Here is a 54947-nt window from a genome sequence, read left to right as displayed (position 1 = left end):
TTTGACGGAGCGGGTCAGGTCATTGACCCCCATACTGCCGTGGGCCTTGCCGCCGCGCGCGAGATGGAGGTTGAGGCAGGCGTGCCGATCGTCACGCTGGCGACGGCGCATCCGGCCAAGTTCCGCGAGGCCGTGGAGCGCGCCACCGGGCTTCGTCCGCCTCTGCCTGCCCGCATGGGTGACCTGTTCGCCCGTGAGGAAGCCTATGCCAAGCTGCCCGCGACCTTTGAGGCGATCACCGCCTATGTCGCGGAGCGCGCTACGCCGCGAGCATGAAGCTCGACACGCTCATCGGTGAGCCGTGGGCCGACTATGGCCTGCTCGATTCGGGTCACGGGCGCAAGCTGGAACGCTATGGCCGTTATCGCTTCATCCGGCCCGAGCCGCAGGCGATGTGGGCGCCTGCGAGCGCGGATTGGCAAGCCGATGGCGAATTCGTGCCCGGTTCGGACGAAGAGGGCGGGGGGCGCTGGTTCTATGATCGCCCGGTGCCTGCCGAAGGCTGGCCGCTCAGCTGGAATGAGGTGACGTTTCAGGCGAGTTGCACGCCTTTCCGGCATCTCGGCTTCTTTCCCGATATGGCGCCGGTGTGGAACTGGATGCGCGAGCAGACGGCCGGGCTGGAGCAGCCGCAGATTATGAACCTGTTCGGCTATACCGGTGTCGGCACATTGGCGATGTCGGCTACCGGCGCGCAGATGGTACATGTTGATGCGTCCAAGAAGTCGGTCGCGCAGGCGCGGGCCAATGCCGCCGCGTCGGGGATGGAAGACCGCCCGGTTCGCTGGATCGTTGACGATGCCGCGAAGTTCGTAGCTCGCGAGGTTCGGCGAGAGCGGCGCTATGACGGCATATTGCTCGACCCGCCTAAATATGGCCGTGGGCCGGACGGTGAAATCTGGAGACTGGAAGAGGATCTGCCTCGGCTGATCGCGGATTGCCGCCGCCTGCTGGATGCCGACAGTCGCTTCCTTTTCCTGACCGTATACGCCGTGCGCATGTCCGCGCTGGCGATTGGGGAACTTCTGAAGCAGGCCTTTGCCGACCTTCCGGGCACGGTCGAAGCGGGCGAATTGGCCGTGCGCGAGGAAGCGAGAGGGCTGGAGTTGCCGACGGCCATCTGGGCGCGCTGGCGGCGCTAGAGCGCGCTGCGTTTAATCGGACGCAGATCGCGCGCTCTAGTTTTTTGTTATCGCATCGTTTTAAGCGCAAAACCGGTTCCCACTTTTGCGCACGATGCTCTAGCGCTTTCAGCCTAGCCCGACCAACGGCACGATATCGACGGGACGGCCATTGCGACGCAGTTCGATCGTGATGGTCGGACGCCCGCTTCCGGCGTTGCCCAGTGGATCACCCTGTCGCACATCATCGCCCACGGCGGCGGAAAGCCGATGCAATCCGGTGATCAATGTGGTCCAGCCGCCGCCATGATCGAGGATCATGATCTGGCCGTAGCCGCGATAAGGCCCTGCGAAGACGACGCGCCCCGCCGTAGGCGCGACGGCGAGCGCGCCCGACTGGGTGACGATAGTGAGGCCCCGCGACCGGACGCCGCTTTCCGACAATTCGCCCATGCCAGTGACCAGCTGGCCCATCACCGGCAAGCGATAGGGTGGAGGTCCGCCCACGCTGCGCTGCCTTGCCTGTGCGGGCGCCATGGCGAGGTCGGGGCGCGCTGGCCTGAGCAGCGGGCCGGGGAGCGCTGCGAGTTCTTCCCGTAGATCACCTGCCGCCTGGAGGCGATCCATCAGATCGACGATGTCGCGGGCTCTTTCACCCAGGGCGAGAGCGCGGTCACTCTCCAGATTGGCGTTGGAGCGATAGTCCCTCTCCGCCAGCCGCTTTTGCGTTTCCAAGCTGCGTAAAGCGGCTTGGCTATTGCGGAGGTCAGCCTGGCTTTGCGCGAGTGAAGCGGCGGCCTGCTCGGCGGTCTCGCGCAAGGCACGGCTGCGCTCCAGTTCAGCGCGCAAGCCCGCTGTTCGCTCCTGAATGACGGGCAATATCTGTCCCAGCACGGCGCGCATGTGGACGGCATCGCTCAGCGACCCCGGCTGCACCAGCGCCAGGGCCAAAGGCCGCCGCGCCATCATCTGGAGAGCGGCGGTCAAGCGGACAACCGGCTCCTGCTTGGCCGCCAGCCGTGCTGCTTGCGAACGCTGCATGCGGGCTATGATCGCGATACGCGCTTGGGCCGCTTGAATGTCAGCCTCGGCCTGCTGGATACGGGCAGCCATGGCGGCGGCGCGGCGGCGCGCCTGTTCGGCCTCGTCCCGCGCGGCCGTTGCCTGCTGTTCCAACCGCTGGGAGCGCTCGCGCGCTTGTTCGGACTGGATGCGGGCCGCCTTCAGCGCAGCCTGTTCCTGACGCAGGCTGGTTTCGCCCGTGCCGCCCAGGATGATGCCTGCTTGAGGAGCCGCCGCCAGGCGCGCGGCGGCGATGACCGCTGCGCCGCCGATGATCGCTGCGAAGGCTGTTGACCTTTTCACCCCTTGCCCCCTGCCGGTCCTGCTGGCGACCGGCGACATCTGACTAGGCGCAAACGACCATCCATGTCGAGCGGTGGCGGCATCAGCCTTCGCGATGATAGGGGTGGCCCGAAAGGATGGAACAGGCGCGCCACAATTGTTCGGCCAGCATGGCGCGGGCCATCATGTGGGGCCAGGTCATCGCGCCAAAAGCGATCAGCAGGTCAGCCCCGGCGCGGGCTTCGTCGTCGAAGCCATCGGCCGCGCCGATCAGGAAGCGGCATTCGCGCGCGCCCTGGTCTCGCCAGCCTTCGAGCCGCTTGGCGAAGTCCATGGAGCTGAGCTGGCGGCCTTTCTCGTCGAGCATCACGGTGATCGTGCCAGTCGGAGCGGGCGGCAGCTTGCCGCCACGGTCGGGCAGTTCGGTGATCCTGTGCGGCATGGTCAGCCGCTTCACATAACGTTCGACCAGTTCCGCTTCGGCCGAACGTCCGATCTTGCCGCGCGCGATGATGTGGAGGAGCATGGATCACGCTCCTAACGGGTCAGTGCGCGCTTGTCGAAGGGGTGCATGCATCGGCGAAAACAAGCCGATGCAGCAAAAGCCTTCAGGCCGTGCCAGCTACCGGCGCGTCGACAAAGCCCCACATGCGTTCCAGATTGTAGAAGCTGCGCACTTCGGGCCGGAACAGGTGGACGATCACGTCGCCTGCATCGATCAGCACCCAGTCGGCGACCGGCAACCCCTCGACCCGCGCGGAGCGGCCGGTGGCCTGCTTGATGCGCTCGGCAAGCTTCTGCGCCATCGACGCGACCTGACGCGATGAACGCCCGCTGGCGATCACCATATGGTCGGCAATGCTGCTCTTGCCTTCAAGCGGGATGGAGATGGTTTCCTGCGCCTGGTCATCGTCGAGCGATTTGAGGACAAGGTCGTGCAGGGCGGCAACGCTGTCGGCATCATGGGCCGGGTCGTTGGCAGGATGTGGTCTGGTCAAAAATGCTCCATTCTAGACAATCAACCGGCGCGTGAGCGGATCGCGCACGCGTGCATGTTCATATTCGCGATGCCAGAGGGGTTTCGCCTGCCGCAGCAGGGTCGCCGATCTTGGATCAGGGCGAAAGCGCAAAAGCACAAGCGCCGGCGGTCTCCAATCCGTCCAGTCTGCACTCTGGCGCGCGGGCCGGACGAAACGCCGCAGCCAGGCCATGGCCCCAGAGCCACGGGCAACTCCATCATAGCCGGGACGGGCGATCACGGCAATGGGCATCTGTCGCGCGATGCCGCGCCAATCCTTCCACTGGCCGAACTGGGCGAGATTGTCCGCGCCCATCAGCCAGATGAACTGATTACGGGGGAAGCGGTGTCTGATCCCTTTTAGCGAATCGGCGGTGTATCGGGTGCCCAGCGCGTGCTCGATCGCGGTGGGCCGAATCGCCGCGCGTCGAGCAATATGGCGGGCGTGGGCGAGGCGTACGGGGAGGGTCGCCATGCCAGCACGGGGCTTGAGCGGATTACCCGGCGAGACCAGCCACCAGACTTCGTCCAGGCGCAGCGCCTTCGCAGCGAACAGCGAGATTGCGCGATGGCCGCCATGCGCCGGATTGAAAGAGCCGCCCAAAAGGCCGATGCGTGCCATTCAGCTTGCCGCCGTCGCTGCCAAAGGGCCAGAAATGAACCGATTGCTCACTCTGCTTCCATGAGGCCGCGTGCCTTCCGCACGCCCTTCCGCCGATCCCCCTGCGCCAGTTGCCTTTTCAGCTCCTCCGGCCGCGGCGCGACCAGGAAGCCGAAGCTGACGCAGCCTTCCCGGGTTTCGACCGCATGATGCAGCCGATGCGCCTGAACGATCCGCTTCATATAGGGCGAGCGGGAAACATGGCGGTGGGTGATCCGCTGATGGACGAGGATGTCATGAAAGCCGAGATAGATGAGGCCGTAAGCCGCGATCCCCGCGCCGCAGGCTGTTGCCCAATCGCCCCAGCCCCATTGCACGCCGCCCAGTAGCAGCAGGATCGAAGGGAGCGCGAAGATCACGAAATAGAGGTCGTTCGCTTCCCACATGCCGTTGCGGGGACGATGATGGCTGGCATGCAGGAACCAGCCCGGCCCATGCATCACCCAACGATGCATGACATAGGCAAAGCCCTCCATCGCGGTGACGGTGGCGGCGAAGATCAGGAACAGCAGGAACGCGGACATGGCGCCCTGTATAAACGGGCGAATGAAGGTACGCGACCCCGTATAACTGCGGACGCGAAAAAGGCCGCGATCATCGAGATCGCGGCCCTCTTCATTCTATAATCGAAGAAATCAGAAGGAGGCGGTGATCGAACCCACTACGCCAGCCTTGCTGATGTTACGGCCGCTGGGGCTGTAGAGCGACTTGTCGGTGTCCACATAGCTGACGCCGAAGGTCAGGTGGCTCCAGGTGTAGGTCGCGCCGATGTTCCAGTCCGTATATTCCTTGCCGATGGTCAGGTAGCTGGGGCCGAAGCTGTGACCCAGATGCGCCGAAACGCCCAGCGGCGTGTTGGGAATGCTGGCCGACAGGTCGCCCGTAACATAGAGATTGTCTTCGCGGGTCAGGCCGCCATCGACGGAAAGGGCGCGCGACTTGGGCGCATAGGCGGCGCCGAGCTTAGCCGTCGCCGGGCCGAAGGTGCCCTTGATCGAAGCATAGGGCTCAACGAAGTCGGTGTTCGCACCGCCCGAACCGGGGAAGTAATAATAGAGCACGCCGACATCGACGGTCGCGGCGCCAATGGTCTTGGAATAGCCTGCGATCAGGTCGAGTTCCTGGTCGCTGCCAGCGGCCACATAGTCATCGATCGACGAGCCCCAGGTCGAGACATAGAAGCCCGATTCATGGGTGACGGTGATGCCGCCCTGCAGCGCGAAACGCTTGTCGGTCTGCGAAATGCCACGGAAACGATAGTCGCTGATTACGGCAGCGTTGCCGGTGACGGTGAGCGCGGGCGTAGCCTCGTCCTGGGCGAGTGCCGGGACGGACAGAGCAGCGAGAGCGACGGCCGAGAGGCCGAGAATGGACTTACGCATTGGATTCCCCTTGGTGGTTTTCTGCGATGGTCCCGCCTGCGTCAGGATTCCGCATTCTCTATTCCCACAAAGGGCCGGATCGGATGACCTGAACAGGCACGACATGCCGACGCATGCCGCGCTGCACAAGAAATTATTGCTATTGGTTGTCTTTTACGTCCGTAATGTTGCTACTCTGCAACAAAAGGCTGAGCGCTTGGCGTGGCCTGATGCACCACCCGCTGTGGATAGGGGATCGTGATCCCATGTTCGCGAAACAACAGCCAGAGGCGGTTCAGCACGTCCGATTTGACACTTCCGACGCCGCCTTCCGGGTCGCTGATCCACACCAATATGTCATGTTCGACCCGGTTTTCGCCAAAGCCCGTCAACCAGACATTGGGCTTGGGATTGCGCAGGACGCGTGGGCTTTCCTGCGCGGCGCGTAGCATCAGCTCCTGCGCGAGCTTGAGGTCGCTGTCGTAACCGATGCCCACTGGAATGCGGATGCGGACATTGCGATCGGAATAGGACCAGTTCTCCACCTCCTGCGTCATCAGATTTTCGTTCGGGATCAGATGCTCTTTACCATCGCGGGTCAGGACGGAGACGGCGCGAACACCGATCTTGTTCACCCAGCCAAAGCTGTCGCCGACAACGATGACGTCGCCCGGCTTGATCGAGCGGTCCATGAGCAGGATGATCCCGGCGAACAGATTGCCGAAGGTTTTTTGCAGGCCGAAGCCGACGGCCAGGCCCAGCGCGCCGGAAAAGACGGCAAAAGCAGTAAGGTCGACGCCGAGCAGATCGACGCCGATGAAGAAGGCGGCGACGACGGCCGCGATGGCGGCGAGCTTTTGGGCGAGCAGCTTTTGCGTGGGATCGAGCCCTTTGGCACGGTCGATGCTGCGGGCGAACAGACGATTGGCGAGCCGCACCAGCGCAAAGAGCAGGACGCAGATCGCGGCGGTGCTGACAAGGCCAAGCAAGGTGATCCGCCGTTTGCCAAGGTCTATGCCGATGCCGTCCAGCATGTCGGCAACGGGCGCGAAGCCGCCGCTGCTGCCGGAAAGGATCATGACGAACAGCAACAAGGCCAGCGGAACGACAGCCCAGCGCGGAATGGCTAGGCTGCGCAGGATATGGATGCCGAGCAACGCGACGGAGAGCGCGAAGGCTCCGCCAAGGATGAGGTGGGCGAGCGCGTCGACCGGCCAAAGCATGACAGCCAGGGCGAAAAGACCGCTTCCAAGGCTGTGGCGAAGGATGGGTCGGAAATGTCCGGCCAATGCCTCCCCTAATGGTCGTGCCCGGCGGCGCAGGCGCGGGGCGGCGATATGGGCGATCCCATCGGCGATCAGGAACAGAACCGCCGCTATCGTGAGTGCAACAAGGGGATGAACGATGGCCGGATTTCCGGGCAGCAGGGCCAGGAGGTTGGGGAAACCCCGGCTCATCCCCGTACCTTGCGGAAACGGGCGAGGCCGACATCAAGATCGGCGATGAGGTCGGCGGGATCTTCAAGCCCGATCTGTAGCCGGACGAGAGGACCTTCCGCCTGCCATATGGTGGCGGTGCGGTAGCGTGCTGGATCGACGGGCAAGGCCAGGCTTTCGAAACCGCCCCAGCTGTAGCCGATACCGAAATGTTCTAGGCCGTCGATCAACGCGGCGCGGGCTTCTTCGCTGCCGCCCTTGAGGACGAAGCTGAAGAGGCCGCTGGAACCGGAAAAGTCGCGCGCCCAATTTTCATGGCCGGGGCAGCTTGGCAGTGCGGGGTGGAGGACGCGGGCGACGTCGGGCTGTTCGGCGAGCCAACGGGCGATCTGGAGTGCGCTGTCCTGATGCTGGTTCAGGCGGACGCCGAGGGTACGGAGGCCGCGGCTGGCGAGCCAGGCGTCGTCGGGGCTGACCATTTGGCCGAGGAGATAGGCGGTCTGGCGGAGCTTCGGGAAATGCTCAGGGGTGGCGGTGACGGAGCCGAGCATGACGTCGCTGTGGCCGACGATATATTTGGTGCAGGCGAGGACGGTGATATCGACGCCGTGGGCGAGGGCGGGGAAGAAGAAGGGCGTGGCCCAGGTATTGTCGAGGAGAGTGACGATGCCCTTTTCCCGCGCGAGGGCGGTGATGGCGGGGATGTCCTGCACTTCGAAAGTCAGGCTGCCGGGGCTTTCCAGGAAAATGGCGCGGGTGTTTTCATTAAGGAGTTGGCGAATTGAAACGGAATCGGCGAGGGGGTCGTAATAGATCGTTTCGATACCGTAACGTTTTAGCATCTGTTCGCAGAAGTTGCGGGTGGGGTCGTAGGCGCTGTCGACCATGAGCAGCTGGTCGCCGGGTTTCAGGACCGAAAGCAGCGCGCAGGCGATCGCGGCGACGCCGGAGGGGAAGAGCATCGTCCCTTCCGCGCCGGGCTCCATCTCGGTGAGCGCGTCGGCGAGGCTCCAGGCTGTGGGCGTGCCCTTGCGGCCGTAGAAGAGCCGTTCGTGCGTGCTGCGGCGCGCGGCGCTGCGCAGATGGGCGACATCGTCATAGAGGATGGTCGAGGCGCGCCAGACCGGCGGGTTGACGATGGCGCCGGGCTGGCCGGGCATGCCAGTCCATTCCGCCTTGCGCCCGGCCTGCGCCAACTGGGTGAGCGGCTTGCGGTCCTTGCTCATGCGGCGGGACCCGTCGCCTTTGGCGTTGAGGGATCTAGCCCCCATTCCGACCAGCTGCCGTCATAGAGGGTGACGTCCGTCTTGCCGAGCAGCTCAAGGCCCGCGAGCAGGATCGCCGCCGTCACGCCGCTGCCGCAGCTGGTGATGATCGGGCGGGAGAAATCGGTGCCCGCGTCGATGAAAAGCTGCCGCAGTTCCTCGCCCTTCTTCATGCTGTTGTCGGCGTTGAATAGGGAGGCGGACGGGACGTTGAGCGAGCCGGGGATATGGCCGGACGCCATGCCGGGGCGGGGTTCCTTTTCCTCGCCGGTGAAGCGGGCCGCGCCGCGCGCGTCGAGGACCTGGGCTGTATGGCTGTCGAGATTGGTGATCAGGTCTTCCTTGGTGCGGACCTGGCCCTCCGCGCGCCGGGCGGTGGCGTCTCCGCGCGGGATGACGGGCCAGCCGCTTTCCGTCGGGCGGCCTTCCGCGAGCCACTTTGGGAGGCCGCCGTCCAGGATCGCGGCGGACTTGCCCACGCCATAGAGGCGCATCATCCACCATGCGCGGGCAGCGCTGTGCGTGGGGCTGTTGTCGTAGAGGATGATGCGGCTGTCCGCGTTGATGCCGAGCGCGCGGCAGCGTTCGGTCATGAAGGCGTCGGTCGGCAACATGCCGGGGCGCGGGTCGTCTGCATCGGAAAGGCTGGGGAGGTCGAGATAGGCGGCGCCGGGGATGTGGGCGGCTTCGAACTCGGCGCGGGCATCGCGTGGCGTGCCGGGGAGGAAGAGGCTGGCGTCGAGTGTCTTGAGGTCGTCCTTGCCCAGTTCTGCTGCGAGCCTGTCCGTGGAGATGAGGATGTCCATGCCGCCTCTTTTGTTGGTGCGTGGCGACCTTTTTAGGCGGGTGATGGGGGTGTGGGAAGGGTGTTGGGCTATTCGTCTCCCCCTATTGTTAGGTCGTCATTCCAGCGGAAGCTGGAATCTCGGGAGGGGTGGCGTGAACTGGCCTGAGATCCCAGCCTGCGCTGGGATAACGAGGTGTGTAGGGGGCTTTGGGGATACTCAGCTCGCCAGTTCGAGCGCGGTGGCGCGGCTGCCGGGGGTGCGGAACTGGCGTGGCCCCTGATCGACGCGGAAGGGGGCGAGGCGATCGGCGGGCGGGGTTTTTTCCTGTCCGACGATGAAGGCGCGGCCGGTGCGGCCTGATCCGACAGGAGCGCCATCCGGTTCGTCGGACCAGCGATATTGCGCGTCGAAGGCGACGAGCGGGATGAGCAGCGCGCGATCGCCCATCTGCAGGGGGGTGATCTGGTCGGGCAGGAGGCGTAGCTCGCCTGTCAGGCTGTAGCTCTGTCCTGGGGCAAGCGAGACGGCGGAATGAGCGGGCAGGCCCACGGTTCCGGCGAAGAACTGCTGTAGCTGCGCCTGCTGGTTGGCGTCCGCATTGGCCATGAAGGTGCGGATCAGAATGTCGTCCACGCTGCGTTTGCCGCGATTGTGGAGGGTCAGAGCGTAGCCGATGGTGGCGCCCATCAACGACAGACGGGCGCTGCGGACTTCCAGCGTCAGGTCGATCCATGGCCGCTCGGCGGTTGCCGCGGCGGGTGCGGGAGGTGGCGCCTTGGGCTTTGGCGCGGGGGGTACAGGAACTGGCTTTGTGGTTGCTGGCTTGGCCACGGGAGGCGGAGGCGTTGGCGCGGCCTCCGGCGCTTCATACGGTTGCGGCTCTTCTTCGGGACGGCGGCGCAGGAAGAGCCAGGCGACGGCGAGCGCTGCGGCGAGGAGCGCGATGGCGCCAGCGATCCAACCCCAGGAAGAGGCGTCGGCAGGCGCGCGGAGCGGGGGTTCGGCGGCGGGAGTGGCGGGCGCTGCGGGAGGGGCGGCTTGCGGTGCGGGCTCTGATGGCGCGAGCTGCGGTGCCGGGGACTGGGGTGCCGGGGATTGCGGAGCCGAAGGCTGGGGCGCGGCGCTGCTGCCTTCAGGCTCGCGGGCGGGGGCGGTAGGTTCAGCGGGGGCCGGGCGTGGCGCTGTTGTGGCGGGGCGCTGCGGCTGGACTGGGGCTGCGGGTTGGGGCTGCGGCTGCGCGACGACTGGTGGAGGCGGAGTGATGACAGGCGTGCTGGCTGGCGGCGTCACCGGCGCCCCGCGAAATACGTCCAGTTCCGGGCCTTGTCTGCTGGGATCGGCAGGCGGCTGGGACGTGCGCGGCAGGGTGAAGACGGGATCACTGCCGCCTTGTTCCTGCGCGAGCGAAGGCGTGGCCAGGAGCAGCGGCAAGGCGATCAAGATGGCAGGACGCATCCCCATGGCATGCAGCCAAGGCAATGATGACGCTGAACGGGAGGTGAATGGCATGGCGGGATCAGGTTGCGGTGACATTAGGCGTGCAATGGCGTAGATGGCCGGTCATGACCGATATACCCCAAAGCATGACGCCGATCCATCTGGGGCAGAGCAGTGCGCTGCCTGCGAGCCCAGAGGAGGCGGTTCTCGATTATGTGCCTAACCCTCGTCCGGGGAAGCCCTATCTGGTGCGCTTTACGGCGCCGGAATTTACCTCGCTCTGCCCGGTGACGGGGCAGCCCGACTTCGCCCATCTGGTGATCGACTATGCGCCCGCCGCGACGATCGTCGAATCGAAGTCGTTGAAGCTGTTTCTGGGGGCGTTTCGCAACCATGCTGCTTTCCATGAGGATTGCACGGTGGGGATTGGCGAGCGGCTGTTTGCCGAGATGCAGCCTTTGTGGTTGCGGATTGGCGGATATTGGTATCCGCGCGGGGGGATTCCGATCGATGTGTTCTGGCAGTCGGGTGAGCCGCCTGCCGGGCTTTGGCTGCCTGCGCAGGATGTGCCGGGGTATCGGGGGCGGGGTTGAGGTTGCTCTCATCCACCCTCATCCAACTTCGCCTAGCCGACTTTGTCGGCAAGGCTGCGTATCCTTCTCCCGCCAGCGGGAGAAGGAGGTGAAAGCCCTCTCCCGCTGGCGGGAGAGGGTTGGGTGAGGGTGGGGCGAGCTATGGGGGTACGGCGCACCAATCCCAATGCATCGACGCTGCGGCGGAATGCGACGGAGTGTGAGAAGAGACTCTGGGCCGCTTTGCGCAATCGGCAGTTGGACGGGTTCAAGTTCCGGCGGCAAGCAACGATAGGTCCTTATGTCGTCGATCTGCTTTGCGCTGAACATCGCCTGATCGTGGAAGTCGATGGAGGCCAGCACGGCGATGAGGCTGACCTGTCGCGTACGCGCTTTCTGGAGGGGCAGGATTATTCCGTGATCCGCTTCTGGAATCATGAGGTCATCGAGAATCTCGATGGTGTGCTCGAGAGCATTCGCCAAGCCCTCCCTGTTAAACAAACGAACAACAAAGTTCAGCCAACCGCTTGACCGCAGGCGAGAAAGGTTCGATCCCGCAGCTATCGTGGCAATGGCCGTCCGGGCCGTGCCGTTCTCAACGTGTCGGAGTTGCGAACCTGATGTCCTTTTCCAAAATTTCGTCCCTGTTGCTGGCCGCCGCGCCGCTTGCCCTTGTTCAGCCCGCCGTGGCGCAGACGCCCGCCGGGCCTGCGCCGGGGATCACCACGCAGTTGCCGCGGGGTGCGGCGCCCAGCCATTATGCCATCGAGGTGGTGCCGGATGCGGCGAACCTTAAATTCACGGGCAAGGTGACGGTCGACCTGAATGTCGCGCAGGCGATGCCGGTGCTGGTGTTGAATGCGGCTGATCTGAGCATTGGCAGCGTTACGCTGACGCCTGTCCAGGGCAAGGCGATGGTGGGTGCCGCGAAGGTCGATGCCAATGCGCAGACGGTGACGCTGGATTTTGGCAAGCCGGTGCAGCCGGGCGCGTACAAGCTGGACATCGCCTATGGCGGCGTCATCAACACGCAGGCGAACGGGATGTTCGCGCTGGATTACAAGGATGGAGCTGGCGCGCAGAAGCGGGCGCTGTTTACCCAGTTCGAGGCGCCCGATGCGCGGCGGTTCGTGCCGAGCTTTGACGAGCCGAGCTATAAGGCGACGTTCGATCTTTCCGCGATCGTGCCGACGGGTCAGCTGGCGGTCAGCAACATGCCGGTCAAGGCGTCGCAGGATCTGGGCGGTGGCAGGACGCGGGTGACGTTTGGCACTTCACCGAAGATGTCATCCTATCTGCTGTTCTTCGGCTTGGGCGATCTGGAGCGGGCGACGAAGATGGCCGGGGCGACCGAGGTGGGCGTGATCACCGGCAAGGGGAATACGGGCAAGGCGCAACTGGCGCTGGATGCGTCGGCGGCGATCCTGCCCTGGTATAATGACTATTTCGGCGTGCCCTTTCCGCTGCCCAAGCTCGATAATGTGGCGGGGCCGGGACAGAGCCAGTTCTTCTCCGCGATGGAGAATTGGGGGGCGATCTTCACCTTTGAGCGGGCGCTGCTGGTCGATCCGAAATTCACTTCGGAGGGGACGAAGCGGACCATTTACTCGATCGTGGCGCATGAAATGGCGCATCAATGGTTTGGCGATCTTGTCACCATGGCCTGGTGGGACGATCTGTGGCTGAACGAGGGGTTTGCCAGTTGGATGGCGACCAAGGTCAGCGACAAATTGCAGCCCGATTGGGAGATGCTGCTGACGCGGGTCGGCGGGCGCGAGCGGGCGATGGCGCTCGATGCGCTGGTGACCACGCATCCGGTGGTGCAGAAAATCCATACCGTTGATGAGGTCAATCAAGCGTTTGACGACATCACCTATGAAAAGGGTGAGGCGGTCATCACCATGCTGGAAGGCTATGCGGGCGAGGATGTGTGGCGCGAGGGTATTCGCAGCTACATGAAGGCACATGCCTATGGGAATACGGTGACGGATGACCTGTGGAAGGCGGTTGAGGGTGCGGGGGCCAAGGGGCTGGTCGGTATCGCGCATGACTTTACCAGCCAGCCGGGCATTCCTCTGGTGAAGGTCGACAGCGCGCAGTGTCGGGGCGGGTCCACCATGCTCTCGCTATCGCAGGGTGAGTTCAGCCGCGATCGGAAGGACAAGGCGCCGCTGCGCTGGAATGTGCCGGTGATGGCGCAGACCGTGGGCGGGGCGCCGCAGCGGTTGATTTTGAACGGGACGGCTTCGGTCACGCTGCCGGGGTGCGGGGCCTATGTGATCAATGCGGGGCAGACGGGCTATTATCGCTCGCTCTATCCAGAGGCGAATGTGAAGGCGTTGGCGGCGGGCTTTACACGGCTGTCGTCGATGGACCAGATCGGACTGCTGGCCGATAATTTCCAGCTGGGGCTGGGCGGATATCAGCCGATCGGGCTGGCGCTGGACATGGTGGACGCGGTGCCCGCCAAGGCGAGTCCGGCGGTACTGGCGGAGGTGCCGGACTATATCGACAGCGCTTACACGATGCTGGAGGGCGACCGGGCAGCGCAGGCGCGGGTTGCGGCCTATGCCTCGCGCAAGCTGGGGCCGGTGCTGAAAAGCGTTGGCTTTGACGCGAAACCCGGCGAGGGCGCACAGGTGCCGGTGCTGCGGTCGGCGCTTGTTTCGACGCTGGGCAAGATGGGGGACAAGGCGGTGCTGGCGGAGGCGCGGCGGCGCTTTGCCGAGCCTGCGTTGATGGAAGGGCCGCTGCGCAATGTGTGGCTGCGCATCATCGCGCAGAATGCCGATGCGGCGACCTGGGACAAGTTGCGGGCGATGGCCAACGGTGCGACGAGCGCGCTGGACCGGAGCACGCTGTTCGCGCTGCTGGGCGCGGCGAAGGATGAGGCGTTGGGGCGCAAGGCGCTCGACCTAGCCATGACGGATGAGCCGGGCAAGACGACCAGCGCGGCGATCATCTCCTCCGTGGGTGGGGAGCATCCGATGCTGGCGGTGGATTATGTGCTGGCGCATCGGCAGCAATATGAGGCGCTGATCGATGTGTCGGCTCGGTCCCAGGCGATTGCGCGGCTGGGCGGCGGGTCGGCTGATCCGGCGATGGCGGCGAAGCTGGACGCCTATGCGAACCAGTATCTGACGCCGGAATCGCGCAAGGTGGTGGATCGGTCGATCTCCGCCATCAGGACGCGGATCGAGACGCGGGCTCGGTTGAAGCCTGCGCTGACGGCCTGGTTTGCCAAGAGGTGATTGGAGGGGCGGTGGAGTGATTTGCCGCCCTTTTCATTGATTGTGGGCTGGAGGGGGTGGTGGCTTTGGGGGGTGCGGAATGGCGGCTTTTAGGTCGGTGCGCTGCTAAAACGTACATCTTTCCATCGTGCCGTTGCAGCGATAGGCTTGCGCCATGTTGCTTATCGTAGGAACCGTTCGCCTGCCCGCCCATAATATGGAGGCGGCGCGACCCATCATGAAGCGGATGGCTGATGCGAGCCGCGCGGAGGAAGGCTGTGTAGAGTACGGTTATGCCGAAGACGTGTTTGAGCCAGGCCTTATCCATGTAAAAGAATATGGGTTGATCAGAACTCGCTCGACCGGCACTTTGCTGCCGCCCATCTTGCTGAATGGCGAGGCGCTTGGCCAAGCCTCGGTATCGGGGATCGCAACCTGCGCCTCTACGAGATCGGTGAACCGCGTTCGGCGTAGCTTGGGTCCACTGTCGGGCGAGCGACGCAGGCTGTGGCAAATCTGTAATCGACCAACGATACTCCGACAGCTATCTGCCGCTCAGTCATCTAGCACCATCACTCCCTTCTTTGGGTTGGCCCGGTAATAATCCAACCTTGCCGAAAGAGAACCTACGTGGATTTCCAGCTTATGTCCGTCGGGGTCGAGGAAGTATGTCGATGCTCCCTCACTTTTGTTGTCTTTCCAGATCGCACATTCCGCAACCAGACGTTCGCTCAGGCGGGGGAATTCTGCTTCTGCAACAGTGAACGCGATGTGCGTGTAGTCGGGGTTAGGATTTGATCTCGCGTGGGTGTCGTAAGACAGGCACAGCCAGAGTGATCCAGCTTCAAGGTAAGCGCCCTCCGGCCAAATGGCTCGCACCGTGCAGCCGAGGGTGTCGCGATAGAACGCCAGAGACCTTTTGACATCTGTGACGGCCAACGTGACATGGTTCAGACCAGCGATGTAGGTTGCCATCTCGAATTCCTTTAACTCGCATGTCCGCTATTGAGCAGGGATCGCTACTGATCAAAGTCGGATTTTGATCGAAATGGTTCACCGTCACCTCTAACCCAGCGGTGCGCTCGCCCAGTGCCGCAGTCGTGCATAGAGCGCTGCGATGATGCCCGCGAAGATCAGCAGCGCCACGGGCACCGCCCACTCATTCTCCGCCACCAGCGCAAGCGGTGCATCGCTGTTGGTCGCCGCCACGATCCCGGCGAAGGCGACGCCGAACAGGCTTTCGCCGACGATGAAGCCGGTCGCCATCAGCACGCCCATGCGCTCGGCGAAGTCGGGGTTGGATTGGCGGCGCGCCCAGCGGTTGTAGAGGTGGCCGATCACCGCGCCGACCGGGATCAGCAGGGTCAGCGCCATCGGCAGGTATATGCCCATGCCGACCGCGAGCGGGGGCAGGCGGAGCTTGCCTGCCTTGCCGAGCAGTTCGTCGATGGCGACTACCACGGCGCCGATCAGCGCGCCGGTGCCGATCAGGCCCCAGTCGAGATCGCCGCCCAGCACGCCCTTTGCCAGTGCCGAGATGAGCGCGGCCTGGGGCGCGGGCAGGGCGGTCGCCTTGGCTCCCGGTGCGCCCGCGAAGCCGAAGGCGCTGTTGAGGAGATCGAGCACTGGCGGGATCACCAGCGCGCCGAAGATTACGCCTAGCACCAGCGCGACCTGCTGTTTCCAGGGGGTGGCGCCGACCAGCTGGCCGGTTTTCAGGTCCTGAAGATTGTCGTTGGAGATGGTGGCGATGCCGAACACGATCGCGGTGACGAACAGGGCGTAGGCGATGAGGGCTTGGCTCTGCTTCGGATCGCCGCCCGAGCCGTAGATGGCGGCGAGGATCAGCGAGGCGCCCAGCACGGCGAGGATGCCGACGCCGGAGATCGGGCTGTTCGAGGCGCCGATGAGGCCCGCCATATAGCCGCAGACCGACGCGATCACGATGCCCGCGACGAGGATATAGGCGAGCGTCAGGATGAGGATAGGCACGGGGTTGAGGGCGATCGGGCCTCCTTGCGCGAAATACCAGAGCAGCACCGCGATCGGCGCGAGCGAGGCGAGGATGGTGCCGCCGACGATGCCAATCGGCAGGTCACGCTCGGTAAGTTCGAGCAGGGCGCCGTCGCCAGCCTTGCGCCGCTGTGCTGCCGCGATGGCGGATCGGATGCCGCTGATGATCGGTCCCAATATCTTGAGCAGGGTCCAGATCGCCGCGACGCCGATTGTGCCCGCGCCGATGAAGCGCGCCTTCATGCGGAAAGTGGTGCCGACGACTTCGGCGATGTCGGCTCCCGCTGGCAGGGGCGCGGTGAGCCAGGGGACGAGGCCGACCCAGCTGATCAGCAGGCCGACGAACATTGCGACGCCCACCGACAGGCCGACCAGATGGCCGACGCCGATCAGCGCCATGGAAAAGCTGGTCGAGACAGATGTCGCGCCTGCGCCGAATTTGAAGAAGGTGGCGGCTTCTTCGGCGATCAGCTTCGTCTTGGCGGTGATGGAGAAGGCGGCGGCGGCGAGAGCGCTTATGAGGATGGCGGTAAGGCCGCGCTTATTTCCCTCCAGTCCTTCGCGGGAGCCTGCGCCGACCTTCAACACTTCGGCGGCTGCGACGCCTTCGGGATAGGGGAGGTCGGAGCCGGTGACGAGCGCGCGGCGGAGCGGCACGGAATACATGACGCCCAATATGCCGCCGAGAGCGATGGTGAAGACCGACAGCCAGTAGGGAAAACCCTGCCACCAGCCAATGATGACAAGGCCGGGCAGCACGAAGATGATCGCCGACAACGTGCCCGCCGCCGACGCGATCGTCTGGACGATGTTGTTTTCAAGGATGGTGCCGGTCGCGAACAGGCGCAGCACCGCCATGGAGATGACGGCGGCGGGGATGGAGGTCGCGAAGGTAAGGCCGATCTTCAGCCCCAGATAGACGTTGGCCGCGGTGAAGAGCAGCGTGATGAGCGCACCCAGTATGACGCCGCGAAGCGTTAGTTCCGCCATGGGAGCGGGCATGGGCAGGGCCTTAGCCGAATCAGTGGTCACCAGCATCGTCCCCCTTTGGGTGTGTTTTACAGATGTATGGTAATAATGTTGCTTGGCCGTGGATCAATTGGAAAGTGATGCCGAACGCGATGCCGGGGCCGCCGCCATCTCCGTCCGGTCGAGCCAGCCGTCGACCAGTCTGTTCCAGCGGCTGTATCCGCGCGGGTTCATGTGCAGCCCGTCCGGGCCGAACAGCGATGCGTCGGGCAGGCCGTCATGGGCGAGCAGGCTGCTACCGACATCGAGATATTCAAAACCGCTGACCCGGCTGCGCGCCGCCACGGTCATGTTGACCGCCGCCATTTTCGGCCAGAGCGTCCATCGGATGGGCGAGGGTTTGAGCGACAGATAGGCGATGCGCGCCTTGGGATAGTCGGCGCGGAGCTTTTTCAGCAGCGTGAGTATGTTGTGCGCGACGGTGTCGGGGGTGGCTCCGGCGGCAAGGTCGTTCTCGCCGATATAGACGAGCACCGATCGGGGCGCGGCCTTGGGGAAGAGCCGGGTATAGTGGCGCAGGACATCGGGCGTCGTCGCTCCGCCGAAACCGCGATTGACGGTGCTTCTGTCAGGAAAGCCCGCGCTCGTGTCCCACAGCCGGATGCTGGAGCTGCCGAGGAAGAGGACGGCGCCGGGCGTGCCGCTGTCCCTCTCATTTGCCTTGGCGAAGGCGGCGACTTCATTGGCGAAGGGGAAGGTCGGATCGGCATTGATCCGGGGCTCCTGCGCGGGGCGTTCGGTCGGTGCCTGCGCGGCCGCGATTCCGGTGAGGCCAGGCAGCAGCGCGAGGGCGGCGGCGACCCGCCACCATGCCCGTGCGCGGGACGGCGCCTTAATGGCGATGGAGCGGGCGCAGTTGATATTTGCCGTTGGCATAGGTCCCGAACATCCCCGCGATCGCCGGATGATCCACCGGCTCCCCGCTGTCGTCGGCCATCAGATTCTGCTGGCTGACATAAGCGACATAGCTGGTTTCGCCATTTTCGGCGAGCAGATGGTAGAAGGGCTGATGCTTGTCCGGCCGGGATTGTTCGGGAATCGCCTGATACCATTCCTCGCTGTTGGCGAAGACGGGATCGATGTCGAACACCACGCCACGGAAGGCGAAAAGGCGATGCTTTACGACATCGCCGATGCTGAAATGCGCGTGGACAACAGGGGGCGCGCTGACATCGGCGCCGAAGATTGCAGTGGTGTCGGTCATGAAAAGCAATTTAGGGTGCGCGGCGAGCGTTACAAGAAAAATACGGTCCGGGCCGCTTGGCAAGCCGGTCATCATTCGCTAATGGCCGCCGCTCGACCGGGACGGCACAGGCTGGACCTTCTGCGGAGAGGTGGCAGAGTGGTCGAATGCACCGCACTCGAAATGCGGCGTGCCGGAAACGGTACCGAGGGTTCGAATCCCTCCCTCTCCGCCACCACCCTGTCCTTTCACATCCGTTCCGAATCACTAAAGCCCAGCTTTTCTGCGGCTTTCAGCGTGATTCGCATCCACGTTCATCCCTGCCAGTCCACCGGTGACCGATTGGAAATGTGGGAAAGAATGTGGGAGATTTGGTGGCATGGGAAAGCTCTCCGCTACCGCTGTGAAGGCAGCAACACGCCCCGGGCGGCTCGGGGATGGCGACGGCCTGTTTCTTGTGATTCAGCCCGGCGGCGGCAAGAGCTGGGTGTGCCGGGTGCAGAAGAATGGCAACCGGCGCGACTTTGGTCTGGGCAGTGCGTCAAAAGTCTCGCTGGCTACCGCGCGGGAGCGGGCACGAGAAATCCGCACCTGGGTTGAACTCGGGCTGGATCCGATATTCGAGCGGCGCAAGGCGCAGGGCATTCCCACATTCCGGCAGGCGGCAGCCAGAGTGATTGCTGCCCACAGCAAGACCTGGCGGAATGAGAAGCACGAGAAGCAATGGCTCCAGACGCTGGAGACCTATGTGTTCCCGCAGATCGGCCATGTGCAGGTTCATGAGATCACAGGACCCATGATCCGGAACGTTCTGTCGGATATCTGGCTCGCTAAGCCCGAGACAGCGCGACGGGTCCGGCAGCGGATCGGCACAGTTCTCGATTGGGCTTACGCCTCGGGTTACCGCGAGACTGAAGCGCCCATGCGCGCGATCACCAAGGGGCTTCCGCGACAGCCCAAGAAGGACGGGCACTTCGCGGCCATGCCCTATGCAAAGGTGCCCGCTTTCATGGTGAGGCTCGCGGAGCGGGAATCCTTCGGTAGGTTAGCGCTGCGCTTTGCTATCCTGACTGCCGTCCGATCAGGCGAGGTCCGAGGTGCGGCATGGGAAGAATTCGATCTGGACGAGAAACTGTGGGCCATACCGGCCGCGCGCATGAAGGCGTCGCGCGAGCATGTCATTCCGCTGTCGATACCGGCGCTGGCGATCCTGGAACGGTGCCGGGAATTGCGGATCGGATCGCGCTCGCTTGTATTTCCTGGGGCCAGAGGTGACGCGCCAATGAGTGACATGACGCTCACGAAACTGCTCCGCGAGATGAAGGAGGAGGTGACCGCCCACGGATTTCGCTCAGCTTTCCGGGACTGGGTTAGCGAGGAAACCAATCACCCCGGTGAAATCGCAGAGGCGGCCTTGGCCCATCGGGTCAAGGACAAGACGGAAGCCGCGTATCGGCGCGGAAACCTCCTCGAGAAGAGGCGAAAGCTGATGGACGAATGGGGAGCATATTGTTTGGAGCGCTGACCGGGCACCTTCTTCAGTGCCTTTTGAGCATCTTGCCGTCCGATAGCGGCCGTCTCACGACTTCAGCCGGAATGGCCTTCATGTCCGCTTCGTTGGACACTCCGCGTCGGCGCGGTCCATGCCCTTGATGCACAAGCCGCTTTCGGTGATCGCGCGGTGAAACAAACCTTTGACCAAACGGACCGCAGATGCCACGGATCAGTCGCGACGAAAAATCCCGGTGCTGAAATGCGGCGATGCGGAACCGGGCGATTGGGGGCCAAGGTTGAGCGGGTCTCGACCTGAATTCGGTCGATTGGACCCTGACCGATGCCTGTTGCCTACTGGCTGACGCCGAGGCGCGACTGCGGCCACCTGAATGACATGGGAGCATTCTCACAAGGTCCTGCGAGACGTCTGCCAGCCGCCGCCGAGTGCGCGGAACATAGTCCGGACCCGCAGCGCAGGCGGAAAGCCTCAGCGAGGCCGCGCCGATGAGCAGATATCTTGTCGTCATCATCTTTCTCATTCCGCTGCCCCGAGCGCGGGTCTGGCGATATGCTGGTCCCTACGCTCCCGCCAACGCCGCATCCGTTCGGAAAGCGCGCGGGTGCCTGCCTTGAACGCCCGAGGCTGTGGAGTGTTAAACAGGGCATTGCGGACGTCCCGCCTTGGCATTTTTGCGACCCCTGAAGCGACGCCGTTCGCCACAGGCATATCAACCTGCGGCTCAGACATAATTTCATTCAGCAAATCGGCCTCGCTGGGGATGAATTATGGAACCGATCCTTCGTTGATTATGGATGGACGCCTTGACGTGGGCCTGAAGAGCCAGCGCAGGAGACCTTAGGGCCTCTGTGCCGGTTAGGCGATCAGCGAATCAGCGAGCAATGCCCGGCCGCGCAGAAAGGTGCCGTTTGAAATGCCTTCTTGTCCATCTCTTCGCCAAGACGCGCGCCTATCGCTTGGATCTGAACCCCGGGCGCCTGAATGAGAGGGACGGCCGGAAGAGGGTTGGAACCTCATACTTCCCTTCCTGCAGCTCTTCAGCTGCGGGAGTCCGCAAATCAGAAGGGCGTATTGGCGAGTCTAGATAAACACCAAACCCTTCACCTTTGCGCCAAGCCACCGTGCCATTGGCCGGGTCACAATCGACGACATGAATCGAAACCCGATCTCCGACTGCTATGTCGGATGCACATCTGCCTCCCAGCCCGCGTTCAGAAACATCTCGCACCAAGATGTCGATCAAGCCCAGGCGATCATGAAACATCTGCGCCTTTAGGAGTCGTCGTCTCCGGTCGTAAGCGCGAACCGCATGAAGACAGGCTTCATCCTCTTCCATCGTCATTTTTCCGCGACCTTTTTATATCGATTGTTATATTGGGCCGCGTCCTCGAAGCAATAGAGCATTCCGCGGTTCAAGAGGCCCTCGGCCGGGAATTTTCAGAGCGGCAGACCAACGGTGTAATGTCCGACGCGCCGGACGGTTGCAGCCCACAAAATACGTTGCGATCAGGAGACGCCAGCAAGGCTGGCATGCCGGAGCGAGATCGACGCTCGAAACCGCTCAACATGCGCTGGCGCACAGCCTCGCAGACGATCTTCTCATATCCTTCTGTACCCACTCCCCCTAGCACCTGTTATGCTTCGACCTCAGTACCTATCCTGCAGCTCGCCATAATTCCCGCCCCACTCGCCCGAGAGCATGTCGTGGACGATCCGCTTCTGCCTAATCCAACTCTGGGGGACATTAACATCGTCTCAATGCCAGCCTGATACGATTTGCCGAAATGGTGGAGGATCAGGCGTGGGACGTCCCTATGGAATTGCCGAATGGGAAAAGGGGGAGGAGATTGGCTTCCGCGGCTTTGCAGCGGAACGGCGGCAGCTGACCAGGAGACTCCCCGATGCCGACTTCGATATCCAGACAGCCGCTCAGGCGAGCGAAGAGCGCTATCGCAACACTGTAGCGCTTAGCCCCCTCATCCATTGGATCGCCGATGCTCGAGGCGGCATGGTCGATATCGACGTGCGCGGCCTCGAGTACACCGGCCTTTCTTATGAGGCGTGCATGGGGTCGGGATTCCTCGCTGTGGTTCACCCAAGTGACCGTCCGACCGTGAAGAGGGCGTGGAGCGATGCGCTAATAACGGGTTCGCCCATGGATTATGAAATCCGCCTCAGGCACCGAGACGGCAACTACCGATGGCACCGTTCACGAGCCGCACGGCACCAGGAGCGCGGCAGCGCACTCGGAGTCTGGTACGGCACCGTCGAGGATATCGATGATCGCAAGCTGGCGGACGAAGCGGTGCGCTGGACGGCAGACCATGACGACCTGACTGGGCTCTGGAACCGGCGCGCCTTCATGCAAGGGCTGGGAACCGCGCTCGCTGGTGTTGAAGGATCGGGGATCGGGGTCGGACTTCTTGTTATCGATCTTGATGGCTTCAAAGCCCTGAATGATCGCTACGGCCACGACGTCGGCGATGCGCTGCTGAAGGAGATCGCCCGGCGCCTAAAGAGAAATGGCACCGGCGATTCAATGGCCGGGCGGCTCGGTGGCGATGAGTTCGCTCTCTTTATTTATACCACTGGTGAAGCGCAACTTGATCAGACGATCTCCGAGCTGAGGCTTGCATTGTCTGAACCATGTTCACTCAACGGTCAGGCCCATACCTGTCGTGCCAGCATTGGCGTCGCGCTCAGTCCAGATCACAACAAGGATGCCATTAGTCTCTACAAGGACGCCGATCTGGCACTTTATGAAGCGAAGATTGCGGGCGGCGGTGTCCGCCATTTCGAGAGAAGCATGCGTGCGGGTCTGCAAGCCCGCATGTCGGAACTGTCGCTGGCCCGCCAGGCGCTCGACCTTGATCAGGTCCTCCCCTTCTATCAACCCAAAGTCGATCTGGAATCGGGTGCCATCGCAGGATTTGAGGCACTGTTGCGTTGGCGCGACGGAATGCCTGGAGCATGTCACGGACCCGGAACAATCTCCGCCGCTTTCGAGGACGCCGAACTGGCCATCGCTCTTGACCAGCGCATATTCGAGCTGATCGCGGCCGACATCCTTCGGTGGAGAAGGCGGGGACTCCCCATCGGTCGTATCGCCTTCAACGTGTCAGCCGCATCCTTTCGTCAGGAGCATTTTGTCGCGGGCGTGATGGAACGCATTGATCGCGCGGGCATCTCCGCATCTTGTCTGGAACTGGAAGTCACTGAAACGGTGCTGCTTGAGGGGGCTTCTCACAATGTAACGAAGACGTTTGAACAGCTTCGGCGCGCCGGGATGACGATCGCACTTGACGACTTCGGCACAGGATATGCCTCTCTCATCCACCTAAAGCAGTTTCCGGTTGATGTACTCAAGATTGATTGTTCTTTTGTTCAATCTCTCGATGACCCGATCAACGCGGCGATCGTCCGCGCGATCATCAACCTTGGGAGGGATCTGGGAGTCACGACGGTCGCCGAAGGGATCGAAACAGGAGGCCAGGCAGATTGCGTGCACAGGAACGGGTGCGATCAGGCGCAGGGTTATCTCTTCAGTCCAGCCGTAGCAGCGGATCAGATCCCTGCGCTTCTTGCCGATCAAACTGCAAGTTGGAGCCGGCCCGAGAGGCGTAGTGCCAGAGAACGGCGCATGCATCGGCCCTCGACCAGCTTCTCAAAGAGAGCGATTGAATGCGATCGCACGCCTTGAAAGAGCGGTATTTGAATCCGCCCCCTGATGGCGAAATGCGATCAAGAGCTTTATAGGGTTCCGGCATGGCCGCTACTTTCTAAGTACCGGCCTCCACTCCCGGCGGCGGTCCAGCGAGGCGCTGCCGTCGCCGGGAGACCAAAGATCGCCGACAACAACCGTCAGGCCGCATCACATGCCAGCAGTATCTGGGAAGTGTGGCCCCCACGGTTCGTGCCAACCGTCATGCCGGTCGAGACGACCGCCCAATCTGCCGAGTAAGAGTCGCACGGCTTCCTTCTACCGGCTCCATATGGACCTAAGGCTGGATCGACATGAGGTGGTCGAAACATTCGTCAGGCTTGCAATTATTGAGGGGCAAGAATGTCGGCCCAGAAGGTGATTTCCTCATAAAGCTGCATGCCTTCCGGGTCCTCCCAGTCTCGCCGGTGGGGATCCCATCGGCCCACGACGGGCTGATCCTCCTCCCACAGTAGCATCCGTCGACCATCTTTTCGGTCAGACGGCAGATCAGAAATAGGGTTCCATCCTGAGCTGCTTGGCATCGTCATATGCGTCCCTCGGATAAGCGACGCTTTGAGCCTTGGCCTTATCGTCGCGCCTATGTCCACTCGGGGCGACGGCCAAAGCCGGATGTTCGAAACCTGGCATACACACAGGCGCATGCGCCTTTACCGGCAAGCCGGCTGGACATGCGCGCATGCCACCCGGCCTCCAGAAACTGGATGACCGAGCCGGTATGCAGAGGTTTCGACGCCCCGCTCCCACGTGTCTTGGGAGCCGGGACAGATTGCTGGGTTTGAGTAAGTTATCAAGCCAAAATTCGCGCATGTCAGCGCCGACGAGGTGGGGCCGCAGCAGAAATTCAGATGCAATCTCAAGTCGGCAGGGGCATTGCGACTGATGAAAAGACGCCTGGAATCCATCGCTCGATGACTTCGTTCTGAGATAAAAACCAGCCAGGATCGTGGCAAACCAAGACCACGTCCGCACCGTCATTCAGGCGCTCAAGATGGCAAAAAGGCCGCCGAGCAGGAGAGCCGTTTGTCTGTCATGCCGCTGCATCAAGGCCGGATTTCTGAGAATGCTGTTGAGATTTGAGACGCAGAAAGCCGGATTTTAGGGGATGTATGCGTCTGGTCGCTGCACGTCAGGCGGCGGCGCGATGATTGAGCGCCCAGTTCCACGGCAGCAGTTCATTGAGTCGGTTCGCCGGATGGCCCTCGATCATGCGGGTGAGGACATCGCTCAGCCAGGCATAGGGTTCGACGCCGTTGAGCTTGGCCGTCTCGATCAGGGAGCAGATCACAGCCCAGCGATGACCACCGCCGTCGCTGCCCGCGAACAGATGATTCTTCCTTCCCAGAGCCACCGGACGGATCGCCCGTTCGACCGGATTGGTGTCGAGTTCGATACGGCCGTCGTCGATGAACCGCGTCAGAGCCGTCCACCGGCCGAGCGCATAGCGGATGGCATCGGCCAGCGTGCTGCGCGCGGGGACTTGGCCAAGTTGGGTTTCCAGCCAGCCTTTCATGGCGGCGAGATGCGGCTGGGCGAGCGCCCCCCGCCATGCCATGCGCTGGGCCGGGGACTGGCCGCGCGCCTTCTTCTCCACCTCGTAGAGCGTGGCGATGCGGCGCAACGCCTCGGCCGCGATCGGCGAGCCCGTCTGCTGCTCTACGTCGTAGAACTTGCGCCGCGTATGCGCCCAGCAGGCTGCCAGCATCACGTCGGGTCGCGCGGCAACGCGCTCGAACCCGGCATAGCCATCGACGTGCAGTACGCCCTTGAAGTGCTGGAGATGCGTGATCGGCCGCTCCGCTTTGCGGTCAGGCGCGAACAGATAGACAGCGGCTGGTGGGGCGGGGCCGTTCCATCCGCGCTGCTCACGGGCATAGACCCAGAGGCGCCCGGTCTTGGTCTTTCCACGCCCCGGATCGAGCACTGGAACCGGCGTGTCATCGGCGAACAGATGGTCCGATGCGAACAGGTCCGCACACAGTTTCTGGTGCAAGGCTTCAAGCCACCAGCACGCGCCGCCGACCCATCCCGCGAGCGTCGAGCGGGCCAGATCGACGCCGTGGCGGGAGAAGATCTGAGATTGCCGGTAGAGCGGCGTGTGGTCGCAATATTTGGCGATCAGCACCTGCGCAAGCAGCGCGGGTGTCGCCAGCCCGCCCGCGATCGGGCGCTCCGGTGCGGCGGCTTGGCGCACCGTTCCACACGCCCGGCAGGCATATTTGGGCCGTGTGATCCGCACGACACGAAGCTGCGCGGGCACCCAGTCGAGCATCTCGCTGACGCTCTCACCGATACCGTGCAGCGCGCCGCCGCAGCCCGGACAGGCATCGTGGTTGGTGTCGATCAGCACGTCCTCGCGCGGCAGATGATCGGGCAAGGGCTTGCGATGTGGGCGCGGTTCGGCGGCCGTGTCGAGGATTACCGGACGGCTCTCCTCGATACGGCCGATGTCGGCATCGAGGTCTTCCAGGCCGAGCGCAAGCTGGTCGGGATCGAGGCGTTCGGACCTGCGCCCGAACTGCATCCGCTGAAGCTTCTTGATGATCGCCTGGAGCCGCCCGATCTCATCTTCGCGGTGCTCGACGACGGCCGCCATGTCCCGCACCAGCTGGTGCAGAAGCGCCGTATCGGACGGCAGATTATCGAGATCGAGCCGCATGCCCGATGCTACCAGAACGGACATGTAAGCCCAAGCATTTACGGCGGATTCCAGCGGTTTTTAGCCCGCTTTTATGGGGCGCCACACACGCTCGGGATGGCGCCAGTCGATACCTTCCAGCAGCATCGCAAGCTGCGCCGGCGACAACAGGATCGTCTCGCCCGGTACCGTCATGCGGGGCCATACGAAGCGTCCGCGATCGATCCTCTTGGTGAACAGGCACAGCCCGGTGCCGTCCCAGAACAGCAGCTTCACCATGTTCGATCGTCTACCCCGGAAGGCGAAGACATGGCCGCAAAAGGGGTCCTTCTTCAACGTCTCCTGCACCAGCGTCGCCAGACCATCGAGGCCCTTTCTCATGTCGGTGACACCCAATGCCATATGCACTTTCACGTTCGATGGGACGATCATCATGGGCGCGCCTCCCGCTCGGCGACCGTGCGCTGGACGTCATCGGGATCGGCATCAAGGGGCGCGAACACCCGCCGCCCATCGGCCAGATCGACCTCCTTCATACCTGCAGGGCAGGGCAACACGCCTGTCAGCAGCGATGCCTCACGAGCGTTCGACGACATGCGGCTTTTGACCACCTGCACCGGCACCAGCTTCGTCGGCTTCTCATGGCCAAGGCCGAACTGGTCGCGCCAGCGGAACAGCACGCTGGTCGAGATTCCATGCCGCCGTCCAACCGAGGAGATGGTCTCGCCATGACGCTCGGCCTCCAGCAGCAGCGCGATCTTTTCCTCCGTCGAGAAGCGCCTTCGCTGCGCCCGTCCGGGTGGTTCGGCGGCGGCTTCGATATCAGCTGTCAAGGCCTGGATGCGCTCGGATTCCTTAGTCCTAGTGCTTATATTTGTGCTTATCGGCGGCCGCGCCGACGGGTGCAGAAGCGCGCGCCAGTCGATTATGATCTCCTCCGCCTCGATCAGATTACGCCACCGTTTGAGGCTGTAGGGCGACAGCCGCAGCGCCGACGAATAGTCGCGCAGATGCAGTCCGGACCACTGCCAGGCTTCCACATGCATCGCCCAGAACGCCTGTGTCGCCTGCCGCCGCTTGTCCGGCGAGGCCGGTGTAAATCTACGCTTCCAGCGCTGTCTTTCCTCGGATTTCTGCGCTTCCCACTCTTCGATCTCGAACTGCCAGGCCTTGAAGTCGCTGCGTGTAAGACCCTGCTGGCGGCAATAGGCAGACGCCGACAGACCGCTCTCCCGCCATGCCTTGATATGCACCGACCACCAAGCCCGCTTCGCCCTGTTGCTGAATATCCGCCGCGGCATCGACCCACCTCCCAACCGGAAAGACGATCACATGGGACTTCATGGAAGAGGGGAACAACGTGCGAACATCGGACGGTTACTAGGGGATTTAAGATACGGCAAGATTAAAGCCCTGCCTCCTGCGGTGGCGGGGAATGGCGCCTGCACAGGGTTTTTGATGGAGGCATGCCGATGGCCATGCCTCCACAGGGCCGGAGAATGCAGCACTTTCGGGCTTGGCGATGGAGGCCCTTGCACGGCGGGCCGGCCGCTTCCCATCCTTTCCTGCTTTCTGCGGGAAAGGATCACGACATGGCCGACGGCGACGATTTCGATCTCTGGCTCGGGCGGATCGGCAGCGACACCCCGACCGTCGGTAAGAGCCTCGCCCGGGCTCGTCGTGTCGGCGGTGGGGGCAGTGCCTGCCGTCGCTTCACCGGCGCGCGACTGGGCAGGGGCAATGGCGTCGGCCGGGTCCTCGGCCGGGGCGCGTCAGGGTCTGGTGTCGGCGCCCGCCGCGTCGTGGTGAAAAGCCGCATCGTGAAGCTCGGCAAGGGCATGGCAGCCGTCGCCCATCTTCGCTATCTCCAACGCGACGGCACGACCCGCGAGGGCGAGCGCGGATCGCTCTATGGTGCTGACGCTGATCGGCTCGAAAGCAAGCCCTTCCTCGAACGCTCGGCCGGCGACCGGCACCAGTTCCGCTTCATCATCGCACCGGAGGATGGTGCCCAATATGAGGACCTGAGGCCCGTGGTCCGCCGCCTGATGGATCAGGCCGAGAAGGATTTGGACACGAAGCTCGATTGGGTGGCGGTCGATCATTTCAACACCGGCCATCCCCACAGCCATGTCATCGTGCGGGGTAAGGACGAGACCGGCAAGGATCTCGTCATCGCCCGGGATTATATGACCCAGGGGCTTCGCACCCGGGCGACCGAGATCGTCTCCCTCGACCTTGGTCCCCGCACGCAGCAGGAGATCGCCGCCAGCATGGCCAGGGAGGCCGGGCAGGAGCGTTTCACCAGCATCGACCGAACCTTGATGCGGCAAGCCGATGAAGAGGGTGTCATCACCGTCACCAAGGCCGATCCGGGCCAACATGCTTCGCTCATTGGGCGGCTACGCACGCTGTCCCGGCTCGGCCTGGCCGAGGAAGGCAGGAACGGTCGCTGGACGCTCGACCATGAACTGGAGCCCACGCTGCGGCGCATGGGCGAGCGCGGCGACATTGTCCGGACGCTGAACCGGGAGCTTCGGGAAGCAGGCATCCACCGCCCACCCCAGAACCACGCCCTGTTCGATCCGGCGCAGGATAAGGTGATCGTGGGAAGGGTCGTGGCCACCGGCCTTTCCGACGAGCACCGTGACCGGCGCTATCTCGTCATCGACGGCATTGATGGCCACAGCCACTATGCCGATATCGGCGAGGACCAGCAGGCTGTCCGAACGGGCAGCATCGTCCGCCTGTCGCCCACGCCGGTCGAGGTGCGCGAGATCGATCGCGCCGTGGCCCATGTCGCTGCCCATCGTCAGGGCCGCTACAGTATCGAACTCCACCTGAAACAAGACCCGATGATGACCCAAGGCCGAGCAGAGATGCATGTCCGTCGTCTCGAGGCCATGCGGCGGCTGATCGACGCACCCGAGCGACAGCACGATGGCAGTTGGGCGATTGGCCAGAACCATCTGGCTGATGCTGAACGCTTTGAACGGGAGAAGAGCCGACGCCTGCCGGTTCGCATCGAAACGCTGTCGGTCGGGCCGCTTGAACAGCTCGCCATCCATGATGGCGCGACATGGCTGGACCGCGAGATGGCGAGCGATCGGCCGCAGCCGCTTTCCGGCGGGTTCGGCGCGGATGTCAGGAAGAGCCTTGTCCAGCGGCAGGCATGGCTCGTGGAGCAAGGGCTGGCAGAACAGGAGGGACAGACTGTCCGCCTCCGCCGTGATTTGCTTGTCGTCCTCCAGCAGCGCGAGCTCAGCCGAACCAGCCAGCAGATCGAACAGGAAACCGGACTGCGGCATGTCACGCCGCGGCGCGGTGAGCCGATCGAGGGCATCTATCGCCGCGCCGTGGCCCTTGGGGACCAGCGCTATGCCGTGATCGAGAGGGCGCATGAGTTCAGCCTCGTGCCCTGGCGCCCGGTTCTCGAGCGGGCCGTTGGCAAGCCCGTGTCTGGCGTCATGCGTGAGGGTCCGATCAGTTGGACCATTGGCGGCAGGAGTAGGGGATTGAGCATCAGCTGACCGGCCGCCCTCCAACGGACACTTCACGGCACCATGGAGGCACTGTCGCGCCTTACCGACTTGGCGGATGCTGCGGGCCATGAAGACGTTCAAGACCCGCCATCAATTCTACCTGCCCGACGACCTATCGGCGAAGCTGGATGCGCTTACCGCCAGCCCGGGCACCTCGAAGACGCAGCTCCTGACCGACGCGCTCAATGCCTGGCTCGACCGCAAGGGCGCGCAGGAACTGGACCAGCGCTTCGGCCCCAGGCTGGATCGGCAGAACCGGACAGCCGAACGGCTCGAGCGCAAGGTCGACGTACTGAGCGAGATGCTGGGCGTCTTCATCCTCCACCAGTTGACGCTGGTGGCCCATCAGCCCGCGTTTGACAGCGACACTGCCCGTCTGGGAAGGGCGCGCTATGTCAGCTTCATGAAGCTGGTCGAGCAGCGCCTGGTGCGGACCGACGGCGGTGACGCGACAGCCCTTGCGAAACAGGAGGAACAGCCATGAGCCTTGATCCATCGCCAGCACCCATCACGGTCCGGATCAAGGATGCCTGCCGTATGACCGGCATCGGGCGGTCAAAGCTCTACTTGCTCATCGCCGAGGGCGCGATCGAAACCATCAAGCTCGGCAGCATGACGCTCATACCGGTCGCATCGCTTGAGGCGTTTTTGGGCAGTCGAAGGAATGGCCGGTAGGCGCCACTTTTTGCCGCTCCGGTGCCCGCCGCCCTTTCGAGAACTGGTCATTCAGTGCAAATACTCACCACCGTCCAGCGCCCGCCTCCTGCTGCGGAGGGGGCTCGCGGTTTAAATTCTGGCTGTGTCTGCTTGCAGTGAATAGGTCGTGTCGGAGGCGGAATGCTGGGCACTTAAGTCCAAGCCGATGGTTGGCCTCAAAGGAGATAGCCTTTGCTGAGCGAACGAAACTCGTCAGTCTGCTTACCAACAGTGTGATCGCCGTTCTGCGTTGCTCGTTAACGCGGCATTTTCCGGCAGTGTACGACAGCAGCATGGATGATCTTGTCGGCAAATTGGACAGCAGATCGGAGGAGGTCAGGCACCTGCCTCTAAAATGAGTCCATTCTATTCCGGCATGGTTGGTTTCCACACTCGGTTCGCCGTCGACTCTCTTGAACGGAATACAATCTTCGCCGGATGATCAGGCAGATGCCTCTTCGCCAGGTCAGCCGCATGGCGAGGATAACTCACCCCCAAACGTGCGGGAAACATGAGATGCCACTACGGACCCGCTTCGCTTGAGCGAAGCTTGGCTTCTTTCTTATCATCCCGGCCCTGCCGTTCAGCCTTTTCGGCTTCTCTCGCCAATGCCAGGTGCTCGCTGGCTAACCGCCGGTGATATTCGGCGGTGATGTCATCGCCATGGATCGCGGCCTCAGTCATCTCCTCGGCTGCACGTCTGCGATGGTATTCTGAGGTGCTTTCGGTCACCACCTAGCTCTCCTTGAGCCTCCTTTATCATGCGGGCGCCTCATTTTTCCACCGAGTCGTTTCGTAACCGACTTAAGTATCTGTCGGCACGAGCATGTTTAAGGACTTGCAGACGGGAGCGCTTGACCGACTCGCCTGACAACGGGACGCTTTGGCAATGACTCCGCTCGAACGCGCTGCCCGCGCCCTGTGCCGGCTCGATGGCCATCCGGAAAATGCCAGGCTGGAAGGGCGGTCGCTTTTGCGAGATTATATCCCCGAAGCTCGGGCTGTACTTACCGCCGTTAGCGATCTCAGCGATAAGATGCAGGATGTCGCCTACAGAATATAATGGTCAACTGGAGGCGACGGTGCGGCGGCAGACGCTAACGCGATCAACGTCTGGCAAGACATGATTGATGCTGTCCTCAAGGAAAGCCACTAAAACAGGATCAACGTATCGCGGCGGTGCCTACAGGCTTGAATTTCAGCCCAGCAGAAGTCTCCTCTGCTCCGGACGAATAGATGCACCCCGCCGGGAACGGCTGTGCTACAACGGCCAATCACCCTGATCCTTCCCAGGCATATCGTGACAGAGAGACCATCGTGCTCCCGCCTGCAAGCAGGAGATATCGATGCCCGCCGACGTGAAACGCCCCACTCGTCTCCGGCGGAAGCGATCATGACCGTCCGTACGACGCGTAAAACGGTGACCTTCACCAAACCATTCCGGCTACCCGGGTTCGAAAACCCCTTGTCAGCGGGTCCCTACGAAGTGGAAACTACCGAAGAGATGCTGGAGGGCAATAACCATACGGGCTTTCATCGCACCGTTACGGCGCTGCGGATCCAAATGGGTTCTGCCATAGAGTATTACCCGATCGATCCCGCCGATCTCTCTGCTGCACTGGAAAACGATTAAAGGTCTGCGCCACTACGGGGGAGGCCGCCCGCCTCGGCCGCAGATCAGGCGAAGTCGGCCAGCGGTTCGCCGTCCGCTGCGGCGCGATGGGTGTCGCTTTGGGTGCGCAACGCGCCACCTGACGGTAAGAGGTAGGCGCAATGAGCAACAGTTCAACAATGTGCAGACGACAGGCGGCTCACCATCGCCAGGTTGCCGCCGCTTCTCTCTTGAACAGGTACGCCGGGCTGCCCTGCGAGCCGCCAATGTTTGGGAGGCGCAGGCTGCCGAGGCTGAGGCGCGTGAGGCAGGGACGTCTGACGCACTCAGCCCAGAAGATGCGGCTATCGCTTTGGAATTCCGGTTGGAAGAGGAGGAGGACGCTCAGGGTCGCGCTGGCGATGAGGGGGGACAGCCTCCTCACGCCGGCCGGGGCAGGACAGAAGTTCTGATGAACGGTGAGGTAGAGCAATTTCGCTCGTAGGTAGCCGCACAGCATGGCGGGCTTGATCGGAGCTGATGAAGGAGTTGGCGGACGCTTTTGGAACACGCGCCGACCCCTATAGCGCAATCAGCTTTTCAGGGTAACGATGCCGAGCGCGCCGGGCTTCTGCGACGGGTTGGGCGCATTCTGCTTTCTGGATTTCTCCGCCTTGGGTTTGCGAACTTCACGGTTGGATCTTTTCTGGCTTTTGGCCATGGTGTATTCCTTTGCATTGGACGTCAGATGTATGGGTTGTGCTGCTTCGCTTGTTCAGATGTGTGGGGGGCGCCCGGTGGCGCATTGCTGCTCCTCCTCGAGACCATGAGGTCGTCGAGCGCACCGTCTAAACGCTGCCTCTCGATCGTAGACAGCGCTTCTCCACATGCCAGCGCATCGCGGGCAGCATAGAGGAGTGTCTGAAGTTCCTGTAGCTTGTCGAGGTCACAGGTCAGTCCGGGCGTCAGCCGAAACTCGGCATTCGCCAGTCCTTTTGGTGTAGCATCCATTTTTCTGCCAATCGCTGTAAATATGGGGGCTCAATTATTTACCAATATGATGGCTACTGTTCCCGCTATCAATATGAGGAGGCCGTTGATAATGGCCGCACGCATCGTGGTATCGTCACGAAATAGATCAGCGCACCACTGGAGCTTAGTGAGCCGGAGAGGCTTGGGTCTTAATGACGTGGCAACGCCAATTGCTGTTCCACCCTCATTCTCCCAGCTATCAATAGCCGACGCCAGCTGGCGCTTACGGTCATGCGAAATGGCCGCCGCCTTTCTCGACCGTTCTCGCGCTGCTCCAAGGGTCAGCCATTGTTGCTCAGCGTCAGCGTGCCTGCGAGCCTCGCGTAGCGATAATGATGGATTAGAGCTTTCAGATGCGGACATTGTGCACTCCTCGCCAAACGGGAGCGCCTGTGTCTCTCAGCCCCGGCCTGTCTGGATGAGTCGAGCCGGGATGCCTCACAATAGCACGTTGCCGTTGGGGACGAGAGCACTTTCTGTTCAGCATTGAAGCGCCGGAACACCCTGGCCTTGCTGCCATCACTGCGAAGATTGACGTCGCGCCTGCCACTGGTCGAGAAGCTGGAGGGACGGAGTTACGGTGATGCCATGTAGAACGATTGAAACGAGCACCACGAAGGCAGCGACACTCCAGAGCCTCTCCGCCTCGGGGAAATGAGCTTGATTGAGGGCGAAGGCGAGATAATAGATCGTGCCCACGCCCCGTATTCCAAAGAAGGAAATCACGAGCTTCTCCCGCCATGGAAGTTCCAATGCGAAAAGGCTGATGAGACCGGCGAATGGGCGAACGACGAGGATTGTCAGGGCGGTGAATAAGATCATCCAAATATCCAGTTGCGCGAGTAGCCCTGCATGGGTGATCATGCCGCCGAACAGCACCAGCATCAGCATCATCAACAGGCGTTCGGCTTCTTCGGCAAATGCGTGCAGACGATGATGGTAGCTGTGGTCGCGGCTGGCATGGCGAAGGCAAAGCGCCGCTACGAAAACGGCGAGAAAGCCGTACCCGTGCGCCAATTGGGTGAGGCCATATGCAAGGAGCGCGGCACCAAGGGCGACGAAGCCGTCACCTGTCCGGGACAGCTTGGCGGCATTGGGCAGGTGGAAAGTAAGGAAGCCCAGCCCCATCCCGATGACGTAGCCCATGCCCACACCGGCAAGAACCTTCCAGATCACGTCAACGATGAGCCAATGTTCAAGCGCTTGCGTTCCAAAGGAGAGGCCGGCCAGTGCAATCGCCAGGTTGACGAAAGGAAAGGCAAGCCCGTCGTTCAGACCCGCTTCGGACGTGAGGGCGAAACGGGCCTCATCTTCCTCTCCCTCTCCTGGTGCGCCGACCTGGACGTCGCTCGCGAGCACCGGGTCTGTGGGGGCGAGGCTCGATCCCAGGAGCAGGGCGGCTGCGAGGCCAAGCCCCAGAAGGGAGGAGGCGAGCGCTGCAACAAGCAGGATCGTGATCGGCATCGCGATCGCGAGGAGACGCCAAGTGAGGATCCAGCGGTGAAGGCCAAGGAGCCTGTCAATCTTGAGACCCGCGCCCATGAGCGCGACGACCACCACAAACTCGCTCAGGCGTTCCACCAGGATAGGGTACTGCAGCGGATGAACCGCGAAGGGTCTCAACTGGGGCATCGTAAACAGGGCCGCACCAAGGGCTACGCAGAAGATCGGCAGCGACAAAGGCATCTTCCTCAGGACCATCGGAATCCAGGCGGTCATGAGTATGATGGCGCCGAGGCCGGTCAGGATCTGGATGTAGAATCCAGAATTAAGCATGGATTGTCTCTCCATGAATCGAGGAAATTTTTGAGCGCCGCCTGACACTGCGGCTAAACGGATTAAATCAGCGCAACGTTCACCTGGACGTCCATGCCGATGAAGTCGTCCGCTGCGCCAATGAACCCACCCGTGACCGGCATGATCTGCTTGTTGCACCTGCCAACTGCTACTGGAATGAGATTCGCTGAGCCGGTGCGCCGGTGCGTAGGGTCAAACGCGATCCACCCGGCCGCTGGAAGATAGACTTCCGCCCAGGCGTGCGTTGATCCTGCGTCATGCAGCAGTTGGTCTGGATCATGCAAATAGCCGGAGACGGCACGGCCGCCAAAGCCAAGGTGGCGAACCACCTCGATGAAAAGAGCCGCCATGTCTCGGCAGGATCCACTCGCCATCGTTAAAGTTTCCAGGGGGTCTTGTGTTCCATCTTCGTCTCGGGTTCGGTACGCGATCGCGTCGGCGATGCCATTGTTGATGTCTTTCAGCAGCGACAACGTGTCGGTCGGAAATGCGTGAACGAAAGCGCGTACCCAATTATCTAACTGTCCGCCATGATCCGCATGTTGCGCCTTAAGGAGGGTGCCCAGGTCGGTAACCTCTTCTTCTGAATAAGTGAATGGGTAGGAGTGAGCGCCTGGCGCGATCCGGAAGATGGGCCACGCGGGAGCAAACTGCTCCACCGTGATGTCCGTTGATATGACGAGTGTGTCCACAGAGCTTGAGAAGCAGGCGGTCGCGACCAGGTTCCCGAACACGTCTTGCGACCATTCGATGTCGGCTTCCGGTGTCAGACGGATCGAACTCGCCAAGACCCTCAGATCGTGCGAACTGCGCGGCGCAAGCATGAGGCGATGCGGTTGCAGGCCGACGGCATTCCGATAGCGGTAGGTGGTTTCATGGCGTATTTGGAACTTCATAACCCCCCAACGCGTCAATCCGACCGCAGGGTGCGCACCTTGACTGGTATGGACTTCCTATTTTGCTGCCTCTGCGGCTTTGGCTCACCCCGACCGGCTAAAGCTGGTCCTATGATGTTGAGGCGGCACTGCTTTGCCGAGCGATACCGGCCACCGTAAGTGACGTCCGAAGGATGCCGAACCGATCACACCCTGACGGGAGGTGTGGATTGGCTGCGCGGCGGTCCGCACCTGAGAACCAGAGAAGAAAACTCGCCGCGGGGTGATTGAGAAAGAGGGCCTGGAGCTGGGCCGCGTCCCTCAGGTGTAGCAGCTCTCCCGAGTCGATCGCCGCGAACCTGCCATTCCGCATTCGGACAGTCCGATTAGCGGCCGGCAGCAGGGCTCATTCAGTAGCGTCTGGACAGATCCAAATCGGTCCGTCATAAATATCATCAAGCTGGTGGTTTGATGGCCAGCAGAGATGACCGTGGGAACGAGTGTGGGGGAGCTTCGGCCGTTCTGAAGGGAACGCAGGATATTAGGCACTTTTGGCTTGAACATACTGCTCCCTCCCTCTCCGCCAATCATTATAAACATTTGAAATATAACGATTAAATTTTGAAATCTATCCTTGGGCCGACATCCGGTCCCTTTTTGCCGTTGCTGTTACGGCTGGTTCCGAAAAATTTATGCGATCTTTATACTCGGGGCGTGCCATTCGCATGGAGCCTTAACGCGCTCTGGTTGCATTGATCGGCTTTCAATCAGGAAGCTCGTCGATGCAGGAAATCTCCAAGACAACGCGCAATTCGCTCGGCGGCCTGACGCTCGGGGCGATTGGTGTCGTCTATGGGGATATTGGAACCAGTCCGCTCTACGCCTTTCGCGAAGCGCTGGCGCAGGCGGCGCAGGACGGGATCACGCGCGGTGAGATCGTCGGCGTTCTCTCCCTGGCGCTTTGGGCGCTGATCATCGTCGTGACGCTGAAATATGTCCTTTTCCTCAGCCGGATGGACAATAATGGCGAGGGCGGTGTTCTTTCGCTCATGGCATTGGCCAGGAGGGCGACCGATGGACGCTGGCTGATCGTGCTGCTGCTCGGAGCTACCGGGGCGGCGATGTTCTATGGCGACGCCATCATCACCCCGGCCCTGTCGGTGCTTTCCGCCGTGGAGGGATTGAAGACCATCCCCGGCCTGGAGGGTATGAGCGAACCTGCGATCATCGGGGTGGCTGTCGCTATCCTTGTGGCCTTGTTCGCCATTCAGGCGCGGGGCACGGCCAGCATCGCCGGATTGTTCGGGCCGGTCTGTACATTATGGTTCGTCGCACTTGCGGGGCTGGGCCTTTGGCATGTTGCCGATGCGCCCCAGATTTTGACGGCGTTCAACCCGGTCAATGCGGTGCGTTTCATGGCATCGCATGGTGTGACAGGGCTGTTCGTCCTGGGCGCCGTGTTCCTGACCGTAACGGGCGCGGAGGCATTGATCGCCGATATGGGCCATTTTGGGCACAAGCCGATCCAGCTTGGCTGGCTCACGCTGGTCTGGCCCGCGCTCACGCTGAACTATCTGGGACAAGGGGCGCTGGCGTTGAAGGCGCTGGCGGCTGCCGAAGCGGCTGGAAGGCCGCTCGCCAATGCCGACTGGTTCTTCATCATGGCCCCCGATGCGCTGCGCGCGCCACTGGTTGTGCTGGCCACACTCGCCACCATCATCGCCAGCCAGGCGGTGATCACAGGCGCCTATTCGCTGACGCACCAGGCCATTTCGCTGGGTCTTCTACCCCGCCTGACGATCCGCCAGACCTCCGCACACCAGATGGGCCAAATCTATATGCCCGGGGTGAACTGGCTGCTGCTGGCGGGTGTGCTGATACTGGTGTTCGGCTTTAGGTCCAGCACAGCGATGGCGGCGGCTTACGGCATCGCGGTGACGGGAACGATGGTGGTGACGACCTGCCTTGCCTTCATCATCGCCTGGCGGTTCTGGAAATGGGAGCCGGTCTGGACAGCCCTGCTGATCTTCCCCTTCCTCACGCTCGACCTGTTTTTCTTTGGCGCCAACATCCTGCGCGTCAGCGAGGGCGGCTGGGTGCCGCTGCTGGTGGCGGGCATAGTTGGGGTGGTCATCCTGACCTGGCTAAAGGGGCGCAAGGCGGCGCAGGAGCGCACCAGCGAACAGGGTGTGGCGCTTGACGCTCTGATCAAGGCTCTTGCCGCCCGTCCGCCAATCGGGATCGAGGGGACTGCCGTGTTCCTGACGCAGGATCTCAATGTCGCGCCGGGTGCCCTTCTGCACAATCTCAAGCATAACAAGGCGCTTCACCGGACCAACATTCTGCTCAAGGTCGAAAGCCAATCCCGCCCTTATATTGCGGCCGATGAAAGGCTGGAACTGGAACGCGTCGATGAACGCTTTCTGAAGGCCCGGTTGCGCTATGGCTATATGGACAGCATCGATGTTCCGAGCGACCTCGCCCGGCGCGACGGCCTGCTCGCCGGGGCGGGGGGAACGTCCTTCTTCGTCGGCCGCAGTGCTATCCGCTTTGCCACGAAAGCCGCGCTGCCGCGTTGGATGACCATCCTGTACATGTTCCTGCACCGCAACGCCGCTGACCCCACAGCCTATTTTTCGATCCCGCCGAACCGCGTGGTCGAATTAGGCAGCCAGATAGAGCTATAAGGGCAACCATGCGACGATCAGCCACATCCTATGCCTTTGCATTGGCGGGTGTTGCGGCCATCACCTGGGTGACTTCGGCATTTTTTCAGGGGCTGGGCCTTGCTTCTTCGGCGCTGCTATTCTTGTTGCCGGTTCTGTATGCGGCAACCCGTGGCGTGGGACCGGGAGTGTTCGCGGCGGTTATGGGCGCGGCGGCCTACAACTTCTTCCTTTTGCCGCCCCGTTTCACATTTCGCGTCCACGGCCTGGAAAATCTGGTCAGTGTCTTCGTGCTGGTGGCCGTGGCCCTTGTCACCAGCCGTCTGGCCATCAGGCTCATGGTGCGCGAGGCCGAAGCACTCGAACGCGCGCGGATGAGTGACGAAGCCGCCGGACTGTCTGCCATTCTGGCCGGGCACCCGGCCGAGGCCGCATTGGGTGAAGGTCTTGAATGGATTGCCCTGCGATATGGCGACCTCCGCCTGCTGACGCAAAGCGCCTTGCCCGAGGGTGAGGCGGCGTTTTCGTCGCTTGACCTTTCGGCAGCGGCATGGGCGCTCCACAATGGCGATATGACCGGCCACGGCACTGGCGTGATGCCTGCCGCCGACTGGACCTTTCTTCCTCTTGCACTGAAGAACCGCAAGGATGGCAACGTCGCCGCATTGGCGAGGCCAACAGATGGCGGGACGCGGGAACCGGGCGAATTGGAACATCTTGGGCAACTATGCCGCTTGCTGGGCCAGAGCCGGGACAGCGCTGCCCTGGAAGCCGAGCGGCATGAGCGGGAAAGGCTGGAAGAGACAGACCGGCTGCGCCGTACCTTTCTCGCCTCTCTGGCACATGATTTCCGCACGCCGCTTACCGTCATCAACGGGCGCCTCACTTTATTGGCACAGCAAAATGCCGACGCGCGCGATGCCCTCGCTGCCGCCCAACGGCTTGACCGGATGATGACCGATCTCGTCGGAGCCGCGCGGATCGAGGCGGGCTCGCTCGCGCCTGGGGTGGAGAGCGTGGACCTGATTGATGCCGTGGGTGCGGCGATGGACGGGCTGGAGGCACCGCAAGGCATTCGCGTTCTGCGGAATATTCCAGCCAACCTGCCCTTCGTCGCAGGCGATCCGATGTTGCTGCATCACATAATGACCAACCTGATCGACAACGCCCTGCGGCGTGCGTCCAGCAGCATAACAATTGATGCGCAGCATGCAGGCGATGCCGTTTTGTTCAGCGTCAGCGATGATGGGCCGGGCGTGCCGATCGCCGACCGGGCCAGGATATTCGAACGGTTCGTCCGTCTTGAAGGCAGTGACCGGACAAGCGGTAGCGGGTTGGGCCTGGCCATCGTCAAGGGATTTGCCGATGCGATGGACATGACGATTTCAGTCGATGAAGCCCCGACGGGAGGCACCTGCTTCACGCTGGCAATGCCTCTTGCCGCAAAGGGCGGCGCATGAGCCGCATCCTGTGCATCGACGACGAACCTGCCATCCTTCGCCTGCTTGGCGTTGTGCTCGCCCAGGATGGGCATGAGGCTGTCGCCGTTCCCGATGGACGCGCCGCCATGGACGCTATCGTCCGGGGCGGGATCGACGCGGTTCTGCTCGACCTGGGATTGCCGGATCGCGACGGACTGGAACTGATCCCGGCCATCCAGGTCGTGTCGGCGGTTCCGGTCATCATTGTATCCGCGCGCGGCGATGTGGCCGAAAAGGTCGCCGCCCTTGATCTGGGTGCTGCGGACTATGTCACCAAGCCCTTTGATGGCGACGAATTACGCGCCCGCTTGCGAGCGACCCTACGGAAAGGGCACAGCGCGGTAGTCGGGGCGGAATTATGCCATGGTCCCATTCGCATGCTTCCGGACCGTCACGAAGCAAAAGTGCATGGGCGTCCAGTCGCTTTGACGCCGAAAGAATATGCTGTGCTGCAAGCGCTGGTCGAGGCGGGCGGGCGCATTCTGACCCATGCTTCTCTGCTCGAACGTGTCTGGGGCAAGGCGCATCGCGATGATATCGAATATCTGCGAGTTGCAGTGCGTGCTTTGCGGCTTAAGGTTGAGGACGATCCCTCGCAGCCCGCCCTGATCCGCAACGAGCCGGGGATTGGCTATCGCTTGATTTAGGGTCAGGACTCATTGATTGAGCCAGAAGATGACGGTTGCAGCGATGCAGATGGCTGACATGAATGTGTGCGCACAGCGGTCGTAACGGGTGTGGATGCGACGCCAGTCCTTGAGCCTGCCGAACATGTTCTCGATCTTGTGACGCTGGCGATAGAGCACGGCATCGTGCGGGATCGGGACCTTTCGGTTCTTCTTTGACGGGATGCAGGCGGTGATGCTGCGTTCCGCGAGCGCGTTGCGGAACCAGTCGGCGTCGTAGCCTCGATCGCCGAGCAGGGCTTTGGCGCGGGGCAAGGCGTCGAGCATCAGGGCAGCGCCTTTGTAGTCGCTCATCTGCCCCTCGCTGAGCAGCATGACCAGCGGTCTGCCCTTTCCGTCGCAGACGGCGTGGAGCTTGGAATTCAGGCCGCCTTTGGTGCGTCCGATACGTCGGGGAACAGCCCCTTTTTGAGCAGACTGGCTGCGGTCCGGTGCGCCTTCAGATGCGTCGCATCGATCATCAGTTGGTCAGGCTGCCCGGCCTTCGCCGAGAGCGCTGCGAAAATCTTGTTGAACACGCCAAGTCGGCTCCACCGGATGAAGCGGTTGTAGATCGTCTTGGGAGGGCCATAGTCGGCAGGTGCATCGCGCCACCGCAGGCCGTTCCTGATAATGAAGATGATGCCGCTGATGATCCGACGGTCATCCACCCGGGGCACGCCGTGCGACAGCGGGAAATACGGCTCGATCCGGCGCATCTGCGCCTTCGAAAGCCAAATCAGATCACTCACGGCGACGCCTCCTCACGCCGCCATTGAATCAACCAATCCTCAGCACCGCAAGTAATTTAATAGGTCCTGACCCTAGATGCAGCGCGTCACGGCTGCTCATGACCGGTGGTGTTGTCGACGGAATTTGCTACAAAATGTGCTACAAAATCTGAGATCATGAAATTATAAGACATTGAAATGTAGTTGTTAAATTAGATTGGTGTAGTTTCCCTCCCTCTTTCCGCCACTTCAGTTCAATGATCGGTGCCTGAGCCGTTGACCTTTACCGCATTGCTGCGCGCGCTTGTCCTTCTGCTATTCCTGACTTCGACGGCTGCGTGGAGCATGCCGGGCAATCGGCCGACGCCCGGCTATACGCGGGTGGCGATCGAGACATCGGTTGGCACGATCGTGGTTGCGGTCGATAACAAGCGGGCGCCGCGCACTTCGGCCAATTTCCTTGCCTATGTCGATGATGGCCGGTTCGATGGCGTCACCTTTTACCGGGCGGCGCGGCGCAAGAGCGACGCGAGGCTGGGGCTGATCCAGGGCGGGATCGATACCGATGCGCGCCGGTCCCTGCCGCCAATCCCGCATGAGCCGACCAGCAGGACCGGTATCCGGCATCTTGATGCGACCCTGTCGATGGCGCGGCCTAATCGGCCCAATTCGGCGATGGGCAATTTCTTCATCACGGCAGGTGCGACGCCCAACATGGACGCGCGGGGGGATTATATCGGCTATGCTGCCTTCGGCCATGTGGTCGCTGGCATGGATGTCGTGCGCCGCATCCTGGCCATGCCGACCTGTTGCGGGTCCGGGCTGATGCGGGGGCAGATGATCGTGAAGCCGGTGACGATCATTCGCGCCAAGAGGCTGGATGGAACGGCGCGGCCGACGCGCGGAGTGAAGCCGTGGCTGATCGGCCTGCGGCGCAAGGCGGCTTCCTGACATTTGCTCTGTTCCCGGTCGCGTTGCGGCGTCAGGATAGGCCCGGAAGGAGAGTGCGATGGCGGCGGGACGCATAAGTGTAGGTATTGGCGGATGGACGTTCGAGCCATGGCGCGGCACCTTCTATCCCGAAGGGCTGCGGCAGAAGGATGAATTGGCCTATGTCGGCCAGCATCTGACCGCGACGGAGATCAACGCCACCTATTACAGCACGCAAAAGCCCGCGACCTTCGCGAATTGGGCCAAGGCGGTGCCGGACGGATTTCAGTTCGCGGTGAAGGCATCGCGATACTGCACTAATCGCCGCGTGCTGGGGGAGGCTGGTGAGTCGATCGCCAAGTTCGTGGGGCAGGGGATCGCGGAACTTGGCGATCGACTGGGTCCGATCCTGTGGCAGTTCATGCCGACCAAGAAATTCGAGCCGCAAGATTTCGGTGCTTTCCTGAAGCTGCTGCCCGATAGCGTCGATGGCGTCCGTCTGCGCCATGCGCTGGAGGTGCGGCACGAAAGTTTCGATGATCCCGCTTTCTTGCAACTGGCGCGCGACGCGGGCGCGGCGGTGGTGCTGGCCGATAATGACGAATATCCCGCGATCAAGGGCCATGATGTGGGCTTTTCTTACCTTCGCCTGATGCGCACGCGAGAGGAGGAGGCGACCGGCTATTCGCCTGACGAAATCGACGGCTGGAAAAAAAGAGCGAGAAGCATGGCGGATAAGGGGGATGTCTTCGTTTTCTTCATCAGCGGTGCGAAAATCCGGGCGCCTGCCGCCGCCCAACGGATGATTGTTGCTTGAAGTAACAGCGACTGTTGCGTTTGCTGCAACTGCGAACGCGCCCTTTGCGATTGAGGCGAAGGGCGTGGTCCATCATATGCGTTCTTGTCCAAACAGGGCGCAAAACAAAAATTGCAGGAAACGAAACATGCGGCACACTATGCAGGGCGTTGCGTTGATGGTTGCGGTCGGTGCGCAGATGCTGACCTTCTACTCGGTGCTTTTCGCCTGAGCGATTAATCGCTCCCCTTCATTCCTCGTCTTTGGGGAATTTCAAAAAGGCCGCCCGGCTATTGTCAGGGCGGCTTTTTTATTGTTAGCGATTGCGTGCAATGAGCCAGCCTCTGCTATTCGTCTACGGGTCTCTCCGGCCCGGATTTTCAGGGGAGATGGCTCGCTGGCTGGCGTCGGTGGCGGAATTTGCGGGTGCTGCCATTGCGAGCGGCGCGCTCTACCGGATCGATTATTATCCCGGCTTCGTTCCCGGTGCTGACGGAATTGTCACGGGTGGGCTGTACCGACTGCCCGATCCTGACGGCATCCTTGCCATTCTTGACGAGCATGAGGAGTGCGCGGCGCATTTTCCCGCGCCTCATGAATTTCGGCGAGAGCAGATTAAGGTTCGAAGCGCTGCGGGGTCGGTCGATGCATGGACCTATGTCTATGCGCGCGATGTCGCGGGGCTGGAGCGAATCGCGAGCGGCGATTTCCTGGCCTGACCGCTTGCGCTGGGCGGACGGGCCGATAATCTGCGGCGGCCGGGGGGCAGCGGAGACGAAGCGCGATGAGCAGTGAGAATGCAGAACCCCGCCCAATGGATCGCCTGCCCGAAGACCGCAGCTGGATCGACAGCACAGGGCTCGACCGGCGCAAGCTGCTGATGACCGGCGCCTTCGCGGCTGGTTTCGCCGCCGCATGCCGCCCAGTGTCGAGCAGCGCCGTGCAGACATCGGGCGAGGGGCTGTTCCAAGAGACGGTATCGATCGCGGCGAGTGATGGCTTTGCCATGCCAGCCTATGTGGCGCGGCCGGAAAAGGCGGAGAAAGCGCCGATCATCGTTGTGGTGCATGAGATATTCGGCGTCCATGAATGGATCCGCGACATGTGCCGTCGCTTTGCGCGAGAAGGCTATTATGCGATCGCGCCCGATCTGTTTGCCCGTCATGGCGATGCGACCAAGATCGCCGATATCAAGCAGCTGATCAGCAGCATCGTGTCGAAGGCGCCCGATGCGCAGGTGATGGCCGACATCGATGCGGCCTATGACTGGGCAGGCAAGCATGGTGGAGATGCGGCCCGGCGGGGCATTACCGGCTTCTGCTGGGGAGGGCGGATCGTATGGCTCTACGCCGCGCACAGTGCGCAACTGGATGCGGGCGTCGCCTTTTACGGGCGGTTGGTCAGCGACAAGACGGCGTTGCAGCCGTTGAGCGTGGTGGAGCAGGCGGCCGCGTTGAAGGCGCCGGTGCTGGGGCAATATGGCGGGTTGGACAAGGGCATCCCCGTCGCTGACGTCGAGACGATGCGGGCGGCGCTGACGAAGGCGGGCAAGTCGCCGCCGGATGCGATCACCGTCTATCCGGAGGCTAATCACGGATTCATGGCGGATTACCGGCCGAGCTATAATGAGGCTGCGGCTAAGGAGGCCTGGGCGGCTACGCTGGAGTGGTTTGGGCGCTATGTGAAGGGCGCCGGATAAGGGTGATGCCCGTTCGTGTTGAGCGAAGTCGAGACATAGGATGTGTCAGCGCTTCTCGACTTCGCTCGAAGCGAACGGAGGTGGGGGGAGACGGGGTAGGCGTTTCCTATTTCGCCTTCATCGATTGCACGGCGGCGAGGGTGCTCTTTACATGGCCAGTATAATTCATCTCGCTGTGAACGAAGACGATCCGGCCGTTGGGCGCGATGACGTAAGAGGTGCGGTCGGTTATGCTCGGCGCCATCTTGAGCGCGACGTCATAGCCCGCGATGATGTCTGGTCCGGCCGAGGCCACGGCGAACTTGCCCGCGCATTCCTTGGTGGAGAAGGCGACAAGGTCGTCCACCGGATCGGCCGACATGCCGATCACGGTCGCGCCCGCTTTCTTGAAATCATCAATATGCGCCGCGAACTCGCGCGCTTCGGCCGAACAGCCGGGGGTGAAAGCCTTGGGGAAGAAATAGAGGACGACCGGGCCACGCTTCAACTGGTGGGACAGGGTCAAGGTGAAGGTCTTGCCCGCCAGCGCGCCGCGCGTGGTGAAATCGGGCGCCTTGGCACCGGCAGACAGCGCCGCCATGGCTGCGGTCGATCCCAACATGGTAGCGGCAAGGGCCATTGCGATCATCGCGCGCTTCATCATCACCCGTCTCCATCCTTGGCGGCAGAGCAAGGGTGATGGCCCCAAGCCGTGCCGCTGGCAAGCCTGTAGCTGGAACCCTTGACCGCCCCGCCGGTTCATTACGGATGCGCCTGCTTTTCGCCATGCCATTGCTGTTTCTCGCCTCCTGTGACGACAAGGGCGGGGAAAAGCCCCGGATGTCGACCAACATTGTCGATGAGCAGGCGACCTATGATGTCAGCAACGAGACACCGGCGCAGGATGAGACGCTGGCGGTGGGCAATGAGACGCCGCCCCATGCTGCCGACAACGCATCTGTTTCCGCCGCTGCTGACAGGACGGGAACGGCGTCGCGTGTCGGGGCAATTCCCGCAGCGTTGCAGGGGAGTTGGACGGGCGTCAACGACCGTTGCGGCGACCGTTCGGCTGAACTGGAATTGAAGGTAACGCCGGACAGCCTGATCTTCCATGAAAGCGTCGGCACGGTGACGGGGGTTGCGACCGGCACTGGTGGCAAGGTGAAGGTCGATGCCGCCTTTACCGGAGAGGGCGATAGCTGGACCAAGAAGCTGGAACTGCGCCCGTCGGCCAATGGCCGCGAACTCACCATCATCAATGACGGGGCAGCGGTGACGCGCAAGCGCTGCTGAAGCGCTTTCCGTTTCTCGCGAGCGCCGCTAGAGCGGGGCGATGATCGGCCGCCTGACCTTGAGCGATTTCCGCAATCATGCGGATGCGCTGATCCTGCCCGATCATGCCTTCATCGTGCTGACCGGCGAAAATGGCGCGGGGAAGACCAACATATTGGAAGCGGTGTCGATGCTGGCGCCCGGACGCGGCCTGCGTGGCGCTGCGCTGCGCGACATGGCGCGGCAGGGTGGGCCGGGCAGCTTCGGCATCGCGGCGGAGGTGGACGGGGTGGTGCTGGGCACCGGCACCTCGCCCCACGCGCCCGATCGGCGGCAGGTGCGGATCGGGGGCGTCGCGTCTTCGGCCAACGCGCTGGCCGATCATCTGGCGATCGTGTGGCTGACCCCGGCGATGGACCGGCTGTTCATGGACAGCCCCGGCGGGCGGCGGCGGTTTCTGGACCGGCTGACGCTGGCGCTGCATCCGGGGCACGCGGTGCACAGCGCCCGCTATGAGGCGGCAATGCGGGCGCGCAACCGGCTGCTGTCCGACCTGCCCCGCGCCGATCCGTCATGGCTGGCGGCGCTGGAGGCGCAGATGGAGGAGCATGGCGCGCTGTTGTCGGCCGCGCGTGCTGATCTCGTCACGCGGCTGGGCGTGGAACTTGTTGGCCAGCCCGATGAGCCTTTTGCCCGCCCGCTGCTGGCGATCGACGGGGGCGAGGATGGCGAAGGACCGCTTTCCCAGCGGCTGGCGCGGGAGCGGCGGCGCGATGCTGCGGCGGGGCGGACCTTGTCCGGCCCGCACCGGCAGGACCTGACCGTCACCCACGCAGCCAAGGGGCAGGCGGCGGCGCTGTGTTCGACGGGGGAGCAGAAAGCGCTGCTGTTATCAATCCTGCTTGCCCATGCTGCACTGGTCTCGGCCCATCGCGGCCAGCCGCCGGTCTTGCTGCTCGACGAAGTGGCCGCTCATCTCGACCCGTCGCGGCGAGCCGCATTGTTCGGCCGGTTAAGGGAAACCGGGGGGCAGGTGTGGATGACGGGGACGGAAGATAGTCTTTTCAACGAGTTGGGTGTGGCGACACGGTTAACAGTAACAGCGGGCCAGCTTTTTCGTTCCGCAGGTTAACCCGCCTCCGCAACAATTCACCGCTCGGCGCTTCTCAATTCATCCTCGCTCTGCCCTAAGCGTGCCACAGGGTTGATAACGCACAATAAGTCGGGGGTTGTTTCACACATGATCGGTGCTTTTCGCGCATTTATCGCGACTGCCGTGCTTGCGCTCGGCGCCCTGATCGTGACCCCTGCCGCCGCTGGCGTTCTGCAATGCGCACCCTATGCGCGCCAGGTTTCCGGCATCGAAATTTTCGGCAACGCCAATACCTGGTGGGGTCAGGCCGAGGGTCGCTATGACCGTGGTCATGAGCCGCGCGAAGGCGCTGTCCTGGCCTTCGCCGCAAGCCGTTCCATGCCCGTTGGTCATGTCGCCATGGTCAGCAAGGTGGTCAACGACCGCGAAGTGCTGCTGACCCACGCCAACTGGTCCTATCGCGGCGGCATCGAGCGCAATGTTCGCGCTATCGACGTGTCGCCCAACAATGATTGGACCGATGTGCGCGTATGGTACGGCCCGATCGGCGGCCTGGGCCTGCGTTCGAACCCTGCCAAGGGTTTCATCTATCCCGGCCATGCCCGAGAGGTCGCGCCGGTCCAGATTGCCATGGCCGATCGCGTGAACCCGGCCGCTGCCGCTGCGGGCGCTGCTTTCTGACAGTTTAACCAGTTCATAAGAGCCGCCGGATAATCTTAGCGGCGGTGGGGCGATTCTCAGTGGTTTGAGGTCGCAATTAATGTTTCGATATGTTCGCGGGGCCGCTTGGCTACTGGCGGCGCTGGTCGCCACGCCGGTATTCGGCGCAACCGCTTTGCAATGCGTGCCCTATGCGCGGATCGTGTCCGGCGTGAATATCCGGGGCGATGCGCTGACATGGTGGGATCAGGCGGAGAACCGCTATGCGCGCGGGCACGTGCCCCGGCGTGGCGCGGTCATGACCTTCCGCCCCTATGGTCCGATGACCCTTGGCCATGTGGCGGTGGTCAGCAAGGTGCTGGACGACCGGCGCGTGCTGATTCGCCATGCCAACTGGTCGGTGCCCGGCGCGATCGAGGAAGATGTGCTGGCGCTGGATGTCTCCGACGCTGGCGACTGGAGTCAAGTGCGTGTGTGGCACAGCCCGACAGGCCAGATGGGCGCGCGGACCAACCCGACCTTTGGCTTCATCTATCCTGCCAAGCCGCAGTTGCGTGAGTTCGAGCCTGATCCCGCACTCGGTACCAGCGTGCGCTTCGCCAAGGCGGATGCGGAGGATTGGAAGCCGACAAAGGCGGCGGTCAAGGCTGACGGAGAGGAGCCTGCCACGCGCCTCGCGAGCCTTGGCCGATCCTTGCGCAAGGCGCATGAGCCGAAGCTGGAAATGGATATGCGGGCGATCCAGTTCGCGGATGCCGCGCCTTCGGGACGATCGCTGCGCGACATCATCGCCGATGTGAAGCGGGATGCGCGGCTGCGGTAACGCTTCAGTGCAACTTCCGTTCGTGTCGAGCGAAGTCGGGGCACGTAGTGCGCGCTTCTCGACTTCGCTCGAAGCGAACAGAAGTTATTGGGAAGTGCCGATCCTATCGAGGACAGGCCAACTCACTCGGCCTCGGCGGGCTGTTCCTCTTCGCCGTCGGCCCCGCGCTCGAACCAGGCTTCTACCGGGCCGGAGAGCTTGATCGTCAACGGCTGGCCGTGGCGGTCCTTGGTCTTGCCGGCGGCGACGCGGATCCAGCCTTCCGAGATGCAATATTCCTCGACATCGTTGCGGACGCGGTCCTTGAAGCGGATGCCGATGCCCCGTTGCAGCACGTCCAGGTCGAAATGGGGGCTGCGCGGGTTGGTGGAGAGGCGGTCGGGAGGCGTGTCGCTCATGGCTGTTTCAGATCCTTCGTTTCGCGCCGCCTAGCCTTTTGGCCGCGCCGCCGTCAACCGGGGCGCGTCGTCCACGTCGCAGAAGATGCGCCGGATCACCCCCTGTTCCAGCCAGGAGGCAAAGCGCGTTTCGGCATCGGCCAGTCCCGCGAAGGGGTAGGCGACCGGCTGGTCATTGACGGCGCGGCTGGCGTGCACCAGCCGGATCATGGCATCGGGCGCGGTGGTCAGAATGCGGCCGCGCCGGTCGGTCGCGGCGCTGTTGACGCCAATGACATGGCCATCCTCGGCAAAGACGGGGCCGCCGCTGATCCCGGACAAGGTGTCGTCGCTTTCAGGGAGGCGCGCGACTTCTGCCCAGGCGAGCACCGGCTGGGTTTCCTCCGTTCGTCCGCGCCGGGCGCTGGCGGCGCCGATGAGTTCGGAAACGACGAGCGCGGCGCGTCCCGCAGGAAAACCCATGTGAAAACCGACCGACCCCGGCGCGGGAACCCGATCCGACAGTGGTAGAGCGTGATCGCTGGGCAGGCCGTCGCGCACCAGCGCGGCGTCGGCTTCCCGGCTTTCCACGATGCGGGACACGGCGCGGGCGACGCCGCCTTCCTCCAGCCCGATGCGGGAGCAATCATGGGTGACATGTTCGGCGGTCAGCCAGGCGCCGTCCCGATCGACGGCGAAGGCCGTGCCCATGCTGTCGGATGGCGCGCCCACGCGATCCTCGATCACGAAGGCTTCATCGCTCCATTGGGGCATCGGGCGCCGTGGCGATCGGGGATCGAAGCTTTCGACCCGCAGCGGCGTCGGCTGCGTCACCTCGCCGATCCAGGCGATCGTCAATATGACGCCCAGCATCAGCGGCAGGCAGCCGACGCTCCGCCGCGCCATGGCTTAGCCCGCCACGGCCGCCGCCGTCAGGCAGGCGATCGCGACCTTCATCATAGCAAGGAATATGGCGGCCGACCGTTCATTCGCTTCGATCCGCGCGGACAGGGAGCCGAGCAGGAAATCCACGAAGCGGAAGGCGATGAGTTGCAGGATCAGTGTGACGCTGCCCCAGATGATCACGTCCCAGACATTGACCGACCCGGCGAGGCACAGCGCCAGCGGAATGGTCAGCCCGATCGCGGCGCCGCCAAGCGATATCGCCGCCGCCTCATTTCCCGCGCGGATCAGGGCGAATTCGTCGTGCGGCGTAATCCACATATAAAGCGCCAGCGCCGCCAGCCAGGCCAGCGTTGCGGAGGCGAGGTGCAGCAGGAAGATGGGGAGCCCGGACAGCAGGCTCTGGATGACGGGCATGGGATCGCTCATGCCGCCAAGGATGCCGCAACCTGATCCCCGCTTCAATCAGGGATCGGGTTGCGGAAGTGTTTCTGTGCCTGATTCAGACAGTTAGTCAGGTTTTGCCCTGTGTCTTATCGGCAGATACGCACCCGGACGTCCCGGTCGCGATAATAGTCATAGCGCCATTCGGTCCAGCAGCGCTGGCGATAGCGATAATGATGCCGCCTTCCATCGCGCCAATGACGGCGGTCGTTGTGCCAGCGGCGGTCGTCGCGCCGGTCCCAGTGACGATCATGGCGCCCGTCACGCCAGTCGCGATCGCCATAGCCATAATAGCCGCCGCGATATTGCGCCTGGGCGGGCGCGGCAGTCGCGCCCAGCGCGGTGATCGCCAGGCCAAGCGCCATCGCGCCCTTCACGAAGATGTTCATATCCTCTCTCCTCACTTGCACCCCCGACGCATGGGCGTTCAGCGGGGCCACGGAAGAGAAGATGCACTCGGTTGACTGAACCGTCCGGGAACGGGGCTGTCAGCCAGCGTTCAGGGGGGCTATTTGCCGCGCAGTTCGTCCTCGGTAGACACCATATAGTCGCGCGTGATCGGCAGGGATCGGCGATTGCGCGCATATTGAACCTGATAGTTCACCATGCTGCCATGTTCGAACACCGTGGCCGCGCCCGCCAGATAGAAGGTCCACAGGCGGAAGAAGCGCTCATCATAAAGGGCGACGATGTCCGCCCGGCGCGCCATCGCGCGGGCATACCATTGGCGGATGGTCAGGCCATAATGCATCCGCAGCACTTCGACGTCCGTCACCATCAGCCGCGTGCCCTCGCTGCCCTGGATCATTTCGGACAGGGCAGGGATATAGCCGCCGGGAAAGATATATTTCTGGGTGAAGGCGTCGGTGATGCCCGGCCCATCGACGCGGCCGATCGTATGGATCAGCATCACGCCTTCGGGTGTCAGAAGATCGCGGCATTTGTCGAAGAAGGTGCGGTAATGGGCTGTGCCGACATGTTCGAACATGCCGACAGACACGATCCGGTCGAACGGCCCCTCTATATCGCGATAGTCGATCAGTTCGAAACGGACATGATCGGCGACGCCCGCCTCCTCCGCCCGTTGCCGCGCGACTTTCAACTGTTCCTCCGACAGGGTGATGCCGGTCACATCGACGCCGCAGGTGCGGTGCAGATAGAGGGCCATGCCGCCCCAGCCACAGCCGATGTCCAGCACCTTCATGCCAGGCTTCAGGTGCAGCTTGGCGGCGATATGCGCCTTCTTGTCCTCTTGCGCCTGTTCCAGGCTGATCCCCGCCTCATTGTCAGCGTCCGGGAAATAGGCGCAGCTATATTGGCGGTCGCGATCGAGGAAGAGAGCGTAGAGGGCGCCGGACAGATCATAATGATGGGCGACATTGGCTTTTGACCGGGCGCGATGATTGGCTCTCCACAGTGTCTGGCGGATCGATTTGAACCCGCGTTTCAGCCGCCCCTTGTCGCTGATCGACTTGCCGCTTTCCCAGCTATTGTTGGCGCGGATCAGCGAGATCAGTTCCATGATGCCCCCACCTTCGATCGTGACACGCCCGTCGATATAGGCCTCCGCCATGCCGAGGCGCGGGTCCTTGATGATGTCGAAGGGGACGCGCGCGTCGCGGAACTTCAGCGCCAGCGAGGGGAAGGCCGGATCGGGCGTGCCCGCCGTCACCTTCCTGCCGTCATGATAGATGATGGTCAGCTGTCCCCGTGTGACCAGCCGCTTGATGACACGATCGAACAATTTCATGGGCGGCAAACTGTCAGGTCATGCAGCGCCCGTCAAATGCCTGCATACCAATCATAATTGGCGCGGTCTTCCCAATAGCCGCCCTTGCCGTCGCCGATGCCGGACAGGGTGCTGACCGCCTTAATCTCCATCAGATATTTGGCATGTTTATAGCCGAGCTGCCGCTCGACCCGCAGTCGTAGCGGCGCGCCATTGGCTACCCGCAGAGGCTGATCATTGAGCGCGAAGGCGAGGATCGTCTGCGGGTGAAAGGCGTCGACCCTATCGATGCTTTCATAATAGGGCCGCCCATCGCCCATGAAGTCGGCGCATTTGAAGACGAGATAGCGTGCGCGGTCGCTCATCCGCGCACCGTCGAGGATGAGGTGGAGCGGCACGCCGCGCCATTTGCCGATCGCGCTCCATCCCTCGACGCAGTCATGGCGGGTGATCTGCTCGCGGTGCGGAAGGCTGTGAAATTGGGCAAGGGACAGCGACAGAGGGCGGCCGACCAATCCCGTGACCTTCAGCCGCCAATCGGCAAAGCCCGTCCGCCACAAGGCACGATATTCCGGCGTGTCGGGGTTGGCGGTTCCGTTGGGCCGGAAGAAGGGGGAAATCTGGTCGGGCCTGAACTCCCGCGCCAGGGCGTCGCGCGCCATCAGGCTGCGCTGCGCCCATTTGTGGAAATTCTCGGCAGAGAACAGCGCGTCCCGCACATGTTCGTTGCGTGCCAGCCGATCGCATCCCGACAATGTTGCCGCCGCGCCGAGCAGCAGCGTGCGGCGATTGAGGATCAGGCTCATGGCCGCTCTTCCGGCAAGCGGTACCGCCCCGTGATGATGGAGCGCAATTCGTTTGCCGGGCCTGCCAGCAGCACCATCGTTAGATGGATGAGGAAGAAGGCGACGAGCGCGAAGGCGGTGATGAAATGGATCGACCGCGCCGACTGCCGTCCGCCGAACAGATCGACCAGCCATGGCCAGGCGGCGTTCATACCCGGCGACATGGTGAGGCCGGTGAGAATGATGAGTGGCAGGGCGACGAAGATGACCGCGATATAGCTCGCCTTTTGCAGGACATTATAGCGCAGTGCCGCCTGACCCTTCGGGAAGCGCAGCCGCGCATGATCGAGGATGTCCTGCCAGATATGGCGTGGCGCCAGCTCGCCTTTCCGGAAGGCGAGGTCGCGGCCAATATGGTGACTCAACAACGCCCAGAGCATATAGGCGAGCAGGGCGAAGGCGAAGACGGGCGCTGCCGCGAGATGCCAGTGCCGCGACATTGCGAGATTATAATGGGCGGGCAGGGTGATCCACTGACCAAAGCGCTCCAGCTTCAGCCACGGCTGATCGAAATTCGCGCCATAATGGCCCCAATAGAGGCGCGGATGGGCATTGAAGATGCCAAGTCCGCTGGTGAAGAGAATGTAGAGCAGCCCCGCATTGATCCAGTGCCACAGCCGCACCGGCCAGCGGTGGCGCAGTACCGGCGGCGCCTTGTCGCCTGAGGGGGTGGGACCGCCATCCATCGCCCTGCTGTTACCCTTTTGCATCAATCGCGTCAAAAATCGCCGAGCATATCGGAACGTATCCGAAATGAGGTGCCGGTTCATCTTCTGGCCACATTCTCTGTGGATAGGAGCGTTCGGCCTTGCCTTAAGGTCACGCCGTGGCGGAAAATGCGGGAATAGGATGGTGAAGAAAAGGTGACTGTTGCGAAATAGCATCATCAATCGACAATCTTCATATCGATATTGCAACATTGATCAAAGACAGCCATATGCGTCTTCGCTTACGACGCAAGATCGGGGCAAGCAGGGATGGAGTAAAGGGGTCACTTCATAGCGACGCTCGAAGCTGAATGCTTCGATACCATGCCTGTTATATATCAAGAGTGCGATCCGCTTCCTGGATGACGCACATCTTACCGCATGAGGACATTATGAAGACTGTGATTTTCGCAGCAGCTGCTGCTGCCGCTTTCTCGGCTCCCGCTTTCGCGCAGGACGCTGCTCCCTTCACCGGCCCCCGCGCTGGCGTGACCGTTGGCTATGACAGCGTCGAAGGCTTCAAGGATGGCGTGAGCTACGGCCTGAGCGCTGGCTACGACGTTGCCGTTGCCCCGTCGATCACCTTCGGTCCCGAAGTTTCGCTGGGCGACAGCACCGCTGACGCTGACATCGTTGGCCTGGAAGTCAGCCGCGACCTCGCCGCTTCGGTTCGCTTGGGCTACATCCTGAACCCGCAGGTTCTGGTGTTCGGCAAGGTTGGCTATGCCAGCACTCGTTTCGAAGGCTCGAACAGCAACAACGGTGCTTCGCTCGAAGGCGTCCGTTTCGGCGGCGGTCTGGAATATGCTTTCAACGGCAACGCCTACATCTCGGCTGAATATCAGCGCACCGAGTATGAAAACAATGGCAGCCGTGACGCTGGCGTTGTCGGCATCGGTTTCCGTTTCTAATCCCTCTCGGATCTGAAACACAGGAGGGCGGTCCCATCGGGGCCGCCCTTTTTGTTTGTCGGTCTTTGGCTTCGTGAAGCTGGCGCCGTAGATTGGGAGCCGCCCCGCATGGGGGCGAAGCGGTAAGCGATGCTATGGGGAACGAGCGATGCCTTGTGCGGGGGCCGGGCCACTGCCCTCATTGACCATGAAGCTACAGCGACCCGGCCAGAGCCAGCACCACGCCGCTTACGATCAGCATCAGGCCCATCACCTCGCTGCGGGTCATCCGCTCTCCAAGGTAGAAGTGGCCAAAGCCCAGGGTGAAGGCGACTTCCACCTGGCCCACGATGCGCACCAGCGCCACGGGCGCGGTCGCAAATCCGGTGAACCA

55 protein-coding genes and 1 tRNA gene (2 of these 56 only partly in view) are annotated in these 54947 nt (G+C 62.6%); 24 read left to right on the top strand and 32 right to left on the bottom strand.

Annotated features, from left to right (window positions below; all coding sequences use genetic code 11):
* Together thrC and ACZ5U1_RS10005 are read left to right on the top strand one after the other, a co-directional pair.
* A protein-coding gene (thrC, locus tag ACZ5U1_RS10010) for a threonine synthase (protein ID WP_464778277.1) crosses the window boundary here: on the top strand, positions 1-276 show its 3' end. Its footprint begins 1125 nt before the window's first position; the window shows 276 of its 1401 coding nt (coding positions 1126-1401); the start codon falls outside the window, past its left edge; the stop codon is at positions 274-276.
* Positions 273-1142 carry a class I SAM-dependent methyltransferase gene (locus ACZ5U1_RS10005; RefSeq protein ID WP_464771387.1) on the top strand — a complete coding sequence of 290 codons (870 nt, stop codon included), beginning with the start codon at positions 273-275 and terminating at the stop codon, positions 1140-1142. The genes thrC and ACZ5U1_RS10005 overlap by 4 nt, the downstream gene beginning before the upstream one ends.
* A gap of 108 nt (positions 1143-1250) precedes the next feature.
* Here the strand turns inward: ACZ5U1_RS10005 and ACZ5U1_RS10000 are convergent, their stop codons facing one another.
* From ACZ5U1_RS10000 to ACZ5U1_RS09955, 10 genes are all read right to left on the bottom strand, one after another.
* Positions 1251-2486: a murein hydrolase activator EnvC family protein gene (locus ACZ5U1_RS10000; RefSeq protein WP_464778276.1), complete on the bottom strand. Its 1236-nt coding sequence runs from the start codon at positions 2484-2486 to the stop codon at positions 1251-1253.
* A gap of 82 nt (positions 2487-2568) precedes the next feature.
* Positions 2569-2991: a 23S rRNA (pseudouridine(1915)-N(3))-methyltransferase RlmH gene (locus ACZ5U1_RS09995; protein ID WP_196224688.1), complete on the bottom strand. Its 423-nt coding sequence runs from the start codon at positions 2989-2991 to the stop codon at positions 2569-2571.
* An 82-nt stretch (positions 2992-3073) separates the two neighbouring features.
* Positions 3074-3463, bottom strand: a complete 390-nt coding sequence (gene rsfS / locus ACZ5U1_RS09990; protein WP_464778275.1) for a ribosome silencing factor — start codon at positions 3461-3463, stop codon at positions 3074-3076.
* Positions 3464-3475: 12 nt separating this feature from the next.
* Entirely contained in the window at positions 3476-4105 is a 630-nt protein-coding gene (locus ACZ5U1_RS09985; RefSeq protein ID WP_464778274.1) for a nicotinate-nucleotide adenylyltransferase, read from the bottom strand.
* Positions 4106-4152: 47 nt separating this feature from the next.
* On the bottom strand, positions 4153-4668 hold the full coding sequence (locus tag ACZ5U1_RS09980) for a sterol desaturase family protein (protein WP_464778273.1): 516 nt from the start codon (positions 4666-4668) through the stop codon (positions 4153-4155).
* A 111-nt stretch (positions 4669-4779) separates the two neighbouring features.
* Positions 4780-5526 carry a TorF family putative porin gene (locus tag ACZ5U1_RS09975; protein WP_464778272.1) on the bottom strand — a complete coding sequence of 249 codons (747 nt, stop codon included), beginning with the start codon at positions 5524-5526 and terminating at the stop codon, positions 4780-4782.
* A 170-nt stretch (positions 5527-5696) separates the two neighbouring features.
* A complete protein-coding gene (locus ACZ5U1_RS09970; RefSeq protein WP_464778271.1) occupies positions 5697-6962 on the bottom strand; it encodes a mechanosensitive ion channel family protein in 1266 nt (421 codons plus the stop codon).
* Positions 6959-8167, bottom strand: coding sequence for a cystathionine beta-lyase (gene metC / locus ACZ5U1_RS09965; protein WP_464778270.1), 1209 nt, complete (start codon positions 8165-8167; stop codon positions 6959-6961). Before metC ends, ACZ5U1_RS09970 begins: the two co-directional genes overlap by 4 nt.
* The gene (sseA, locus tag ACZ5U1_RS09960) at positions 8164-9012 is read right to left on the bottom strand and encodes a 3-mercaptopyruvate sulfurtransferase (RefSeq protein ID WP_464778269.1); all 849 of its coding nucleotides are present in this window, start codon (positions 9010-9012) and stop codon (positions 8164-8166) included. The genes metC and sseA overlap by 4 nt, the downstream gene beginning before the upstream one ends.
* Positions 9013-9210: 198 nt before the next feature.
* On the bottom strand, positions 9211-10455 hold the full coding sequence (locus ACZ5U1_RS09955; RefSeq protein ID WP_464778268.1) for a hypothetical protein: 1245 nt from the start codon (positions 10453-10455) through the stop codon (positions 9211-9213).
* 101 nt (positions 10456-10556) lie between these two features.
* Here ACZ5U1_RS09955 and queF point away from each other — a divergent pair, with 101 nt between their 5' ends.
* The 3 genes from queF (at position 10557) to ACZ5U1_RS09940 (ending at position 14254) form a co-directional block, all read left to right on the top strand.
* Positions 10557-11024, top strand: coding sequence for a preQ(1) synthase (gene queF, locus ACZ5U1_RS09950; protein ID WP_464778267.1), 468 nt, complete (start codon positions 10557-10559; stop codon positions 11022-11024).
* Positions 11025-11165: 141 nt separating this feature from the next.
* Positions 11166-11534 (top strand): endonuclease domain-containing protein, encoded by a 369-nt coding sequence (locus ACZ5U1_RS09945; RefSeq protein ID WP_464778266.1) that lies wholly within the window; start codon positions 11166-11168, stop codon positions 11532-11534.
* 89 nt (positions 11535-11623) lie between these two features.
* Positions 11624-14254 carry a M1 family metallopeptidase gene (locus tag ACZ5U1_RS09940; RefSeq protein WP_464778265.1) on the top strand — a complete coding sequence of 877 codons (2631 nt, stop codon included), beginning with the start codon at positions 11624-11626 and terminating at the stop codon, positions 14252-14254.
* A 534-nt stretch (positions 14255-14788) separates the two neighbouring features.
* On the opposite strand, the gene ACZ5U1_RS09935 is transcribed toward ACZ5U1_RS09940, so the two are convergent.
* From ACZ5U1_RS09935 to hspQ, 4 genes are all read right to left on the bottom strand, one after another.
* Positions 14789-15208, bottom strand: a complete 420-nt coding sequence (locus ACZ5U1_RS09935) for a VOC family protein (RefSeq protein ID WP_464778264.1) — start codon at positions 15206-15208, stop codon at positions 14789-14791.
* 90 nt (positions 15209-15298) lie between these two features.
* A complete protein-coding gene (locus ACZ5U1_RS09930; protein ID WP_464780020.1) occupies positions 15299-17236 on the bottom strand; it encodes an OPT family oligopeptide transporter in 1938 nt (645 codons plus the stop codon).
* A 105-nt stretch (positions 17237-17341) separates the two neighbouring features.
* On the bottom strand, positions 17342-18151 hold the full coding sequence (locus ACZ5U1_RS09925; protein ID WP_464778263.1) for a GDSL-type esterase/lipase family protein: 810 nt from the start codon (positions 18149-18151) through the stop codon (positions 17342-17344).
* Positions 18108-18479, bottom strand: a complete 372-nt coding sequence (gene hspQ / locus ACZ5U1_RS09920) for a heat shock protein HspQ (protein WP_196224676.1) — start codon at positions 18477-18479, stop codon at positions 18108-18110. The genes ACZ5U1_RS09925 and hspQ overlap by 44 nt, the downstream gene beginning before the upstream one ends.
* A gap of 124 nt (positions 18480-18603) precedes the next feature.
* Here hspQ and ACZ5U1_RS09915 point away from each other — a divergent pair.
* The 3 genes from ACZ5U1_RS09915 to ACZ5U1_RS09905 all read left to right on the top strand — a co-directional run bounded on the left by ACZ5U1_RS09915 (position 18604) and on the right by ACZ5U1_RS09905 (position 23671).
* Positions 18604-18693 (top strand) — tRNA-Ser (locus ACZ5U1_RS09915).
* Positions 18694-18837: 144 nt separating this feature from the next.
* Complete coding sequence (locus ACZ5U1_RS09910) at positions 18838-19983, top strand: tyrosine-type recombinase/integrase (protein WP_464778262.1); 1146 nt, start codon at positions 18838-18840, stop codon at positions 19981-19983.
* Between the two features lie 1789 nt (positions 19984-21772).
* The gene (locus ACZ5U1_RS09905) at positions 21773-23671 is read left to right on the top strand and encodes a putative bifunctional diguanylate cyclase/phosphodiesterase (protein WP_464778261.1); all 1899 of its coding nucleotides are present in this window, start codon (positions 21773-21775) and stop codon (positions 23669-23671) included.
* A gap of 347 nt (positions 23672-24018) precedes the next feature.
* On the opposite strand, the gene ACZ5U1_RS09900 is transcribed toward ACZ5U1_RS09905, so the two are convergent.
* From ACZ5U1_RS09900 to tnpA, 4 genes are all read right to left on the bottom strand, one after another.
* Positions 24019-24150, bottom strand: coding sequence for a hypothetical protein (locus tag ACZ5U1_RS09900; RefSeq protein WP_464778260.1), 132 nt, complete (start codon positions 24148-24150; stop codon positions 24019-24021).
* Between the two features lie 671 nt (positions 24151-24821).
* Complete coding sequence (tnpC, locus tag ACZ5U1_RS09895; RefSeq protein WP_464780019.1) at positions 24822-26351, bottom strand: IS66 family transposase; 1530 nt, start codon at positions 26349-26351, stop codon at positions 24822-24824.
* Positions 26352-26411: 60 nt separating this feature from the next.
* The gene (tnpB, locus tag ACZ5U1_RS09890; RefSeq protein WP_464778259.1) at positions 26412-26765 is read right to left on the bottom strand and encodes an IS66 family insertion sequence element accessory protein TnpB; all 354 of its coding nucleotides are present in this window, start codon (positions 26763-26765) and stop codon (positions 26412-26414) included.
* Positions 26762-27631: an IS66 family insertion sequence element accessory protein TnpA gene (gene tnpA / locus ACZ5U1_RS09885; RefSeq protein WP_464778258.1), complete on the bottom strand. Its 870-nt coding sequence runs from the start codon at positions 27629-27631 to the stop codon at positions 26762-26764. Before tnpA ends, tnpB begins: the two co-directional genes overlap by 4 nt.
* A gap of 291 nt (positions 27632-27922) precedes the next feature.
* Between tnpA and rlxS the strand changes: the two genes are divergently transcribed.
* The 3 genes from rlxS to ACZ5U1_RS09870 all read left to right on the top strand — a co-directional run bounded on the left by rlxS (position 27923) and on the right by ACZ5U1_RS09870 (position 30547).
* Positions 27923-29860 carry a relaxase/mobilization nuclease RlxS gene (gene rlxS, locus ACZ5U1_RS09880; protein ID WP_464778257.1) on the top strand — a complete coding sequence of 646 codons (1938 nt, stop codon included), beginning with the start codon at positions 27923-27925 and terminating at the stop codon, positions 29858-29860.
* Between the two features lie 79 nt (positions 29861-29939).
* Positions 29940-30356, top strand: coding sequence for a CopG family transcriptional regulator (locus ACZ5U1_RS09875; protein ID WP_464778256.1), 417 nt, complete (start codon positions 29940-29942; stop codon positions 30354-30356).
* A complete protein-coding gene (locus tag ACZ5U1_RS09870) occupies positions 30353-30547 on the top strand; it encodes a helix-turn-helix domain-containing protein (protein ID WP_464778255.1) in 195 nt (64 codons plus the stop codon). Before ACZ5U1_RS09875 ends, ACZ5U1_RS09870 begins: the two co-directional genes overlap by 4 nt.
* A 543-nt stretch (positions 30548-31090) precedes the next feature.
* Here the strand turns inward: ACZ5U1_RS09870 and ACZ5U1_RS09865 are convergent.
* On the bottom strand, positions 31091-31303 hold the full coding sequence (locus ACZ5U1_RS09865) for a hypothetical protein (RefSeq protein ID WP_464778254.1): 213 nt from the start codon (positions 31301-31303) through the stop codon (positions 31091-31093).
* Positions 31304-31961: 658 nt separating this feature from the next.
* Between ACZ5U1_RS09865 and ACZ5U1_RS09860 the strand changes: the two genes are divergently transcribed.
* Positions 31962-32201: a hypothetical protein gene (locus ACZ5U1_RS09860; RefSeq protein WP_464778253.1), complete on the top strand. Its 240-nt coding sequence runs from the start codon at positions 31962-31964 to the stop codon at positions 32199-32201.
* Between the two features lie 550 nt (positions 32202-32751).
* On the opposite strand, the gene ACZ5U1_RS09855 is transcribed toward ACZ5U1_RS09860, so the two are convergent.
* The 3 genes from ACZ5U1_RS09855 to ACZ5U1_RS09845 all read right to left on the bottom strand — a co-directional run bounded on the left by ACZ5U1_RS09855 (position 32752) and on the right by ACZ5U1_RS09845 (position 35884).
* The gene (locus ACZ5U1_RS09855) at positions 32752-32880 is read right to left on the bottom strand and encodes a hypothetical protein (RefSeq protein ID WP_464778252.1); all 129 of its coding nucleotides are present in this window, start codon (positions 32878-32880) and stop codon (positions 32752-32754) included.
* Positions 32881-33710: 830 nt separating this feature from the next.
* Complete coding sequence (locus ACZ5U1_RS09850; RefSeq protein WP_464778251.1) at positions 33711-34982, bottom strand: cation:proton antiporter; 1272 nt, start codon at positions 34980-34982, stop codon at positions 33711-33713.
* Between the two features lie 47 nt (positions 34983-35029).
* Positions 35030-35884, bottom strand: a complete 855-nt coding sequence (locus ACZ5U1_RS09845) for a transglutaminase family protein (protein ID WP_464780018.1) — start codon at positions 35882-35884, stop codon at positions 35030-35032.
* A 761-nt stretch (positions 35885-36645) separates the two neighbouring features.
* On the opposite strand from ACZ5U1_RS09845, the gene ACZ5U1_RS09840 reads away from it, so the two are divergent.
* From ACZ5U1_RS09840 to ACZ5U1_RS09830, 3 genes are read left to right on the top strand one after another with little or no spacing between them, the layout of a single operon-like run.
* On the top strand, positions 36646-38550 hold the full coding sequence (locus ACZ5U1_RS09840) for a potassium transporter Kup (RefSeq protein ID WP_464778250.1): 1905 nt from the start codon (positions 36646-36648) through the stop codon (positions 38548-38550).
* An 8-nt stretch (positions 38551-38558) separates the two neighbouring features.
* Entirely contained in the window at positions 38559-39989 is a 1431-nt protein-coding gene (locus ACZ5U1_RS09835; protein WP_464778249.1) for an ATP-binding protein, read from the top strand.
* Positions 39986-40657, top strand: a complete 672-nt coding sequence (locus ACZ5U1_RS09830; protein ID WP_464778248.1) for a response regulator transcription factor — start codon at positions 39986-39988, stop codon at positions 40655-40657. Before ACZ5U1_RS09835 ends, ACZ5U1_RS09830 begins: the two co-directional genes overlap by 4 nt.
* A gap of 9 nt (positions 40658-40666) precedes the next feature.
* Here ACZ5U1_RS09830 and ACZ5U1_RS09825 read toward each other — a convergent pair.
* Positions 40667-41427, bottom strand: a protein-coding gene (locus ACZ5U1_RS09825) for an IS5 family transposase (RefSeq protein WP_464777745.1) whose coding sequence is annotated in 2 segments (ribosomal slippage) — positions 40667-41094 and positions 41094-41427 — 762 coding nt in all. Because the reading frame shifts where the segments join, the coding sequence is not laid out codon by codon here.
* A gap of 324 nt (positions 41428-41751) precedes the next feature.
* Between ACZ5U1_RS09825 and ACZ5U1_RS09820 the strand changes: the two genes are divergently transcribed.
* The 4 genes from ACZ5U1_RS09820 (at position 41752) to ACZ5U1_RS09805 (ending at position 44831) form a co-directional block, all read left to right on the top strand.
* Positions 41752-42357, top strand: coding sequence for a peptidylprolyl isomerase (locus ACZ5U1_RS09820; RefSeq protein ID WP_464780017.1), 606 nt, complete (start codon positions 41752-41754; stop codon positions 42355-42357).
* Positions 42358-42415: 58 nt separating this feature from the next.
* Complete coding sequence (locus ACZ5U1_RS09815) at positions 42416-43153, top strand: DUF72 domain-containing protein (protein WP_464778247.1); 738 nt, start codon at positions 42416-42418, stop codon at positions 43151-43153.
* Between the two features lie 311 nt (positions 43154-43464).
* Positions 43465-43851 (top strand): gamma-glutamylcyclotransferase family protein, encoded by a 387-nt coding sequence (locus ACZ5U1_RS09810; RefSeq protein WP_464778246.1) that lies wholly within the window; start codon positions 43465-43467, stop codon positions 43849-43851.
* Between the two features lie 65 nt (positions 43852-43916).
* Entirely contained in the window at positions 43917-44831 is a 915-nt protein-coding gene (locus ACZ5U1_RS09805; protein ID WP_464778245.1) for a dienelactone hydrolase family protein, read from the top strand.
* A gap of 106 nt (positions 44832-44937) precedes the next feature.
* Here ACZ5U1_RS09805 and ACZ5U1_RS09800 read toward each other — a convergent pair whose 3' ends face one another.
* Positions 44938-45471, bottom strand: coding sequence for a peroxiredoxin (locus ACZ5U1_RS09800; RefSeq protein WP_464780016.1), 534 nt, complete (start codon positions 45469-45471; stop codon positions 44938-44940).
* Positions 45472-45650: 179 nt separating this feature from the next.
* Between ACZ5U1_RS09800 and ACZ5U1_RS09795 the strand changes: the two genes are divergently transcribed.
* From ACZ5U1_RS09795 to ACZ5U1_RS09780, 4 genes are all read left to right on the top strand, one after another.
* Complete coding sequence (locus ACZ5U1_RS09795; protein WP_464778244.1) at positions 45651-46103, top strand: hypothetical protein; 453 nt, start codon at positions 45651-45653, stop codon at positions 46101-46103.
* 40 nt (positions 46104-46143) lie between these two features.
* Positions 46144-47214, top strand: coding sequence for a DNA replication/repair protein RecF (gene recF, locus ACZ5U1_RS09790; RefSeq protein WP_464778243.1), 1071 nt, complete (start codon positions 46144-46146; stop codon positions 47212-47214).
* Positions 47215-47322: 108 nt separating this feature from the next.
* Positions 47323-47856 carry a CHAP domain-containing protein gene (locus tag ACZ5U1_RS09785; protein WP_464778242.1) on the top strand — a complete coding sequence of 178 codons (534 nt, stop codon included), beginning with the start codon at positions 47323-47325 and terminating at the stop codon, positions 47854-47856.
* A gap of 79 nt (positions 47857-47935) precedes the next feature.
* Positions 47936-48658, top strand: coding sequence for a CHAP domain-containing protein (locus tag ACZ5U1_RS09780; RefSeq protein ID WP_464778241.1), 723 nt, complete (start codon positions 47936-47938; stop codon positions 48656-48658).
* Between the two features lie 122 nt (positions 48659-48780).
* On the opposite strand, the gene ACZ5U1_RS09775 is transcribed toward ACZ5U1_RS09780, so the two are convergent.
* The 7 genes from ACZ5U1_RS09775 to ACZ5U1_RS09745 all read right to left on the bottom strand — a co-directional run bounded on the left by ACZ5U1_RS09775 (position 48781) and on the right by ACZ5U1_RS09745 (position 53642).
* On the bottom strand, positions 48781-49056 hold the full coding sequence (locus ACZ5U1_RS09775; RefSeq protein WP_464778240.1) for a DUF3297 family protein: 276 nt from the start codon (positions 49054-49056) through the stop codon (positions 48781-48783).
* A 30-nt stretch (positions 49057-49086) separates the two neighbouring features.
* On the bottom strand, positions 49087-49941 hold the full coding sequence (locus ACZ5U1_RS09770; RefSeq protein ID WP_464778239.1) for a S1 family peptidase: 855 nt from the start codon (positions 49939-49941) through the stop codon (positions 49087-49089).
* 3 nt (positions 49942-49944) lie between these two features.
* Positions 49945-50367 (bottom strand): DUF350 domain-containing protein, encoded by a 423-nt coding sequence (locus ACZ5U1_RS09765; RefSeq protein ID WP_464778238.1) that lies wholly within the window; start codon positions 50365-50367, stop codon positions 49945-49947.
* Between the two features lie 104 nt (positions 50368-50471).
* Positions 50472-50771, bottom strand: coding sequence for a hypothetical protein (locus ACZ5U1_RS09760; RefSeq protein ID WP_464778237.1), 300 nt, complete (start codon positions 50769-50771; stop codon positions 50472-50474).
* A 119-nt stretch (positions 50772-50890) separates the two neighbouring features.
* Positions 50891-52132 (bottom strand): class I SAM-dependent methyltransferase, encoded by a 1242-nt coding sequence (locus tag ACZ5U1_RS09755; RefSeq protein WP_464778236.1) that lies wholly within the window; start codon positions 52130-52132, stop codon positions 50891-50893.
* Between the two features lie 32 nt (positions 52133-52164).
* Entirely contained in the window at positions 52165-52917 is a 753-nt protein-coding gene (locus tag ACZ5U1_RS09750) for a molybdopterin-dependent oxidoreductase (RefSeq protein WP_464778235.1), read from the bottom strand.
* Positions 52914-53642 (bottom strand): cytochrome b/b6 domain-containing protein, encoded by a 729-nt coding sequence (locus ACZ5U1_RS09745; protein WP_464780015.1) that lies wholly within the window; start codon positions 53640-53642, stop codon positions 52914-52916. The genes ACZ5U1_RS09750 and ACZ5U1_RS09745 overlap by 4 nt, the downstream gene beginning before the upstream one ends.
* Positions 53643-54055: 413 nt before the next feature.
* Here ACZ5U1_RS09745 and ACZ5U1_RS09740 point away from each other — a divergent pair, with 413 nt between their 5' ends.
* Positions 54056-54574, top strand: coding sequence for an outer membrane protein (locus ACZ5U1_RS09740; protein ID WP_464771360.1), 519 nt, complete (start codon positions 54056-54058; stop codon positions 54572-54574).
* 193 nt (positions 54575-54767) lie between these two features.
* On the opposite strand, the gene ACZ5U1_RS09735 is transcribed toward ACZ5U1_RS09740, so the two are convergent.
* Positions 54768-54947 carry the final stretch of a DMT family transporter gene (locus tag ACZ5U1_RS09735; RefSeq protein ID WP_464778234.1) on the bottom strand. 738 nt of this gene lie beyond the right edge of the window, so only the last 180 of its 918 coding nucleotides appear in the window; its start codon lies off the right edge, out of view; the stop codon is at positions 54768-54770.

It is taken from the genome of Sphingobium sp. TomTYG72 (assembly GCF_055394715.1).
The sequence above is the reverse complement of the archived record's forward strand: the minus strand, read 5'-3'. Positions and strand labels throughout refer to the sequence as shown.

What these genes read in the sequence shown, in the direction of transcription:
- ACZ5U1_RS10005 (WP_464771387.1), top strand. Translation starts at nt 273, where the DNA reads ATGAAGCTCGACACGCTCATCGGTGAGCCGTGGGCCGACTATGGCCTG.
- ACZ5U1_RS09995 (WP_196224688.1), bottom strand. Translation starts at nt 2,991, where the DNA reads ATGCTCCTCCACATCATCGCGCGCGGCAAGATCGGACGTTCGGCCGAA.
- ACZ5U1_RS09985 (WP_464778274.1), bottom strand. Translation starts at nt 4,105, where the DNA reads ATGGCACGCATCGGCCTTTTGGGCGGCTCTTTCAATCCGGCGCATGGC.
- ACZ5U1_RS09980 (WP_464778273.1), bottom strand. Translation starts at nt 4,668, where the DNA reads ATGTCCGCGTTCCTGCTGTTCCTGATCTTCGCCGCCACCGTCACCGCG.
- ACZ5U1_RS09975 (WP_464778272.1), bottom strand. Translation starts at nt 5,526, where the DNA reads ATGCGTAAGTCCATTCTCGGCCTCTCGGCCGTCGCTCTCGCTGCTCTG.
- ACZ5U1_RS09970 (WP_464778271.1), bottom strand. Translation starts at nt 6,962, where the DNA reads ATGAGCCGGGGTTTCCCCAACCTCCTGGCCCTGCTGCCCGGAAATCCG.
- metC (WP_464778270.1), bottom strand. Translation starts at nt 8,167, where the DNA reads ATGAGCAAGGACCGCAAGCCGCTCACCCAGTTGGCGCAGGCCGGGCGC.
- sseA (WP_464778269.1), bottom strand. Translation starts at nt 9,012, where the DNA reads ATGGACATCCTCATCTCCACGGACAGGCTCGCAGCAGAACTGGGCAAG.
- ACZ5U1_RS09955 (WP_464778268.1), bottom strand. Translation starts at nt 10,455, where the DNA reads ATGGGGATGCGTCCTGCCATCTTGATCGCCTTGCCGCTGCTCCTGGCC.
- queF (WP_464778267.1), top strand. Translation starts at nt 10,557, where the DNA reads ATGACCGATATACCCCAAAGCATGACGCCGATCCATCTGGGGCAGAGC.
- ACZ5U1_RS09945 (WP_464778266.1), top strand. Translation starts at nt 11,166, where the DNA reads ATGGGGGTACGGCGCACCAATCCCAATGCATCGACGCTGCGGCGGAAT.
- ACZ5U1_RS09940 (WP_464778265.1), top strand. Translation starts at nt 11,624, where the DNA reads ATGTCCTTTTCCAAAATTTCGTCCCTGTTGCTGGCCGCCGCGCCGCTT.
- ACZ5U1_RS09935 (WP_464778264.1), bottom strand. Translation starts at nt 15,208, where the DNA reads ATGGCAACCTACATCGCTGGTCTGAACCATGTCACGTTGGCCGTCACA.
- ACZ5U1_RS09930 (WP_464780020.1), bottom strand. Translation starts at nt 17,236, where the DNA reads ATGGCGGAACTAACGCTTCGCGGCGTCATACTGGGTGCGCTCATCACG.
- ACZ5U1_RS09925 (WP_464778263.1), bottom strand. Translation starts at nt 18,151, where the DNA reads ATGCCAACGGCAAATATCAACTGCGCCCGCTCCATCGCCATTAAGGCG.
- hspQ (WP_196224676.1), bottom strand. Translation starts at nt 18,479, where the DNA reads ATGACCGACACCACTGCAATCTTCGGCGCCGATGTCAGCGCGCCCCCT.
- ACZ5U1_RS09910 (WP_464778262.1), top strand. Translation starts at nt 18,838, where the DNA reads ATGGGAAAGCTCTCCGCTACCGCTGTGAAGGCAGCAACACGCCCCGGG.
- ACZ5U1_RS09900 (WP_464778260.1), bottom strand. Translation starts at nt 24,150, where the DNA reads ATGCTACTGTGGGAGGAGGATCAGCCCGTCGTGGGCCGATGGGATCCC.
- tnpC (WP_464780019.1), bottom strand. Translation starts at nt 26,351, where the DNA reads ATGCGGCTCGATCTCGATAATCTGCCGTCCGATACGGCGCTTCTGCAC.
- tnpB (WP_464778259.1), bottom strand. Translation starts at nt 26,765, where the DNA reads ATGATGATCGTCCCATCGAACGTGAAAGTGCATATGGCATTGGGTGTC.
- tnpA (WP_464778258.1), bottom strand. Translation starts at nt 27,631, where the DNA reads ATGCCGCGGCGGATATTCAGCAACAGGGCGAAGCGGGCTTGGTGGTCG.
- rlxS (WP_464778257.1), top strand. Translation starts at nt 27,923, where the DNA reads ATGGCCGACGGCGACGATTTCGATCTCTGGCTCGGGCGGATCGGCAGC.
- ACZ5U1_RS09875 (WP_464778256.1), top strand. Translation starts at nt 29,940, where the DNA reads ATGAAGACGTTCAAGACCCGCCATCAATTCTACCTGCCCGACGACCTA.
- ACZ5U1_RS09870 (WP_464778255.1), top strand. Translation starts at nt 30,353, where the DNA reads ATGAGCCTTGATCCATCGCCAGCACCCATCACGGTCCGGATCAAGGAT.
- ACZ5U1_RS09860 (WP_464778253.1), top strand. Translation starts at nt 31,962, where the DNA reads ATGACCGTCCGTACGACGCGTAAAACGGTGACCTTCACCAAACCATTC.
- ACZ5U1_RS09855 (WP_464778252.1), bottom strand. Translation starts at nt 32,880, where the DNA reads ATGGCCAAAAGCCAGAAAAGATCCAACCGTGAAGTTCGCAAACCCAAG.
- ACZ5U1_RS09850 (WP_464778251.1), bottom strand. Translation starts at nt 34,982, where the DNA reads ATGGAGAGACAATCCATGCTTAATTCTGGATTCTACATCCAGATCCTG.
- ACZ5U1_RS09845 (WP_464780018.1), bottom strand. Translation starts at nt 35,884, where the DNA reads ATGAAGTTCCAAATACGCCATGAAACCACCTACCGCTATCGGAATGCC.
- ACZ5U1_RS09840 (WP_464778250.1), top strand. Translation starts at nt 36,646, where the DNA reads ATGCAGGAAATCTCCAAGACAACGCGCAATTCGCTCGGCGGCCTGACG.
- ACZ5U1_RS09835 (WP_464778249.1), top strand. Translation starts at nt 38,559, where the DNA reads ATGCGACGATCAGCCACATCCTATGCCTTTGCATTGGCGGGTGTTGCG.
- ACZ5U1_RS09830 (WP_464778248.1), top strand. Translation starts at nt 39,986, where the DNA reads ATGAGCCGCATCCTGTGCATCGACGACGAACCTGCCATCCTTCGCCTG.
- ACZ5U1_RS09820 (WP_464780017.1), top strand. Translation starts at nt 41,752, where the DNA reads ATGCCGGGCAATCGGCCGACGCCCGGCTATACGCGGGTGGCGATCGAG.
- ACZ5U1_RS09815 (WP_464778247.1), top strand. Translation starts at nt 42,416, where the DNA reads ATGGCGGCGGGACGCATAAGTGTAGGTATTGGCGGATGGACGTTCGAG.
- ACZ5U1_RS09810 (WP_464778246.1), top strand. Translation starts at nt 43,465, where the DNA reads ATGAGCCAGCCTCTGCTATTCGTCTACGGGTCTCTCCGGCCCGGATTT.
- ACZ5U1_RS09805 (WP_464778245.1), top strand. Translation starts at nt 43,917, where the DNA reads ATGAGCAGTGAGAATGCAGAACCCCGCCCAATGGATCGCCTGCCCGAA.
- ACZ5U1_RS09800 (WP_464780016.1), bottom strand. Translation starts at nt 45,471, where the DNA reads ATGAAGCGCGCGATGATCGCAATGGCCCTTGCCGCTACCATGTTGGGA.
- ACZ5U1_RS09795 (WP_464778244.1), top strand. Translation starts at nt 45,651, where the DNA reads ATGTCGACCAACATTGTCGATGAGCAGGCGACCTATGATGTCAGCAAC.
- recF (WP_464778243.1), top strand. Translation starts at nt 46,144, where the DNA reads ATGATCGGCCGCCTGACCTTGAGCGATTTCCGCAATCATGCGGATGCG.
- ACZ5U1_RS09785 (WP_464778242.1), top strand. Translation starts at nt 47,323, where the DNA reads ATGATCGGTGCTTTTCGCGCATTTATCGCGACTGCCGTGCTTGCGCTC.
- ACZ5U1_RS09780 (WP_464778241.1), top strand. Translation starts at nt 47,936, where the DNA reads ATGTTTCGATATGTTCGCGGGGCCGCTTGGCTACTGGCGGCGCTGGTC.
- ACZ5U1_RS09775 (WP_464778240.1), bottom strand. Translation starts at nt 49,056, where the DNA reads ATGAGCGACACGCCTCCCGACCGCCTCTCCACCAACCCGCGCAGCCCC.
- ACZ5U1_RS09770 (WP_464778239.1), bottom strand. Translation starts at nt 49,941, where the DNA reads ATGGCGCGGCGGAGCGTCGGCTGCCTGCCGCTGATGCTGGGCGTCATA.
- ACZ5U1_RS09765 (WP_464778238.1), bottom strand. Translation starts at nt 50,367, where the DNA reads ATGAGCGATCCCATGCCCGTCATCCAGAGCCTGCTGTCCGGGCTCCCC.
- ACZ5U1_RS09760 (WP_464778237.1), bottom strand. Translation starts at nt 50,771, where the DNA reads ATGAACATCTTCGTGAAGGGCGCGATGGCGCTTGGCCTGGCGATCACC.
- ACZ5U1_RS09755 (WP_464778236.1), bottom strand. Translation starts at nt 52,132, where the DNA reads ATGAAATTGTTCGATCGTGTCATCAAGCGGCTGGTCACACGGGGACAG.
- ACZ5U1_RS09750 (WP_464778235.1), bottom strand. Translation starts at nt 52,917, where the DNA reads ATGAGCCTGATCCTCAATCGCCGCACGCTGCTGCTCGGCGCGGCGGCA.
- ACZ5U1_RS09745 (WP_464780015.1), bottom strand. Translation starts at nt 53,642, where the DNA reads ATGGATGGCGGTCCCACCCCCTCAGGCGACAAGGCGCCGCCGGTACTG.
- ACZ5U1_RS09740 (WP_464771360.1), top strand. Translation starts at nt 54,056, where the DNA reads ATGAAGACTGTGATTTTCGCAGCAGCTGCTGCTGCCGCTTTCTCGGCT.